This is a genomic window from Tepidiphilus margaritifer DSM 15129, assembly GCF_000425565.1.
Taxonomy (GTDB): Bacteria; Pseudomonadota; Gammaproteobacteria; order Burkholderiales; family Rhodocyclaceae; genus Tepidiphilus; species Tepidiphilus margaritifer.
Genome location: NZ_AUDR01000014.1, coordinates 56,606 through 113,510, shown reverse-complemented (window position 1 = coordinate 113,510; position 56,905 = coordinate 56,606). Strand labels below are relative to the sequence as shown.

The window sequence follows — 56,905 nt, the reverse complement described above, 5'->3', positions numbered from 1 at the left end:
CGGATGCAGACGCTCCAGCAATCGGCGCAAGGGGGCGAGTTCCCCGTAGCGGCGGCTCGCCAGCAGCAAATGACGGCGCACGCGCGGCAGATCTTCGAGGTAGCGCGTCTTGCCGTCGCGATGTGCGAGCCGGGCGAAGATGCCCAGCACCTTGAGGTGGCGCTGTACGCCCATCCACTCGTAGTCGGTATAAAAGGACTCGAACTCGGCGTGGATCGGCAGCCCCAGGCGCTTGGCCACCTGCCAGTAGCGTACCAGCAGGTCGAGCGCGAATTCTTCGGTCAGATCGACGTAGGCATCCTTGAAGAGCGAGACCGCGTCGTAGGTGATCGGGCCCCAGACCGCATCCTGAAAATCGAGTACCCCCGGACCGCGATCCTCGTCGAGCAGCATCAGGTTGCGGCTGTGGTAGTCACGATGCACGAAGACCCGCGGTTGCGCGAGCGCCCGTTCCACCAGCACCGCGAAGAGCCGTTCGAGCATCGTTTCTTCGCTGGCCGTGAGCGTCACGCCCAGGTGGCGCTGCAGGTACCATTCGGGAAAGAGGCGCAGCTCGGTGAGCAGTTTTTCCCGATCATAGTCCGGCAGCCAATCGGGGCGCGGCAGGGACTGCAAGGTGGCCAGCGTTCCCAGGGCCTGGGCGTAGCGCTCGTGGGCGGATTCGAGGGGAACGTTGCCAGCGTAGGGGCGGTCGCCGAAATCCTCCATCAGCACGAAGCCTTCGGCCGCGTCGACCGCCTCCACGCGCGGCACGGCGATGCCGGCCTCGTAGAGCAGCCTCTGCACGGCGAGCCAGGGGCCGACAGGCTCCTTGTCGGGCGGAGCGTCCATGACGATGCGCGTCCCGCCTTCTGGCAGGGCAACGCGCCAGTAGCGGCGAAAGCTGGCGTCGGCGCTCGCTGGAAGGGGTTCGGCAGCGATGCCGAGATCGGCGAGCCAATGGCGCAGGCGCGCGAAGCGATCCATGAGGGCGAGTTCCTTGCGGTACAATGGCGGACGATTTTAACAAAGCCGAGGCTGTGTGCCCGTGACTTCGGGGGAGTCCGATTTTGCGTGACAGGGAAAACTTTGCCTTGCTCGCCTGGGCAGCGGTATTCTTGGCCTGGAGCCTGCCGTGTGCCAAGGCGGTCGCCCAACCCTTGCCGCCCTTGCCGGTGAAACCGGAGCTCCTTGGCTTGCCGCCGGCGTCCAAGCCTGCTCCTGCGCCCCCTCCGGCACCCTCCGGTGCCTCGGTCACCGTCGTCGTCCCTTCACCCGCGGGAGGCAGTGCTCAGCCTTTGCCTCCGGCCGGTTCGCCGCAACCCGCTCCTTCTGCGTCCCAACAAGCTGCCCCGGCTGTTTCCGCTCCGGCCGCGGCGCAAGCACCGGCTGTCGCCTCGCCAGGTGCCCCTGCTGCGGTTTCACCTCAGGCGCCGGCAAGCCCGACGCCGTCTCTGCCGCCCGCTGGCGGACCCCGAGTGGCCCAGCCTCAGGAAGCTCCCCGTATCCGCCTATCCACCGATACGGCAAGCGGCGTCGAGGTTCCCCTTTTGCCCAAGGGGACGATCGTCGAAGCCGACGAGATCCGTGGCGAGCGGGGCGCCGCCGTCGAGGCGATCGGCAACGCCATCCTCATACGCGAAAACCTTCGCATCCAGGGCGATCGCTTGCGCTTCGACGAGCTCACCGATGAAGCGAGCGGCGAAGGGCATCTCGTCATTCAGGACACGGCCAAGGGGTTCCAGGTCGAAGGGCCTCGCGGCCGTCTGTACGTCACGGCCAAGGAAGGCGAGATCGAACAGCCGGTCTATCGCTACGATCCGCCGGAGAACGTCAAGGATCAGAGCCGCGCAGGTCACGGTCAGGGGGAGAAACTCTTCTTCGAGGGAGAGAACCACTACCGCCTGCTCAATGGCACCTGGACGAGTTGCAAGGCGCCGGACCCCGACTGGTACGTCAAGGCCGGCGAGCTGCAGCTCGATTACGACCGCAACCAGGCCGTTGCCCACGACATGGCGCTCGTCTTCAAGGGGACGACGATCCTCGCCTCGCCCTATGCGGAATTTTCCCTGGGGCGGCAGCGTGAATCAGGGTTTCTCGCCCCCAAGGTCGGCATGTCGACCAAGACCGGGTTCGATGCTTCCGTTCCATATTACTTCAACCTCGCGCCCAACTACGACGCGACGCTCACCACACGGTTCATGGCCCAGCGTGGTCTGCAAGTGGGGGGCGAGTATCGGTATTTGACCCCAAATTATAAAGGGGAGATTCGGGCGGAAATCTTGCCGGACGATTGGGAAGCCGGTCGCACCCGGGCCCTGGGGTCTTTCCAGCATCAGCAGGCCCTTTCTTCCGAATGGTCTTATGCGCTGGATCTCAACGCCGTCAGCGACAAAAACTATTTTCGTGACCTGAGCGATCGCGTCGAGCTCACCTCGACTTCCCAACTGCTGCGCCAGGGGCAGCTCAACTACAATGGGCCGACGGGCTGGCACGGCGGCCTGATGCTTCAGGAATATCAGACGGTCGACAGCGACGTCACCGACCCCTATCGTTTGCTGCCGCGGCTTTCCTTGTGGCACGATCCTTTTTCGCTTCCCGCCGGCGTCCAGCTCGATCTCGGCGGTCAGTACACCGAATTCCGCCACAAAGACGCAGGCAGCATCGACCTCTACGACCGCATGAAATGGGTCAATGGTAGCCGGACGATGTTCACCCCATCCCTTTCCCTGCCCATCTACCGCAGCTGGTGGCATTTCGAACCGAAGCTGCAATGGCATTACACTCGCTACGATCTCGACGAAGCGGCGATCGACGGGGGACGCACGTCCATCACGCGCAGTCTGCCGATCGCCTCGCTCGACCTAGGGCTCGCTTTCGAGCGGGATGCGAGTTTCTTCGGCCGCGACTGGCTGCAGACGCTCGAGCCGCGCATCTACTATGTGAAAACCCCTTACCGGCGCCAGGATGACATCCCGCTCTTCGACACGGCGCGTTTCGGCTACGGTTTTGCCCAGATCTTCTATCCCAACCGCTACGTCGGCGACGATCGTATCTCCGATGCCGACCAGGTCACCGTGGCGGCGACCACGCGCCTGCTCGAATCCGAAACGGGATGGGAGCGGCTGCGTCTCACGTTCGGCGAGCGTTATTATTTCCAAACGCCGCGTGTGCTCATGCCCGACGAGAGCCCGATCCTCGACCGTCGTACCGATTTCCTCGGCGAGGCGGACATCCATCTCACCCGTCGTATGCAGTTCAAATCGTTCTGGCAATACAACCCGAACGAGGATCAGACCCAGCGCTTCAATGCCGGTGTGCGCTATCAGCCGGGTTTTGCGCGCGTGCTCGATCTCGACTATCGCTACACCCGCGATCTGCTCAAAGACGTGAGCGTCGCTACCCAATGGCCGGTGGCCAAGCAGTGGGTCGGTATCGCCCGGTTGAGCCGCTCCTTGCTCGAAGATCGCCTCACGGAGGCCATTCTCGGCGTCGAGTACGATGGAGGCTGTTGGGTTTTGCGCACCGTCTTCCATCGCTACGCTTTGTCGGAGAACAGCAACAACACCGCCTTTTTCGTTCAACTCGAGCTTACGGGTCTGGGTAGCCTCGGCTCGAACCCCGAGACCCTGCTGCGCCGCTCCGTGCCCGGCTATGGCAAGATCATGCCAACGGCCACCAGCAACATCTTCGGAACCGAAGGAGGATTATGATGCGCTCAACGACGCCGTGCCGCTGGGCACTGGTCGGGCTGTTCTTCACGTTGTCGCTGCTCTGCGCCGGGCCAGCGGCGGCCGCCGAGCTCACCCGGGTCGTGGCGGTCGTCAACAACGAACCGATCACTTCCTCCGAGCTACAGCAGTACATGGTGCGCGCCAAGCGGCAAGTGGCCAAGCAGGGCGTGCAGATTCCCGAGGACGAGCTGCGTCAGCAGGTGCTCGAACAGATGATTTTGGAAAAGCTGCAGCTGCAGGTGGCCAAGCGCATGGGGATCACCGTCGAGAATGCGGCCATCGATCGGGCCATCGAGGACATTGCCCGGCGCAACAACCTCACGCTCGATGCCCTCAAACAGGCGCTGGCCGCCGACGGCATCACCTTCGAGCAGTTCCGTGAGCAGATCCGCCGCGAGATGATCATTGCCCGCCTGAGAGATCGGGAAATGGAAGGACGGGTGACGGTATCCGATGCCGAGGTCGATCATTTCCTCGCGAACAACCCCGACCTGATGCGCCGCATCGAAGCGGAAGCCGGCAATGTGATGCAAACCCACGTGCGCCACATCTTGATTCGCACCAACCAGGCCACCAACGACGAAGCGGCCAAGGCCAAATTGCTGGCACTGCGCGAGCGCATCGTCAATGGCGCCGATTTCGCCGAACTCGCCAAGGCCAATTCCGACGATGGTTCCGCCTTCAAAGGCGGTGACCTCGGCTGGATCAACCCGGGTGACACGGTGCCCGAATTCGAGGAAGCGATGAACCGCCTCGCGCCCGGCGAGATCTCCCAACCGGTGAAAACCCCTTTCGGCTGGCATCTGATCCAGGTTCTGGAGCGTCGGCCGCTCACTGATTCGGAGGATTACCGCCGCAATTACGCTCGTCAGTTGCTGCGCCGGCAAAAACTGGAGCAAACCTACAATGCTTGGTTACAGACGATCCGGGCCGAAGCTTTCGTCGAGATTCGCCGCGATGCGCTGGAGGCAAAATGAAACCGATCGCCATCACTACCGGTGAGCCCGCCGGGGTCGGCCCCGAACTCTGCGCTCGCCTTGCCGACCGTCTGTGGCCCGCGCCGCTCGTGCTGATCGGCGATCGGGATTTGCTGCGCCAACGCGGTGTGCCGCCGCTGCCCGAATTCGATCCCACCGATCCTGCACCCTTGTCGGTACGCCATGTCCCGCTGCGCGCCCCCTCCATGCCCGGACGTCTGGAGCCGGCCAACGCACCGTACGTGCTCGAAGTGCTCGATACGGCGATCGACGGCGTACTCGAAGGCACGTTCGCCGCGATCGTCACGGCGCCAATCCAAAAGAGCCTCATCGCCGATTCGGGCCGTATCTTTACCGGCCATACCGAATATCTGGCCGAGCGCAGCGGCACCCCGCTCGTGGTGATGATGCTCGTGGGCGCGGGGCTGCGCGTGGCGCTGGTCACCACCCACCTGCCGCTCGCCGAAGTGCCTGCCGCCGTCACGCCGCAGCGGCTCGAAGCCGTGCTGCGCATCCTCGATCGAGATCTGCGTCGCCGTTTCGGCATCCCTCGGCCACGCATCCTCGTGGCCGGCCTCAACCCCCACGCCGGCGAGAGCGGTCATATCGGACGGGAAGAAATCGAGGTTATCACTCCCGTGCTCGAGCGCCTGCGCGCCGAAGGCATGACTCTCGTCGGTCCCTTGCCGGCCGATACCCTCTTCACTCCCCGGGTCATCGCGGGCAGTGACGCCCAGCTTGCCATGTACCATGACCAGGGCTTGCCGGTGCTCAAGTACGCCAGCTTCGGCAATGGGGTCAATGTCACCCTCGGCTTGCCCTTCATCCGCACCTCGGTCGATCACGGCACGGCCCTCGATCTGGCCGGCACCGGGCGCGCGGATCCGGGCAGCCTCTTCGAGGCGGTCACGCTCGCCTGCCTGCTTGCGTCGGTCGAAGAGCGTCTCGCCGCTCAAGGAGAAAGCGGTACGTGAGCGCCGAAGTACAAGGCCACCGGGCGCGTAAGCGCTTCGGACAGAATTTCCTGCGCGATCCCAACACCATCCGGCGCATCGTCGCCGCGATCGACCCGAAACCAGGCGAGCACCTCGTCGAGATCGGCCCCGGGCTCGGCGCGCTCACCGAGCCGCTCATCGAATCCGTGGGCCAGCTCATGGCCATCGAGCTCGACCGTGATCTCGCCGCCCGCCTGCGGCAGCGTTTCCCCGAGGAGCGGCTGCGGCTCATCGAGGGCGACGCCTTGCGCTTCGATTTCGCCTCGCTGCCGGCCCCACTGCGCGTGGTAGGGAATCTGCCCTACAACGTATCGACGCCGCTCCTCTTCCATCTCGCAGAGTACGCCGATCGCATCGCGGACATGACCTTCATGCTGCAAAAGGAAGTGGTGGATCGCATGGCGGCCGAGCCGGGCAGCGCCGCCTATGGGCGATTGTCGGTGATGCTGCAGCAGCGATTTGCCGTGCGCAAGTGCTTCGACGTACCGCCGGGCGCGTTCGTGCCTGTGCCAAAAGTCACTTCCAGCATCGTACGTCTCATCCCCTTACCCGTGGGGACGCATGCCCTCGAAGATCCTGAACGATTCTCCCGGTTGGTCGCCGCCGCCTTCAATCAGCGGCGCAAGACCTTACGCAACGCCTTGAAAGCGTTGATTCCAGATCCGGCTCTCTTCATCGAGGCGGGAATCGACCCACAGGCCCGAGCCGAGACGCTCACGGTCGAGGATTTCGTGCGGCTGGCGAATGTGCTCGCGCACGCGCCAGCCGCAGGGCAATGACGCTCAGGAACCCTGACCGGAACTCTGGCCGGAGCCGGATTCTTTGGTCTTGCACGTGCTAATGCCAAGCAGCGGGTAGAGCGGACACCAGCCGACGAGGCCGGTGACCAGCGGCAGCACGCCGATCCACGTCCAGGGCGTGCCGATGCCCATCACCGCGAGCACGATCAGCACCACGCCCACGACGATACGGATGATCTTGTCGATGCCTCCGACGTTTTGTTTCATGGTGCGACTCCCTATGGATGGAACGAATCCGCGTATCATCATAGCACCTTCGTGCACGCTCCAGGGTCGAGAACGATGGATTTTCTGCTGCTCCTTGTTCTGGGAATGCTCGTTGGCGCCATTCTCTCTTTTTTCTGGGCGCGATCGGCACTCGCGGCCCAACGGGCTGCTTTCGAGCGGGAGTTCGCTCAACGCCAAGAAGCGGAACTGCGCCTGCAAAGTGAATTGCGCCAGCGCATCGAATCTTTGGAAAGTGAACGTCGTGGTTTGCATGAAGAAGTGGCCCGGTTACGCACCGAGCTGGTACATCGCGCCGGGCTGGAAGAGCGGCTCACGGAGGCCAATCAGCGGCTTTCCGAGATTGAGGCTCGCTGGCAGCAGAGTCTCGAAGAAAACCGGCGCTTGGCCGAACGCCAGGCAGCCTTGGGTCAGGAACTCGAAACCGAACGCCGGGCAGCGGCAGAAAAATTGCGCTTGCTCGAAGAGGCGCGCCAGCAGCTCACCGAGCAATTCAGGAATCTGGCCAACGACATCCTGGAAGAAAAATCCCGCCGCTTCACCGAGCAGAACCAGAACGAATTGGGATCCTTGCTCGAGCCGCTCAAGCTGCGTCTGGCCGAATTCCAGCGCAAGGTCGAGGAAGCCTACGTCAATGAAGGCAAGGATCGCACGGCGCTCGCCGAGCAGGTGCGTCAGCTCATGGCGCTCAACCAGACCCTGAGCCGGGAGGCGCGGCAACTCACCGAGGCGCTCAAGGGGTCGAGCAAGACCCAGGGCACCTGGGGAGAGCTCGTGCTCGAACGCGTGCTGGAGGCTTCCGGGTTGCGCCGCGGCGAGGAGTACGAGGTGCAGGTGTCGCACACCGATGGCGAAGGACGCCGCCTGCAGCCCGACGTCGTGATCCGCCTGCCCGAGGGGCGCCATCTCGTCATCGACGCCAAGGTCTCACTCAACGCCTACGAAGACTACGTGACCGCCGAGGACGAAGAACGGCGTCAAGCGGCGCTGAGGCGGCATCTCGACTCGGTGCGCGCGCACATGAAAGGGCTGTCGCAGCGGCGCTACGAGGTGCTCTACGGCGTGGGGTCGCTCGACTTCGTACTGCTCTTCGTGCCGATCGAACCGGCCTTCATGCTCGCCGTCACGCACGACAGGGACCTCTTCATGGACGCCTGGCAACGCAACGTGCTGCTGGTGAGCCCTTCGACGCTGCTCTTCGTCGTCCGTACCGTGGCGCATCTCTGGCGTCAGGAGCAACAAAATCAAAACGCCCAAGAAATCGCCCGACGGGGTGCTGAGCTCTACGACAAGTTCGCTGGATTCGTTGCCGACTTACAAGCGCTCGGGCAGCGCCTGGAGCAGGCGCGCAGCGAGTACGACAAAGCGATGGGCAAGCTCACGACCGGCAGGGGAAACCTGCTGCGCCGTGCCGAGTCGCTCAGGGAACTGGGGGTGAAACCGGGAAAGAATTTGCCGCTCGGTCTGCTTGATGACGATCCCACGGGAGAGGATCCGTTGGCAGAGTCGGCGGGGAAATCCGAAACATGAAAAACCCCCGGCCGGAGCCGGGGGCAGAAGGGTTTGCTGATTGAACGATCTGAACGATCAGTGGTCCGAGGCGGCTGCAGCGCCGAAGCCGGTCTCGGAGCGTACCCGTTGCGCCGGATAAGCTGCCCGTTCTTTCTTCGCCTGCTCGCTCTGGTCGAGCACCGAGAAGAGCCAGGTGCCGATGAAGCCGACCAGCATGGAGAAGAGCGCCGGCGAGGTGTAGGGGAACCAGGCCGAACCCTTCGCATTGCCGAGCACGTCTTCCCATACCGCGGGCGAGACGACGGTGAGCCCCACCGAGGCGATCAGGCCGAGGAAGCCGCCGGTCACCGCCCCGCGCGTCGTGCAGTCTTTCCACAGCACCGAGAGTAGCAGTACCGGGAAGTTGGCCGAAGCCGCGACCGCGAAGGCAAGCGACACCATGAAGGCGACGTTGATCTTCTCGAAGGCGATGCCCAGCAACACGGCCACCACGCCGAGGCACAGTGTGGCGATGCGCGAGACACGCAGCTCGGAGGCCGAATCCGCCTTGCCTTCCTTGAAGAGTGTCGCATAGAGGTCGTGCGACACGGCCGAGGCGCCCGACAGCGTGAGACCTGCCACTACCGCAAGGATGGTCGCGAACGCCACCGCCGACATGAAGCCGAGGAAGACGTTGCCGCCCAGCGCGTTGGCCAGGTGGACCGCTGCCATGTTGTTGCCTCCCTTGAGCGCGCCCTTGGCGTCGAGGAAGGCCGGGTCGGTGAGCACGAAGATGATCGCACCGAACCCGATGATGAAGGTGAGGATGTAGAAGTAGCCGATCCAGGTGGTGGCCCAGAGCACGGATTTGCGCGCCTGCTTGGCATCGGGCACGGTGAAGAAACGCATGAGGATGTGCGGCAGACCGGCCGTGCCGAACATCAACGCCATGCCGAAGGAGATCGCCGAGATCGGATCCTTGATGAAGTTGCCAGGCCCCATGATCGAGCGCCCGACGTTCTTCGCCACCTCCATCACGTCTTTGCCCTGTTCGGCCGCCTTGGCGATTACTTTGGGATCATTGAGGGCGAGGTTGGTCTTGATCTCGACCGCCTTGGCGAACATTGCCTCCACGTTGAAGCCGAAGTGGAAGAGCACGGCGAAGGCCATGAAAGAAGCGCCCGCGAGCAGGAGGCACGCCTTGATGATCTGCACCCAGGTGGTGGCGGTCATTCCGCCAAAGAGCACATAGACCATCATCAGCACGCCGACCACGACTACCGCTACCCAGTAGTCCAGGCCGAAGAGCAGCTTGATGAGCTGCCCGGCACCGACCATCTGGGCGATGAGGTAGAAAAGTACTACGACCAGGGTCCCCGCCGCTGCGAAAGAGCGAATCGGCCCTTGCTGGAAGCGGTAACCGGCCACGTCGGCGAAGGTGAAACGGCCGAGGTTACGCAGACGCTCGGCGAGCAGGAAGGTGATGATGGGCCAGCCGACCAAGAAGCCGATCGAGTAGATCAGGCCGTCGTAGCCGTTGGCCATGATCGCCGCCGAGATGCCGAGGAAGGAGGCCGCGGACATGTAGTCGCCGGCGATCGCCAGACCGTTCTGGAAGCCGGTGACCCCGCCGCCAGCGGTGTAGAAGGCCGCTGCCGTCTTCGTGCGTGCCGCTGCCCATTTCGTGATCCACAGTGTCAGGCCAACGAAGATCACGAACATGGCGATCGCGGTCCAGTTCGTTTCCTGCTTGACGGTTTGCCCCACGTCACCCCCGGCCGCGAAGGCGACCCCCGTGATCGCAAGCAGCGCCAGTGCGCCGCCGAGTTTCGTCGCCGTTCTCATTTGCGCACCTCCTTGAGAATCTCTTCGGTCAGCGCATCGAATTCGGTATTGGCCCGACGCACGTAGATGCCCGTGATGATGATGGCGAAGAGGATGACACCGACCCCGATGGGGATACCGAGGGTGGTGACGCCGGTGCCGATGGGCTTGGCGAGGAACTCCTTGTCGAAGGCGATCAGCGCGATGTAGCCGTAGTAGACGATCAGCATGATGATCGTCAAGATCCAGCCAAAGCGTCCGCGCTCCTGCACGAGGCGCTGGTACTTCGGATTCGCCCGAATCCGCTCATAGATGTCGTTTTGCATGCTGCTCTCCTCCTTAAGCGTTTGCAGGGGTCTGCAGATCGTAGGCTAGAGAAGGAGCCTTACAAAATGCTTACGTGTGCAAAAATAAAAATTATTTGATAATCTCGCTCCCAGAACGAGGCGACGAAGCGCCACTTCCCTTCGAACACTTTTCCTGGGAGAAGACCGAATCATGGACGCTACTCCACGCATCGAACGAACCCCATCGGCCTATCCCTACCCCTTGCTGATACGGCACATGCTCGAACGGGCGGTATCCGATCATCCCGCGGCACGGATCGTTTATGGCCAGACATGCCATTCGTACCGGCAATTGCGTGAGCGGGTTGGGCGGTTGGCCGACGCCCTTGCCACACTCGGGGTGGGGCAGGGGAGCACTGTCGGCGTGATGGACTGGGATACGAACCGCTATCTCGAATGTTTTTATGCCGTACCGATGATGGGTGCGGTGCTGCACATGGTGAACGTGCGTCTCTCGCCGGAGCAGATCGTCTATACGATCAACCACGCCGCCGACGACATCCTGCTCGTCAATGTCGAGTTCTTGCCGCTGCTGCAGCGCATCGCCGGGCAATTGCGCACCGTCAGGGCGGTCGTGCTGCTCGACGACGAGGGAAGGGCTCGTGAAGTAGATTTGCAGGGCTTGCGCTGCGCGGGGGAGTACGAGGCGTTGCTCTCGGCTGCTTCGCCGGATTATCTCTTCCCCGAGCTCGACGAAAACGTCCGTGCCACCACTTTCTATACAACGGGCACCACGGGTCTACCCAAAGGGGTATTCTTCAGCCACCGCCAGCTGGTGCTGCACACGCTTGCTTGTCAGCTTGCACTGAGCAGCGCCGCGCACTGCCGTCTCGACAAACGGGACGTCTATATGCCGATCACCCCCATGTTTCACGTCCACGCCTGGGGCATGCCTTACGTGGCGACGAACCTCGGCCTGAAGCAGATCTATCCCGGCCGCTACGTGCCGGAGCGCCTCTTGAAATTGCGTGCCGAGCATGGTGTGACGTTCTCGCATTGTGTGCCTACCATCTTGCAGATGCTGCTGATGAGTCCGGCGTCGACTACGACCGATCTCTCCGGCTGGAAGGTGGTCATCGGCGGTTCGGCCTTGCCGGCGGCGTTGGCCAAGTCTGCCTTGGAGCGTGGCATCGACGTCGTCACTGGCTATGGTATGTCGGAGACTTGCCCCATTCTCACCGTATCCTTCCTTGACGAGGAGATGTTGTCGTGGGACATCGAAGCACAGGCCCGGCAGCGAGCCAAGACGGGGCGGCCGATTCCTTTGGTACAGCTGCGCATCGTCGACGGGGCGATGAACGAACTGCCGCACGACGGTAAGAGCGCCGGCGAAGTGGTAGTACGTGCGCCTTGGCTCACCCAGGGCTACTTACACGATCCCGAGGGTTCCGAGCGTCTGTGGCGCGGCGGATGGCTGCACACGGGGGACATCGGTGTGATCGACCCCGACGGTTTCCTGCGCATCACCGATCGGCTCAAAGACGTGATCAAATCGGGCGGCGAATGGATCAGCTCGCTCGAAATCGAAGGACATATCCTCCGGGTGCCGGGGGTGGCCGAAGTGGCGGTGATCGGCGTGCCCGACGAGCGCTGGGGCGAGCGCCCGCTGGCCTTCGTCGTGCCATCCCGGCCCGGAGCGGTGAGTTCCGAAGACATCCTCCAGGCGCTGCGACGAGCCGCCGAGGCTGGGGAAATCTCGCGCTATGCCGTGCCCGATCGCATCGTCTTCCTCGAGGAAATCCCGAAAACCAGCGTGGGCAAGATCAACAAGCGAGCCCTGCGCGAGCGCTATGGCGCCGTTTGAGAAGATCTGCTCGAGGCGACGGCCGCAAATGGCCGGGGCAGCAGCTCGGAAGCCGATCCCCACGCCTCGATCTGCCGGCAGGCGGCCTCCAGCGCGGCAGGATCCAACCCCGTGAGCCGTACCCGGGGCGCTTGGGCGAGCTCCGGATGCCGGGCGAGCGAGCGGCGGTAGAGGGGATCATAGTGCCGGGCGATGAGCTCCGCAAAGAGCGTCGCCAGATCGCGGCGAAGGGCGAGTTCATGCCAGCGGCGCAAGGTCTCGTTCGGGACGAAGCCTTTGAATCGTTCGAGCCGCCGCGCGAGTGCCTCGGGCTCGTCGCCCAGCCAGGCATAGTCTTCGAGCAGGAGCTGCATGCGGCACTCCTGGGGCGTATCTAGCACGATCATGGGAGCGAGCCGCATTGCTTCGTGGAGTGCCTCGGGCAGCTGCACCAGGCCGATGCGCTTGCTCTCGGCTTCGACGAAGACGGGTTTGTGCGGGTCGAACCGACGCAGCGCCGCGACGAGCGCCGTATCGAAAGCTTTTTGCGAGGGTTGTGATTCTCCTCCGGGCCAGGAACCGAGGATGGAGCCGCGATGGCGCGCGAGCGCCTCCAGATCGAGCACCTGCTGGCCTCGCTGCGCCAGCGCCTGCAGCACGCGCGTTTTGCCCGAACCGGTGGGCCCGGCGAGCACCCGCCAGGCAAAATGCCCCGGCAGGTCGACGAGCCGTTCCAGCACCCAGCGGCGATAGGTCTTGTAGCCGCCGGCCAGTTGTGCCGCCGGCCAGCCGATCAGGCGCAACCAGGTGACGAAGGCGGCGCTGCGCTGCCCCCCGCGCCAACAGTAAACGAGCGGGCGCCACGAGGGAGGGTACTGCTGCAGGCGCTCCTGCAGGTGGCGCGCCAAGTTCTTGGCCACCCAGGCGGCGCCGAGCCGGCGTGCCTCGAAAGCCGAGCGCTGCTTGTAAATGGTACCGACGATGCGCCGTTCGGTGTCGTCGAGCACCGGTAGGTTGATCGCACCAGGGAGGTGGTCTTCGAGGAATTCGGACGGGGAGCGCGCGTCGATGATCGTGTCGAATTCCCCGATACGTTCGAGCGGTACAATCCTGTCTTTGTCTTTGGCGGCCATGGATAGCGAGGAGGTCGATATGGAACGAGGGGAAGGAACGAAAACTTCGGTACCCGGGATCCGGCTCACCGAATGGGCCCACGGCGGCGGCTGCGGCTGCAAGATCGCGCCGGCGGTGCTGCAGCGTCTGCTCGGTTCGCTGCCACCGGGGCTGTGTCCACCGGAACTGCTCGTGGGTACCGAGGCGAGCGACGATGCGGCAGTCTACCGCTTGAGGGAAGATTTGGCGATCGTCGCCACCACCGATTTCTTCACGCCCGTGGTCGACGACCCCTACGATTTCGGCCGCATTGCCGCTACCAATGCACTCTCCGACGTCTATGCCATGGGGGGGCGGCCGATTTTGGCACTGGCGATCGTCGGCATGCCGGTCGGCAAGCTGCCCGAGGAGGCGATCACGCGCATCCTGGAGGGCGGCGCGAGCGTGTGCCGCGAGGCGGGCATCCCGCTCGCCGGCGGACATTCGATCGACACCGTCGAACCCATCTACGGCTTGGTGGCGTTGGGCGTGGTGCATCCCGAGCAGGTGAAGACGAACGGCGGGGCGCGGCCGGGCGACGTGCTGATCCTGAGCAAACCCTTGGGCATCGGCATCCTCTCGGCGGCGCTCAAGCAGGGCCGGCTCTCCGGCAGCGAATACGCCGAGATGCGGCTGTGGACGATGACGCTCAACCGCGCCGGGCAGGCGCTCGCCAGCCGTGAGGCGGTGCACGCCATGACCGATGTCACCGGGTTCGGCCTGGCGGGGCATCTCCTGGAAGTCTGCCGTGCGAGCGGCGTGGCGGCGGTGCTTGACCGGGAGGCGATTCCCGTGCTCGCCAGCGCCCGGCGATATGCCGAAGAGGGGGTGGCCACGGGGGCTTCCAAGCGCAACTGGGCGAGTTACGGCGAGGAGGTCGATCTGTCGGCGCTCGCCGACGAAGAAAGCGAGGCGGCGCTGTGGCGCACCCTGCTCACCGATCCGCAAACGAGTGGGGGGCTGCTGATCGCCTGTGCGCCGGAGGCAGCCGAGGGAGTGATCGCCGAGATCCGCGCCCATCAGGCGCTGGGCGGCTGGAAGATCGGCGAGATCGTCGAGTCGCCCGTGCCGCGGGTCGTGCTGCGCTGAATGCACCGTGTTTCAACGCCCGGAGGCGGCGCTGCGTTTGCGCACCGCCTCCAGCGCGGAGGCGATCGCCGGCCATACCGTCTCGACCAGCTTGGGCTCGGCCTCCAGAGTGGGGTGAAGTCCGTCTTCCTGGAATGCATCGGGATCGAGTGCGATCGCTTCCAAGAGGAATGGCACGAAATGCACGGGATGATGGGCCGCGAGGCGCGGGTAGACGGCCTCGAATTCGGCAGTGTACTCCGGCCCGAGGTTGGGGGGGAGCTTCATGCCCACGAGCACGACCTCGCATCCGGCCTCGCGTGCCATGAGGATCATGCGTTCGAGGTTCGATTCCATGACCTTGGGCGGCAGGCCGTTCAAACCATCGTTCGCGCCGAGTTCGAGCACGACGACGTCGGGGTGATGCCGCGCAAGCAGGGGGGGCAAACGTCGAATCCCGCCATCGGTGGTCTCACCCGAGGCGCTCGCGTCGATGACGCGATGTACCCCGGGTTCGAGCGCATCGAGCTTGCGCTGTAACAGATAGGGCCAGCCGCTTTTGGGAGGCAGGCCATAGCCGGCAGAGAGGCTGTCGCCGAAGACGAGAATGGTGGCGGCCGCGGCGGGCCAGGCCAGGAAAGTGAGAAACACGAGGGCGATACCGGCGGTCAGCCGCCGCAGAGACAGGGGAAAGGACATGGACGCATCGACTCCGCAAACGACGAAACCGATATTGTGCGCCGAGAATCTGCGCAAGGTCATCCCCAATGGAGACGAGGCGCCGCTGGTGATCCTCGACGGGGTGGACCTCACGGTGTTTGCCGGCGAGGCGGTGGCGATCGTCGGCGCTTCCGGCTCGGGAAAATCGACCTTGCTCGGTTTGCTCGCCGGCCTGGACGTTCCCAGCGAGGGAACGGTACTTCTGCAGGGATCGCCCCTCTTTTCCCTGGATGAAGATGAACGTGCGGCCTTGCGCGGCCGTCTGATCGGCTTCGTCTTCCAGAATTTCCAGCTGTTGCCCACCCTGACAGCGCTGGAGAACGTCATGCTTCCCCTCGAGCTCGGCGGGGTTGACGACGCAGGGCAACGGTCCCGCGAGTGGCTCGATCGGGTGGGATTGTCCCATCGCGTGCACCATTATCCCCGCACGCTCTCCGGCGGCGAGCAGCAGCGAGTGGCCCTGGCACGCGCCTTCGTCACTTCGCCCAAGGTGATCCTCGCTGACGAACCCACGGGTAACCTCGACACCGCCACCGGAGAGGCGGTGATCGAGCTGATGTTCTCCTTGCGGGAGCGCGAAGGCACCACGCTCGTGCTCGTCACGCATGACGCCTCGCTGGCAAGGCGCTGCGATCGCATCTTGAAGATGCACGCGGGGCGGCTCGTTCAGTGAGGGGTACGCGCTTCGGCGCGCGCGAGTGCCAACGATTCCCGGCTCTGCTCCCTCGTCTGGGCCCAGAGGATGCCGGCCAAGACCACCGTGGCTCCCAGCCATTGGCGCGGGGTCATCGTCTCCTCCAAGCACAGGGCGCCCGCCAGCGCGGCGAAGACGCTCTCGAGCGAGAGGATCAGCACGGCGTGCATGGGCCGCACCGTGCGCATCGCTTGGATTTGTAAGGTAAAGGCCACGGCACTCGAGAGCAATCCCGCCCACAGCAAGGGTATGCAGGTGCGAGCGAGCGATTCCAGGCTCGGATGTTCCCACAGGAGGGCACACAGGCCCGAGAACACGGCGGCCACGGCGAACTGGCCGGCGGAGAATCCGACGGTCGGCAAGTGCCGTCCGTAATGGCTCAGGGCGATCACGTGCGCCGACCAGAAGAGCGCACCGATGAGCTCGAAGAGGTCGCCGCGATGGATTTCCAGATCGCCTTCCACCGACAGCAGGTAGAGACCGGCGACGCAAGCGACCAGGCCGGGCCAGAAAGAAACCGGCGGGCGCACGCCGCGCAGCCAGCCGAGCAGGGGCACGAAGACGATGTAGCTCGCGGTAATGAAGGCGGCATTGGCGGCGGTCGTCTCGGTCAGGCCGATCTGCTGGAAAGAAAAGCCCAGGAAAAGGAGGGTTCCCGTCACGAGCGAGGCGCGCAGCCATCGCTTCAGGGAAACTTGCCGATGACGTCGCTCCAGGACCCACCACAGCGGCAGCAGAGCCACCGACGCCAAGGCGAAACGGGCGGCGTTGAAGGCGAAGGGCTCCATCGTTGCCATCGCCTGGCGCTGCGCGACGAAGGTGCTGCCCCAGATGGCAGCGACGAGCAGGAGCAGGAGGTGGTCGCGGGAGAAACGCGGCATGGTGCGGCTCAGAACCAAAAGCCTGATTCTATCTCGTCGCGACCGAGCGCAGGATCGCTCCGGCCGTGCGCCAGCCGCTGGCCGCCGATGATTCCGCACCTGGCAGAGTCGGTTCGGGCGCCAGCCAGCCGCCCGCGAGCCAAAGGCCGGGGAAAGGGCTCAGGGGCAGGGGAGAGGCTGCCGGTAGAGGAAAGCAATCGTCGCGCCATGTTGTCGCGAGCGCTGCTTCACCCGACGGGATGGGCCGCTCCGGCCCGGGCGGAGTGAGACAGACCCATGCCGTATGGCCTCCTCCGCCCGGCGCTTCCCAGGCATCAGCCTCGGAGGCGAAACGCCATTCGTGCGCGGAGCCGGGGAAAGTCGTGCTCCAGAGAGGGGTTCGCGGCCAGTTCGCGAGTTGGGTGCGTAGCGCTTCGAGCCCGGGGATCCCTTGGAGCAAGGGGGCCGCATCCCAAGGGGAAACCGTGAGGACGACGTGATCGAAACGGCGGACGTCGGCCTGAGGCAGGCGCCATCCACCGTCGTGGGGTTCCAGGGTGTGCACCGGTGCGGCGATCGTCACTTCGCCGCCACGTCGCCCCAGCGCGCGGGCAAGCGGTACGGCCAGCCACTCGACGAAGGAATCGGGTAACTGGATCCATTGGCGTTGGGCCCGTGCGCCCAGCGCAGCGGCGAGAAGGCGAGCGAAATGGGGTAAAGGGGTTGCTTCGGCCGCGGTGAGGCACAACAGACGGCACAATGGGCGCCACAAGAGGCGAAGTACCTCCTCGCCGCCCCAAGGCACTGCCGCCTTGGCGAGTGGCACGTCGGGCAGGGCGCTTGCGCCGTGCCGGCCGGCGCGCAGCAACCGCCGCAGGGCGCGGTTGGCCGCGCGCCGTTCCCTGCCGGAGAGCGTCCCCTCCGGCTCGACCTCTACGTCCAACCCGCTCCAGCGCGTGCGCAGGCTGATCGTCCCTGCACCCACCACCGTCCATCTCGGCGTTGACGTTTTCAGGTGGCGCGGCGACAGGCCCAGCCGGCGGGCGCAGGCAAAGAGATGGGGGCTCGCCCCCCACAGGGGCAAAATTTCCGCACTCAGGAAGGAAATTCCCGCGCCCAGCCTCGGCGCGCGCTCGAACACCGCCACCTTGGCTCCGGCTTCCGCCAGCCGCAGGGCGCAGACCAACCCCGCCACCCCAGCGCCGACGATCGCCACCCTCATCGGCCGGGTTTCCTCCGCCAGCCGCGCCACGTCAGCCACAGCTGCCGCAGAGGAGGCAATTCGAGGCGACGGTCGAGCAGCCGATAGTCGAGGGTCTCGGCTTCGGCGAGCAAGGCTTCGGTCACCGTACGCCGTGCCATCAAGGGGCGCAGCGCCTCGCACATTGCTGGCGAAACAGTTTCGTCGGCGGCCCGGAAGTGGTGCCGTACCCGCTCGGCCTGGGCCCGCATCAGCGCCGCGAAGGCTTCGCTCCAGCGCCCCTCGAGGACCTGCGCCGCGGGCACGTCGTGGCGCTGCAGTTGCTCTACCGGCACCAGAATGCGGCCGGCGCGCGCGTCTGCCCCGACACCGAGCAGGAGTTCGGCAAGCGCCAGTCCCATGCCCAATTCCTGGGCCGCCTGTTGCGCCTCGCGCTCCATGCCGCCCAAGGCGCGCACCGTGAGCAGCGCCGGCACCGCCCCCAGACGATAGGTCAGTTGCTGCAGATCGGCGCTCGAGGCGCAGCGCATCGTCGTCGCCCTCAGCCGTGCGGCGAGCACCAGCTCGTCGAAGAATGCCCGTTCCCAAGGGATGTCCGCCAGCACGAGGCGCAAGGCTCGCGTGATGGGATGGGTCGGTTCGCCGTCGAACGCGGCTTCGACCTCGTTCGCCCACCAGGAAAGGGTCGTGAGCGTCACTTCGGGTTCTCGGCAGGAACGCACGACGTCTTCGAGCGCGTCGATGAGGGCGTAGAGCACGAAGAGCGCCTCCTGCCGCGGGCCCCGCAAAAGCAGCAAGCTGTAGTAGCGGGCGTTAGGGCGCCGGGCGAGGCGTTCTCGGCAATGCTCGATGTCTGGGATCATCCTGAAACCTGGAAACCCTGAAGGGCGGCGGGTTTGCCGCTCGATGCTTTGCAGTAAGATCGGGGGAAAAGTGCTTTCAATGATACCCGAACCCCTGACGGAGTCTTGCAATGAGCCTCTCTGCCGATACACTTCGCGACACGCTGGCCGCGATTCCCGATCCCAACCTCGGTACGCCCCTGGGTAAACGGACGATCGTCGGGCTCGAGGTCGAAGGAGGGACGGTGCGCGTGCGTCTCGCCCTGGATTATCCGGTGGCGACGCTGGGGGAGGCCGTGCGTGAGGCGGTGACGCAGGCGCTCGCCCGGCTGTCCGGCGTGGCATCGGTGCAGGTCGAGCTTCTCTCCCGCATCGAGATCCACAAGATCCCGCCCGGCACGCAGCCCCTGCCCGGGGTGGCCAACGTGATCGCGGTGGCTTCCGGCAAGGGCGGCGTGGGCAAGAGCACCACCGCGGTGAACCTCGCCTTGGCGCTCGCCGCCGAAGGCGCGCGCGTGGGCGTGCTCGATGCCGACATCTATGGCCCCTCGATTCCCCAGATGCTGGGTCTGGGGCATCAACCCCCCGAATCGACCGACGGCAAGAGCATGGAGCCGCTACGCGCGCACGGCCTGCAGGTCAATTCCATCGGTTTTCTCGTCGATCCCGAAACGCCCATGATCTGGCGCGGGCCCATGGCCTCCCAGGCGCTGCTGCAGCTCCTCACCCAGACGAACTGGCACGAACTCGATTATCTCGTCGTCGACCTGCCGCCGGGCACGGGCGACATCCAGCTCACCCTGTCGCAGAAGGCGCCGCTCACCGGTGCGCTCATCGTTACCACGCCACAGGACATCGCGCTGCTCGACGCGCGCAAGGCGGTGAAGATGTTCCAGAAGGTCAATGTCCCCGTCCTCGGGCTCGTCGAGAACATGAGCATCCACGTCTGCTCGAACTGCGGTCATGCCGAGCCCATCTTCGGCAGCGGCGGCGGCGAACGGATGGCCCAGGAATACGGTTTGCCATTCCTGGGGGCGTTGCCGCTCGACATCCGCATCCGTGAGGAAACCGATTCGGGAACGCCCACCGTCGTGGCCGAGCCCGAAGGGCCCCTCGCCGGGCGTTACCGCGACATCGCCCGCCGCGTGGCGCTGGCGCTTGCGCGTTCGCCGCGCGATCTCAGCCACAAATTCCCTACCGTCGTGGTGCAAAACCGCTGAGTTTTGGCGTACACTTCGCGGCAATTCCAGGCGCGCAGGGTTACCGGCCGCGCCGTTTTCGACCAAGGCCACGAACGGGAGTACGATGAGCATCAAATCGGATCGCTGGATACGGCGCATGGCGCAAGAGCACGGCATGATCGAACCTTTTGCGCCCGAGCTCGTGCGCCAGACCGAGCGCGGCAAGATCGTCTCCTACGGCACCTCGAGCTACGGCTACGACGTGCGCTGCGCCGACGAATTCAAGATCTTCACCAACATCAATTCCACCATCGTCGATCCCAAAGCCTTCGACGAGCGCAGTTTCGTCGATTTCAAGGGCGAAGTCTGCATCATCCCGCCCAATTCCTTCGCGCTCGCCCGCACGGTGGAATACTTCCGCATCCCGAGGAACGTCCTCACCGTCTGCCTGGGCAAGAGCACTTACGCGCGCTGCGGTATCATCGTCAATGTCACGCCGCTCGAGCCCGAATGGGAAGGCTACGTGACGCTGGAATTTTCCAATACCACGCCGCTTCCGGCCAAGATCTACGCCAACGAGGGTGTGGCGCAGATGATCTTCTTCGAGTCCGACGAAGTCTGTGAAACCTCCTACCGCGACCGCGGCGGCAAGTACCTCGGCCAGCGCGGTGTGACGCTGCCGCGCCTCTGAATCGTCGTACCGTCGCTCCCCATCCTGTGTCGTCTTTTACTGCGAGGGCAAGCCCCATGCGGTTTCATTTCCCCATCGTCATCATCGACGAAGATTTCCGCTCTGAGAACGCGAGCGGCCTGGGCATCCGGGTGCTCGCCAAGGCGATCGAGGCCGAAGGCATGGAAGTGCTGGGTGTGACCAGCATCGCCGATTTCTCCTCGTTCGCCCAGCAGCAGAGCCGCGCCTCGGCGTTCCTGCTCTCGATCGACGACGAGGAATTCCAGGCGCCGGAAGACGCCGCCCGCGCCATCGCCAAGCTGCGCAGTTTCGTGCGTGCCGTGCGCTTTCGCAACCACGACATTCCCCTCTTTCTCTATGGCGAGACGCGCACCAGCCGTCACATTCCCAACGACGTGCTGCGCGAGATGCACGGGTTCATTCACATGTTCGAGGACACGCCCGAGTTCATCGCGCGCTACGTCGTGCGCGAGGCGCGCAACTACCTCGACAGCCTCCCGCCTCCCTTCTTCCGCGCGCTCACGCACTACGCCGCCGACGGCTCCTACTCCTGGCACTGCCCGGGGCATTCGGGGGGCGTGGCCTTCTTGAAGAGCCCCGTCGGGCAGATGTTCCACCAGTTCTTCGGCGAGAACCTGTTGCGCGCCGACGTGTGCAACGCGGTCGAGGAGCTCGGGCAACTCTTGGACCACACCGGGCCGGTGGCCGCTTCCGAGCGCAACGCCGCGCGTATCTTCCACTGCGACCATCTCTATTTCGTCACCAACGGCACTTCCACCTCGAACAAGATGGTGTGGCACTCCACGGTGGCGCCCAACGACATCGTGGTGGTCGACCGCAACTGCCACAAGTCGATCCTCCACGCCATCATCATGACGGGGGCCATTCCCGTCTTCCTGCCGCCCACGCGCAACCACTACGGCATCATCGGTCCGATTCCGCTCGAGGAGTTCGAACCGGCTTCGATCCAGGCCAAGATCGACGCGCACCCCTTCATCGACCAGGCCAACAGCCGCACGCCGCGCATCCTGACGATCACGCAATCGACCTACGACGGCATCGCCTACAACGTCGAGACCATCAAGCAAAAGCTCGACGGCTACATCGACACGCTGCACTTCGACGAGGCCTGGCTGCCGCACGCCGCCTTCCACGATTTCTACGGCGACTATCACGCCATCGGCGAGGATCGCCCGCGTTGCGAGCACTCGCTCATCTTTTCCACTCAATCGACGCACAAGCTGCTCGCGGGTTTGTCCCAAGCCTCGCAGATCCTGGTGCAGGAGTCGCGCACGCGCAAGCTCGACCGCGACGTGTTCAACGAATCCTACCTCATGCACACCTCCACCTCGCCCCAGTACGCCATCATCGCCTCGTGCGACATCGCCGCCGCCATGATGGAACCGCCCGGCGGCACGGCGCTCGTCGAGGAATCCCTCATGGAGGCGGCGGAATTCCGCCGCGCCATGCGCGACGTGGAAGCCGAACTCGGAGATTGGTGGTTCAAGGTCTGGGGGCCGGATTACCTCGCCGAGGAGGGCATCGGTCGGCGCGAAGACTGGTTGCTGCGTCCCAACGACCGCTGGCACGGCTTCGGCGCCGTGGCCGAAGGATTCAACATCCTCGACCCGATCAAGGCCACCATCATCACCCCCGGGCTGGACGTCGAAGGCGAATTCGACGAATGGGGCATCCCGGCGGGGGTGGTGACGCGCTATCTCGCCGAGCACGGCATCGTGGTCGAGAAGACGGGGCTTTATTCCTTCTTCATCATGTTTACCATCGGCATCACCAAGGGCCGGTGGAACACCATGGTCACCGAGCTGCAGCAGTTCAAGGACGATTACGACGAGAACCGCAAGCTGTGGCGGGTGATGCCCGAATTCGTCGCCAAACACCCGCAGTACGAGGACTGGGGTCTGCGCGATCTGTGCCAGCGCATCCACGCCTTCTACAAGGCGCACGACGTCGCGCGACTCACCACCGAGATGTACACTTCCGAGATGGTGCCGGCGATGCGTCCGTCCGATGCCTTCGCCATGATGGCGCACCGCAAGATCGACCGTGTCCCCATCGACGGGCTCGAAGGCCGAATCACCGCCATGCTTGTCACTCCCTATCCTCCAGGCATCCCATTGCTGATTCCCGGCGAACGTTTCAACGCCACCATCGTGCGCTATCTCCAGTTCGCCCGCGACTTCAACCGACGCTTTCCCGGTTTCGAGACCGATATCCATGGTCTGGTCAAGGACTCTGAAGGGAACTATCATGTCGACTGCGTGCGTTCGTAGCGGCGCCAGCTCCCTTGCCCCTGCAGGCCAGCGCGCTTGGCGTCAAGGCTGCGGTCGACGGATGTACGTGACCACCACGGCCGGATACTCGTCGCTTTCTTCAGCGGGTAATGCCTGACGGCCGGCTTCGAGAAAGCGGCTCCGATCCCATTCGGGGAAGAACGCATCCCCTTGAGGCTCGGCGTCCACTTCCGTGATCACCAGGCGATCGGCAAAGGGCAGGGTCTGGCGATAGAGCTGCGCTCCGCCGATCACGAAGACGACCGGCTCATCGGCGAGCGCCACGCGCGCGGCGTCCAGCGAAGGATAGACCTCGGCGCCGGGGGCCGTGAAAGAGGGATCGCGGCTCACCACCACGTTGCGGCGATCGGGCAGAGGGCGACCGAGCGATTCCCAGGTCTTGCGCCCCATGAGCACCGCGTGCCCGGTGGTGAGCCGGCGGAAGTGCCGCAAGTCGGATTTCAGCCGCCACGGCAGCGCCCCGCCGCGACCGATCACGCCGTTTCGCGCCACGGCCGCGACGATCACCCACTCGCTCATACCGCCACCGGAGCGGGAATGTGGGGGTGCGGATCGTAGCCTTCCAGCGTGAAATCTTCGTAGCGGAAAGCGAAGAGATCGGTCACCTCCGGGTTGAGCTTCATCTTGGGCAGAGGCCGTGGCTCGCGGCCGAGCTGCAGCCGGGCCTGCTCGAGGTGGTTGAGGTAGAGATGACAATCGCCCCCCGTCCAGATGAACTCGTGCGCCTCATAGCCGCAGACCTGGGCCACCATCAGGGTGAGCAGCGCATAGGAGGCGATGTTGAACGGCACGCCGAGAAAGACGTCGGCGCTGCGTTGATAGAGCTGGCAGGAGAGCCTGCCTTCGGCGACGTAGAATTGAAAAAGCGCGTGACACGGCGGCAGCGCCATCTGGTCCACCTCGGCAGGGTTCCAGGCCACGACCAGATGCCGGCGCGAATCCGGATTGGTCTTCAACCCTTCGACGAGGCGGGCGATCTGGTCGATGGTGCGCCCGTCGGGCGCTTCCCAGCGCCGCCACTGTTTGCCGTAGACGGGGCCGAGTTCGCCGTGCTCGTCGGCCCACTCGTCCCAGATCGTTACGCCGTGTTCACGCAGGTAAGCGACGTTGGTGTCGCCGCGCAAGAACCACAGCAATTCGTAGATGATCGATTTGACGTGCAATTTCTTGGTGGTGAGCAGCGGAAAGCCTTCGCGCAGGTCGAAGCGCATCTGCCAGCCGAAGACCGACAAGGTCCCCGTGCCGGTGCGGTCCGCCTTGCGGGTGCCGTGTTCGAGGATGTGACGCAGAAGGTCGAGATAGGGGCGCATCGCGAGTTTGGACGAAAAATCACCTTTCCATTCTAACCCGAGACTCATCATGCCCGGCACTACCGCGGACGGGGTTTATCCCTTGGCGAGTCGGTGTTATTCTTTTTCTTCATCAAGGGGGACCTGTTTCCAGGACGGACGAATTCATGCACAACATAGAGCTCTATCGAGACGATGCCCATCTGTGCGTGCTGCTCAACGAAAGCGAAGAGCTCGACGAGGGCGGCATCCACTCCAACCAGTTCCTCATCCTGCATCAGGATTTCGGGGTGCTGCTCGACCCGGGAGGGTTCGGCGTGATGGCCGACGTGCTCGAGGCGATGCTCGCTTACTGCGAACCGGAACAGATCCGCTACATCGTCCTGTCGCACCAGGATCCGGACATCGTCGGTGGCTTGGCTTCCTGGCTCGAGCTCACCCGCGCCACCGTGCTCATCTCCCGCCTGTGGACGCGTTTCATCCCCCATTACGGTCTGCCGAACACCGATCGTATCGTCGCCATCCCCGATACCGGAGCCCAGATCGATCTCGGCACCTCCGCCGTGCTCGATCTGATCCCGGCTCACTTCCTGCACTCGGAAGGGAATTTCCAGGTCTATGATCCGCGGGCGAAGATTCTCTTCTCCGGCGACTTGGGTGCTTCTGAGCTGAGCAGCGCCGAGACCCAGACTTTCATTGATGATCTGGCAGCGCACCTGCCGTGCATCGAGGGGTTCCACCGCCGCTACATGGCGAGCAATCGGGCCATCAAGGCGTGGCGTGAGACCTTGGGCGAGCGGTCGATCGAATTGTTGGCGCCGCAGCACGGGCCGGTCTATCGTGGCGCTGCCGTCGGCCAGTTCCTTGGTTGGCTCGATGGCCTCGAGTGCGGCGTCGACTTGCTTCAGCCCGGGGGAGTGTTTCGCCGATGAACCGCTTCATCCCCCCTGATCTCCTGCGCCTGCGGCGCGAAAGCCTGCGGGCGATCACCAATCTTCTTGAGCACGAGACCCGTTTCCGTCTTGGTTTTTCTGCCATGGCGGCTGCGCTTGAACGGGCCCACCGCCGTTTGGGGGTAACGCTCGAACGCTTGCCTGAGAATGCTTCACCCGAGACGGAATCCCTCAGCTCCCAGCTTGCCCGGCTCGATCGCATGGTCGACCTACTGCATGAGCTCCTCGACAAGGATGGGCATGCACAGACGGCGGCGATCACTTCTTTGTTGCATCACTTTGAGAAGAGCAGTGCTGAATTGATGCAGACCTTGGTGGAGAAGAATCTCATCGACCGGCAGCGCGCAGTGCTCGAACGCATCATCTTTTCCTATGAGCGCATTTCACAGTGGATGGAGTTTCTCAAGGAGATCCTCACTGATTTCTACCAGATCTTTCCGTTCGATGCGTTTTTCGTCGCTTTCGCCGAGAAGCACGGCCTGACGCTCAAGGTCTTCCATCCTTCGGCGCAGGAATCGACCGTGCGAGAGCAGCTCTTGCATCGCGTCTCGCAGCACGTCCTCGCTTCCCTGGGTCAGCCTCCCGATGCGGCGTTTGACATCGAAGAGCATTTCCTCACGACCCAACCCGCCGAGGCGAAGCCGGTCGAATCGATGATGTTGATCACCGAGCGGGTGCCGGAGCGGCACACCAAGCTCGCCGGCATCCTCGGGGCGGCCTTCGGCGTGCATGAGAAGCTCTCGCCGCAGGAAGAGGCGGTGATCCGCTCGCTTCTGGCGATCGTCGTCATCGTGGTCGGCTCCAGCCGCGCGTTGGGGCAGTCGCTCGCCGAGCTCGAATACTATTCGCTGCACGACCCCCTCACCAACCTCTACAACCGGCGGCATTTTCTCTCCATGCTGCAGTACGAGATCACGCGCAGCGAGCGCCACCAGCACGAATTCTCTCTGCTGATGGTCGATCTCGACGATTTCAAGGACGTCAACGACACCTTCGGCCATCCCGTGGGCGACGAAGCCTTGTGTCAGGTCGCAAGTCACCTCAAGACCTGTGTGCGGCCGGGCGATCTCATCTGCCGTATCGGCGGGGATGAGTTCGTCATCCTCTTGCCGGAGACGGGCAAAGAAGAAGCCAAACGCCTTGCCCGTACCATCCGTGACCGTCTGCGCGAGCATCCCGTCCACGCTTCCCAGCTTGAATTCCATCTCACGGCCTCCATTGGCATCGTCACCTATCCCGCCGACGGAGCCAATCAAAACGATCTGATGACCCGGCTCGACTTCGCCGCCTATGAAGCGAAGAAACGGGGCAAGGACGGCGTCTTTCACTACAGCGACATCGACCGCGGCGAGGAAGTGCAGCGCATCGCCCAGCACCGTCGCCAGGAAGCGGAGGTCGTGCGTGCCGCTTTACGCAAGGGGCGCATCGTCCCCTATTTCCAGCCCATCATCGAAACGGGAAGTGGCCGGGTCGTCGCCTACGAGGTGCTCGCGCGGCTGATCGCCGACGATGGCGAGATCGTCTCCGCCGCCCGCTTCATCGACGCCATCGAAAAGTACGGCATGGGCCGGGAGCTCGATCGTCGCATGATTGCCGCCGCGCTCGATGCCCTGCGCCGTTTGCCGCCGACGGCAAACGATTCGGCCCCGCTGCTCTTTCTCAATCTCTCGGTGCAGGAGATCCAGAACCGCAACGTACTGGCCTTTGCCTCCCGCCTTTGTTATCAGTGGGAGATCGACCCTCATCGCATCGTCTTCGAGCTGCTGGAGCGCGATGCCATCTCCGACATGGAGAAGATCCGCCGTTTCCTCTCCACGTTACGCAAGAAAGGGTTTCGCTTTGCGCTGGATGATTTCGGCAGTGGCTACAACTCCTTCCACTACCTGCGCGAACTGGAATTCGACTTCGTCAAGATCGATGGCGCCTTCATCCGCGGTATCGAGCACTCGAAGACCGACGAAGCGCTGGTGCGCAACCTCGCCCGCCTGTGCCACGATCTCGGCATCCAGACGGTGGCCGAATTCGTCGAGAGCCAGGAACTTCTGGAGCGGGTGCGCGAACTGGGAGTGACCCATGCGCAAGGGTATTACATTGGTCTGCCAAGGCCGACTTTGGTTAGTTAATAGAAATAAAATATTTATGAATAATAAGTTTTGATATCAAAAATAGCGAAAGCAAACTAGAATAAAATGATCTTCTTCCACTGAGTCGAAGCGTCATGAATCGCAACGATGTTCATATTTCCTCGAATTCCGGCCGTGCCGTCATCACACACACCGATGAGACCGGCCGAATCACTCAATTCAACGAAGATTTTTGCGACATCTACGGTTTCACCCCTGAAGAATTGCTAGGTAAACCGCACAGTATCATCCGACATCCCGACATGCCCCGTGAGGTTTTCCGTGATCTATGGGAAACCATCCGCGCCGATCGGCCTTGGACGGGGATCTTCAAAAACCGAAAAAAGAACGGTGAGGAGTACTGGGCAAAGGCGACGATCACGCCGAAACCTGGCGGCGGGTACATGAGCGTACAGGTGGAACCTCGGCCTCAAGAGAAAGAGGAAGCGGCACGCCTATATACCAAGATGATGGGGGGAAGGAGAATTAAACTCTCTGGGGGGTTGCCACGTTCCAATCTCCTTTTGAGATTATGGCATCATTTATCCATTGCCCAATTGCTTATTTTGAGTCTATTGGTCACGGCTGCTGCCGTAGGGGCAATGACGACTTTTGCCGTTCGTCATACACGTGAAGTGTTGCTAGAGGAAAAACAGCAAACACTGACCCATCTCGTTGATTCCGCTTATACGGCTGCTGCGGCTTTTGCCGAGAAAGCTCATCGCGGCGAGATGCCGCTCGAGGAAGCGCAAAAAGCTGCTTTGGCTGTGATCGCCACCCTTCGTTACCAGGGTGACAATTACTTCTGGGTACATGAAGATCGTGGCGGTGTACCAGTCATGATTCTTCATCCGGTGGCACCAGAGCTCAATGGCAAAGAAATGGTTGGTCCAAAGTATGAGGTGGCCGACTACGCCCTCGTCCAGAGGCGGGAAATTCGCTTCGATCCACCGATGAATTTTATGTCCGCCTTGAGCCGCATCTGCCAGGAGGCCGGGTCCGGGTTCATCCATTATCGCTGGCCACGCTCCCTTGCTGGGGGAGGGGTAACCAGCCAGACCTATCCCAAGCTCTCCTATGGGCGGTTATTAGGGGAATGGAACTGGGTGATCGGCAGCGGTTTTTACATCGATGACATCGAAGCGGCTCAAAGGGCGATCTTGGAGAAGTATGTCTATTTTTCCTCCATCGTCATTTTACTCCTGCTGATGGGGAGCTTTGTGCTCATCATGCGCATCCGCGGCGGGATACGCCAGATCGGCACGGTTACTAAAGCCGTGGCCGATGGCGATTTGACCGTCGTGCTCAGCTCTCGAGAACGAAATGAACTCGGCCTCATCATGGATCAACTTCAGCTGATGCGTAATAGGCTATTCGAATTGGTTTATACTTTGAAGCACACGCTGAAAAAGCAACTCGCCGAGCTTCGCCGAGTCCAGAGTGAAGTCGAGGATAAGACAAGAGGAATCGCCTCGTCTTGCCGTGAACAAAGCGAATCGACTCAAGGAATCGCGGCGGCGGTCGAGGAGGTGACGACGGCGGTGTCGCAGATCGGTGAAAGCACCAAAGAAACGGTGTCCTGCGCTGAAAGGGCGCAGAACGCTGTAGAAAATGGTGTAAAAGTGGTGAAAGAAACTGCGGAGGAGATCGGTTGCATCGGGCAGCGGGTAAGAGAGGCAGGGGACAATCTCGGTCGCTTGGGGAGCCTGGTTGCCGAGGTCGGAGCGGTAGTGAACACGATTCGCGAAATCGCGGATCAGACGAATCTCCTCGCTCTCAATGCCGCCATCGAAGCGGCCAGGGCAGGGGAGCAGGGAAGAGGATTTGCGGTTGTTGCCGATGAGGTGAGAAAACTTGCCGAGCGTACGGCAAATTCCACTATAGAGATTGCCTCGCTGATTGATCGGGTTCAAAATGAGACCCATGTTTCGGTAGAGGAAATGCAACGAGGAGTGTCTCAGGTCATCGAAGGTGCGCAGAAAGCCAGGCTCGCAGGTGATTCCGTCGAAGCGATCAAGGAAGAGACGAAAAAAGTGATCGAAGCTGCCCGTGCCATTGAAGCTTCGATGCTCGAGCAGAAGCAGGCGATGGAGATGGTGGCGCAACAAGTGCAGCGCATCGCCGAGCATAGCGAACAGGTAGAGATGCAAACCCAAGATGTCGCACATCATGTCCGCTTCATTGGTGAGGCAGCAGAAAAACTGGAGGATACGGCAGCATTGCTTCAAACATAAAAAGTTTGGCCGTGCCTTCGGTAATCATTCATTATCGATAAAGCATAATAAATAATCGATAGTGCCGAAGGGACGGAATTTAAATCAAAGGGAGGAGGAAAATGGAAGGAAACAATGCCAAGGCGCACCAGTTGACGAATGTCGAAGATGTTTTCATTACCCATACCGATGACCATGGTCGGATAACTTATTGCAACAAGGCCTTCACTGCGGTATCAGGTTTTAGTCTCGACGAGCTCATCGGTAGTCCCCATAACATCATCCGGCATCCGGATATGCCATCCGAAGTATTTCGGGATATGTGGGCGACGATAAGCCAAGGAAGACCCTGGGTCGGAATCATCAGAAATCGGGGAAGATCTGGCGCTGATTTTTGGGTAAAGTCCTGCATTAGTCCTGCACCCGGCGGCGGCTACATCGGGATTGCAGTTCCGGCTTCGAAAAATGAAATATCTGAGGCAGAAAACTGGTATGCGCGCCTGCGTTCAGGCAGTAAAATAAAATTCGAAGACGGGCTTCCGCGTCGCAACGTTTTTCTTAGGATATGGCGCCGTGTCTCTATCGCGCAGATTTTATTATTCAGCATCTTATTGTCGATAGTGGCAATCATCGGTCTTGCGAAATTTTCCTATGCTCACACGAAGGAAATTCTCTTCGAGGAAAAAAAGCAAACGCTCAATCATGTCGTGGATACGGCATGGTCTGCCGTTAACTATGCCGTGGAAAGAGAGAAACGTGGAGAATTGAACGAGGAAGAAGCCAAGAAGGAAGCACTCAGGATTCTGTCCGTTCTTCGTTATCAGAGCAACAATTATTTCTGGGTGCATGAAGAAAAAAATGGTGTTCCTGTAACCATTGTAAATCCTGCTGCGCCTCAGTTGAATGGAAAAGAGTCGGTGGGACCACAATTCGATGTAGCTGAATTTGTCATCGAAGGGGATAGAATAGAAAAATTTTCACAGAAGAAAAATTTTCTCTCGGCATTAAGTGAAGTTGCCCGGCGTTCTGGACAAGGTTTCGTTTTCTATCAATGGAAGAAACCCTTGCCTGGTGGAGGGGCGACTGAACAGTTTTTTCCGAAACTGGCTTTTGGTAAGCGAGTTCCAGAATGGGATTGGGTAATTGGAAGCGGTTTTTATATCGATGACATAGATAAAGAACTTCATGATATCATTATTCGATATGTAACGATTACGTTTTCTATCTTTGTCGCTCTAGTTTCGACTACGATCGTTTTGTCCCTTAGAATCCGCAAAGGGATCACCTGTATTGAGGAATTTACTCGTCAAATCTCCTCTGGAAATTTGTCATATTTCGCCACGACGTCCGACAAGAACGAATTGGGGCGTATCCTGGAACGACTCCTCATCATGAGGAATAGGCTGTTTGATCTGGTGTATACGCTGAAATTTACTCTCGGCGAAAAACTCGCAGAATTGCGCCGAATACAGCGAGAAGTCGAACAAAAGTCTATGGATATCGCCTCGTCTTCCAGGGAGCAAGCGGAGTCGACGCAGGATATCGCCGCTGCAATAGAAGAAGTCACGACGGCGATAGCTCATATCGAAGATAATACCCAAGAAACCGCAAAGAGTGCTGAAAAAGCAAGGGGAGCGGTAGAGGTCGGGGTTCAGGTGGTAAAGCAGACTGCGGATGAAATATCGGAGATTGGAAAATCGATCCAAGATGCTGGAAGAAAACTTGATCGCCTCAGTAATTTGGTCAAAGAAGTCGGTTCGGTGGTTGCAACCATCCGCGATATCGCCGACCAAACGAATCTTCTTGCCCTCAATGCCGCCATCGAGGCGGCTCGAGCCGGGGACCAAGGAAGAGGATTTGCTGTAGTGGCTGACGAGGTGCGTAAACTCGCGGAACGTACGGGTAAGTCTACCGTGGAAATTGCTTCGATGATAGACAAAATACAGGTAGAGACTCGAACCTCAGTCACCGAAATGCAGGAAGGGATTGCAAAAGTCCTAGAAGGAGCAGAAAAGGCTCATGCCGCGGGCGTTTCTGTCGAGTCGATCAGGACGGAGACGTTGCGAGTCATTGATGCGGCCCGTGCCATCGAAGTTTCGATGCGGGAACAGAAGCAGGCAATGGAGATGGTGGCGCAGCAAGTACAACGCATCGCGGAGCAAAGCGAGCACGTTGGATTGCAAACCAAGGAAGTTGCCGAGGACGTACAGCGAATCGGGGAAGCGGCTGCGCAATTGGAAGCAACGGCAGCCGTCCTGCAAACTTGATGGATCTTCTTCACGAGGAGGCATGAGAGGTTTCTGTCACGCGCGCCTTGTGTTCCCGCCAGATGAGATGCAGATTGCGGGCGTAGATGAAAAGGCCCGTGAGCTGACCGATGATGAAGACGGGGTCGGCGCGATAGATCGCGTAGGCGAGCAAGGTCGAGCCTCCGGCGAGGCTGAAATACCAGAAGGCGACGGGCACGACGCTGCGGCGACGTCGTTCGCTGGCGAGCCACTGCACGAGGAAACGCATCGAGAAAAGTGCCTGACCGAGCAGGCCGATACCGAGCCAAATGATGTCGGGGTTCATTTTGATTCTCCGTTCCATGAAAAATGAGGTAAATGGGGCAAATGACGTCGGTGCAGGAGCCACCATACGCCGAGAAGATCGACCAGTCCGACCCACAGACGGTTGCCGATACCGTATTTCGAGGTGCCGTGCCGCCGGGGACGATGATGCACCGGCACTGAGACCACGCGCGCACCCTCGCGCCGCACCAAGGCAGGCAGGAAACGATGGATGTGGTCGAAGTAGGGTAGGCGCAGGAAGAGTTCACGCCGAATGAGTTTTACGCCACAGCCACTGTCGGGCACGCCATCGTGCAGCAGCGCCGAGCGAACCGCATTGGCGATGCGCGAGGACAACCGCCGAACCCACGTGTCGTGGCGATCGATGCGATGGCCGATGACCATGCCCGGCGGGTTTGGCTCCTGCTGTACCAGGATCCAGAAACGCCACAGGTCGGCCGGGTCGTTCTGGCCGTCGCCATCGAGCGTCCCGAGCCATTCTCCCCGTGCGGCGAGCGCGCCGGTGAGCAACGCCGCGCTCTGACCCGCGTTGCGCTCATGATGCAAGACGCGCCAGTTCGCCCCTTTCCGGACGCAGAGGTCTTGCAACACGGCAAAGGTGTCGTCGGTACTCGCGTCGTCGACGAAGATCACCTCGAACTCGAGCTTGTCGCCAAGGGCTGCCTGGATTTCGTCGGCAAGCGTGGCGACGTTGTCGCGTTCGTTGTATACAGGGATGACGATGGAGAGGTCCATGAAGTTCATTCCGACGCGTCGTCGACGTCGTCGTTGGCTGGAGGGATGGGGGATGCGCTATCGGCAATCGCCATGACGTCGGAGGCGGCGGCGACGAGCAGGATCTGTCCACGATAGGGTTGCTGAAAAACGGAGGTCGCAAACTCGGGAGGTGGAGTTTTGGCGAAGGTATCGATGATCAGCCCATTGGGATGGTCTTTGGCCCAGGCGTGCAGCTCCCGCCAGGAAATTTCTTCGATCGGCTGCGTCAGGCGACCATAGAAATGAAATTGGTCGTGGTATTTACCGACGAAAGCCACCGGACGCCCCTCGGCCTGCGCCTGGGCGATGAAGCGGCTCACGGGGCGTACATCGTAATAAGGGGCTGCCGCACGCCCCAGCCCCAGAGCAAGGATTACGAGCGATAGGACAGTGGAGCCCGCGAGTGACGATACCCTCGAAGACAGCGTGCGCCAAGGAGCCAGCCAGCCGAAAAAGGCTACGGCGGCGAGCGCGGGTATCGGCCACCAGGCGCTTTCGGTAATGAAAGGGGGAAGGTGGACCGGGGGCCGCAGACGAAGGAAGAGGAGCGCCGTCGCGGCAAGGAGCGGCAGGATCAGGGGAAAATGATCGAGACGGGTGGCAAGTATCTCCCGCGTCGTGAGGGTGCGCGCGAGCAGGAGCGACACGGCCGGGAAGAGCGGCAGAAGATAGTGGGCTTGTTTGCCGCTGATGGCACAGAACGCGACGAACGGGATCACTGCCCAGGCCAGGAGAAAGCGCTGTGCTGGATCGGTGCGCCACTCGAGCCGCGCGATCGCCCGCCAGGCACTCGGCCACAGCAGCCAGGGGTAGAGGAGCAGCGGCAAGAGAGGAAAATACCACCACCAGGCACGGCGGTGAGCGAAGGATTTGACGATGCGTCCCGCGCTCTGACCCCAAAAAATCATGTGCGCGTACTCGGGGCCGCCGCGGATCGCTGCCGGCACAGCCCAAGCGAGCGCGATTGCCGCGCCTCCCAAGACGGCAAACACCAGGCGCCGGTACCAACGCCCCGAGGGCTGTGCCAAAGGCCGCCACCACGGCCACAGCAGCGCCGCGGGCAGCACGTGCAACAGGATCACCGGTCCTTTGGCGAGTGCCCCCGAGCCGATACCGACCACTACCCATAGCCAGGCGCGCGGCTTGCCCCGAGCGGCATCCCACAGTCCGTTCATGGCCAGCAGAACGCAGGTGGCGAGCAGCATGTCGAACATCACAGCGGGGGTGTAAGCGGCCCAAAGTCCCGCTCCCAGCAGGATCGTCCCGGCCAAGGGGGCGAGCATTGGTTCTTCCGGCCAGAGTCGTCGGGCGAGCCGTGCCGTGAGCAGCAATCCTGCGAACGAGATTGCGGCCCCTGCCACGCGCGGCCACCAATCGTTGATCCCGAACAGGGCCCAGCCCAGGTGGAATATCCAGAAGAGGAGCGGTGGTTTGTGATGATAGGGCTCGCCGTTCAAATGCGGGACGAGAAAATCGCCGCGCGCGAACATCTCCCAGGCAACGCCCACATAGCGCGTCTCGTCGACCGGAATGAACGGCAAGGAAACGAGGAAGGCAAGGGTGAGCGCCCCGATGCCGGCGAACCAGGCCAAGAGCCGGGAGGTCGATAGCCAAGGGCGGAGGTGGTTCGGCAGGCTTTCCATGGGGAAGGGATTATAGGAGGGGCCGTGTCAACGCGGCGTAAACATTCAAGGACATTCAAGGAACGTGACGCGGTGAATGACATCTATAATTGTTCAATGGATGTTTTGATCATCGAAGACGATAGGGATCTCGCCGGCAACCTCCTCGATTACCTCGAGGCATGTGGTCACCGGGTCGATCTCGCCGTCAATGGTCCAGGCGGCCTGCAAATGGCTCAAAGCAAGGCGTTCGATGCCATCGTTCTGGATCTCGGCTTGCCCGGCCTCGATGGAATCGAACTCTGCCGTCGCCTGCGGGAAGAAGGGATCGCCGTGCCGATCCTCATGCTCACGGCCAGGGGTGAATTGGACGACAAACTGCTCGGTTTGGAAGCGGGTGCCGACGATTATCTCGTCAAGCCCCTCTCGCTGCGCGAACTCGAAGCGAGATTGCGGGCACACACGCGGCGGGCCGCAGGGGGTTTGGAACGACGGCGTCTGCAAGTCGGCGATCTGATCCTCGATGAGCGAACCCATCAGGTATCGCGGCAAGGAAAGAAAATCGTCCTGGCCCCGTTCGATTACCAACTGCTACGTCTCTTGATGCGCGCTTCGCCCGCCGTCGTGCCGCGCGAGCGCCTCGAGGCGGCGCTGTGGGGAGACGATCCGCCCGACAGCGACGCGCTGCGGGCCCACGTTCACCGTTTGCGCCAGGCAATCGATCGCCCCTTCGGCGTTCCCTTGCTGCACACGATCCCCCATATCGGCTATCGTCTGGCCGCGCCCGATGAAGAAACGTCCGCGTAGTTTGCGCCTGCGCCTCATCGCGGCCTTCGCCTTTCTCGGCGTGGCCTTGGGGCCTTTGATCGTGGGTGCCCTCCTTTGGGCGAGTTATGCCTTGGAGGAAGAGACGGTAAAGGGGGTGGTGCAAGAGCGGCTGCAGCGCCTTGTCGCGTCGCCCCAGCGTTTCGTTCTTCGTGAGCATCCCCACCATCCGGAAATTCATGTTTTGTCTTCGGCCGAACTCGAAAATTTGCCGGAAGAGATTTTTTCCCAACCCGATGGCATTCATGAGTTCGAACTCGGGCACAAGGGATGGGTCGTGGGCTTGGCCACGCCCACTCAAGGGCAGCGCTACGCCGTGATCGAAGACATCTCCGGCATCGAGCGACGCGAATGGGTGGGCCTCTTCATCGTGCTCGCCGGGGCAGCGTTCTCGGGTTACGTCGCACTGTGGTTCGGGTTTTATTTCTCGCGTCGCTTGCTCGCGCCGCTCACCCGACTCACTGAGCGCTTGAAGGAGGTGAATGATTTTTCTCCCGAATTGCGCTTGGCCGAGGATGATCTCGACGAGGAGGTTTTGGTACTGGCGCGGGCACTCGACGAATATCGCCGACGCATGTCTGAGGCCCTTGCACGTGAGCGGGATTTTTCGGCCGACGCGAGCCATGAACTGCGTACGCCGCTCACCGTGATCCTGCACGCGGCGGAATTGCTCGCGGCCGACCCTCACCTCGGCGAGCGCTCACGACGCGCTGTGGCTCGCATCGAGCACGCCGGAGCCCGCATGGCCGAGACGATCGAGACGCTTTTATTGCTCGCGCGTGAGCCGGAGGCGACACGAGAAGAATTCGATGTCGTCGAGGTGGTGCGTGAGGCCATGGCACACAGTGAACTGTTCATGGCGGGCACCGGGATCGTCCTGGAGATGATGGCTACTGCTCATCCCGTGATTCATGGGTCCTCCACGGCGCTTTCCGTCATCGTTGCCAATCTCGTGCGCAATGCAATCCAACATGCGCACTGCCAGCGGATCACGGTGCGCATCGAAACAGACCGGCTATGCATCGAGGACGACGGGATCGGCATGTCTTCCGCCGAAAAGGGAGCAAGCAGAGGTCGCGGCCTCGTGATGGTGCGCCGATTGTGCGAACGGGAAGGGTGGGCGTTCCGGCTGGGTTTGTGTGACCGAAATGGCCGAGGGACGAAAATCGAGGTGGTTTTCACAGCACCTTGAGTAGATCGGCGCGTAGCTGTTCCGCCCTTCTTCTGCCTTCCGCGCTTTCCTGGATCAGCCGAAACCATTGCCCATAGAGCGCACGTAGTTCTTCGTGCGATTGGGCCGCGGCGATCTCGTCGATGAGCGAGAGATGGATGATTGGGCCGCGGCAAAACGCCTTGATCGTGTTGATCATGAAATGACGCGCCATGTTCAATTCTTCGGGGTTACGCGGCTCTGGCAGCGGACGGAAATCGGTAGGGGAGGGAAGTCTGTCTTGGTGGGTGATCGCCTCGTTTTCCCCTTTGAGGCCGACGAGCTCGATGTAGCCTTCTTCTTCGAGGTGACCGAGGACGTTGGAGAGATCGTCGGTCGATGCTAGTTCGCGCAGATCTTCCACGGTCCGCCGCCCGTCGATCATGATGAGGATGCGGCGTTGGCGCGGCGTCAATTTCCCTGAACGATGTTGAACTTCATCCATCCCTTTGGGCGTCTTGCGGAAAACGGCTCTGTTGGTCATAGGATTATTCTCTTATAGATGAATCATTATGATTCATCTTAACCAAAACTGAAATTTCAGGCAAGAAAAAGCCCCTGTCAATGCAGGGGCTAGATCGCGAGAAGGGCAAAGAATCAGCGCGTGATCGGCTTGTAGCGCACGCGCCGCGGACGGGCGGCGTCCTCGCCGAGGCGTTTTTTCTTCTCCTCTTCGTACTCGCGGTAGTTTCCTTCGAAGAAGGTCCACTGCGAGTCGCCTTCGGCCGCGAGGATGTGGGTGCAGATACGGTCGAGGAACCAGCGGTCGTGGCTGATAACGAGCGCGCAGCCGGGGAATTCGAGCAGCGCTTCTTCGAGCGCGCGCAGCGTCTCGACGTCGAGGTCGTTGGAGGGTTCGTCGAGCAGCAGCACGTTGCCGCCCTGGATCAGGGTCTTGGCGAGGTGCAGCCGTCCACGCTCACCGCCGGAGAGCTTGCCCACGGGTTTTTGCTGATCCGCTCCCTTGAAGTTGAAGCGGCCGAGGTAGGCCCGGCTGGGCATCTCGAAGGCGCCGACCTTGAGGATGTCCAGGCCCCCGGAGACTTCTTCCCACACCGTCTTGTTGGGGTCGAGCCCCTCGCGAGACTGGTCCACGGCGGCGATCTTCACCGTCGGGCCGATCTCGATCGTGCCGGAATCGGGTTGTTCCTTGCCGAGGATCATGCGAAAGAGCGTGGACTTGCCCGCGCCGTTGGGGCCGATGATGCCCACGATCGCTCCCTTGGGCACGGAGAAGGAGAGGTCGTCGATGAGCAACCGATCCCCGAAGCCTTTGCTCACGTGGTGGAATTCGATCACCTTGTCGCCGAGCCGCTCGCCGGGCGGAATGAAGATCTCCTGCGTCTCGTTGCGGCGCTGGTATTCGATCGAGGCGAGCTCTTCATAGCGCGCCAGACGCGCCTTGGATTTCGCCTGCCGCCCTTTGGGGTTCTGGCGTACCCATTCGAGCTCTTGTTTCATGGCTTTGAGGCGAGCGGCTTCGGCCTTGGCTTCCTGTTCGAGGCGCTTTTCTTTCTGCTCCAGCCACGAGCTGTAGTTACCCTTCCAGGGGATGCCCTCGCCACGGTCCAGCTCCAGAATCCATTCGGCGGCGTTGTCGAGGAAGTAGCGATCGTGCGTGACGGCCACCACCGTGCCGGGAAAACGCACGAGGTACTGCTCGAGCCACTCGACCGATTCGGCGTCGAGGTGGTTGGTGGGCTCGTCGAGCAGCAGCATGTCGGGCTTGGAAAGTAGGAGCTTGCACAGCGCCACGCGCCGTTTCTCGCCGCCGGAGAGGTTCGCGATCTTGGCGTCCCAGGGGGGCAGGCGCAGTGCGTCGGCGGCGATCTCCATCTGGTTTTCGAGGTCGCTGCCGGCGCTGGCGAGGATGGCCTCGTATTTGGCCTGCTCTTCGGCGAGTTTCTCGAAGTCGGCGTCGGGCTCGGCATAGGCGGCATAGATCTCCTCGAGCTTGCGCCGCGCCTCGATGAGTTCGCCCAGACCCTCTTCGACTTCTTCGCGCACGGTTTTTTCCGGGTCGAGCTGGGGTTCTTGCGGCAGGTAGCCGATGCGAATACCGGGCTGCCATTGCACTTCGCCGTCGTACTCTTTGTCGACGCCGGCCATGATGCGCAGCACGGTGGATTTGCCCGCGCCGTTGAGTCCCAACAACCCGATCTTGGCACCGGGGAAGAAGGAAAGCGAGATGTCCTTGATGATCTGGCGCTTCGGGGGAACGACCTTGTTCACCCGAAGCATGGACATGACATACTGAGCCATGACACTCCTACGAAATTACGGTTCAACGGGCCATTGTACCCGAAACGCCCACCGGGGTTCCCTCGGTGCTCGGGGCGGACGGTTTCTCGGCCTGTTCTTCCGGTGGGGCATTGTCGGGAAGATAGGCGATGATCTGACACAGCACCGCGGCCAGATAGGGGATCGCCTGCAGCATGAGGATGGAGACCCAGAGTTTGACTTCCAGATCGAGCAACCCCCGCTTGGCTATGAGTACCCCTGCACCCAATAGGATCGTTGCGAGCAGGCCGAGTTCCTCGCGGATGGGGCCAAAGAAGGCAAAGGTTCCCTTGGCGCGCCAGCCTTTGGGGGTGCGCACGAAGGTGCCTTTTTTCTGAAAGAGCCCGGCGAAGACGCCGCGCGCGATGGTGTGCGCCAAGCCCACGGAGAGGATGGAGGCGCCGAGGATGTCGATCCAGCGCGTGTGCATGGTGCGGCGGTAGAGGACGGGCCCGAGCGCGGTCTTGAAGGCCATGAAACCGAGCACGGGCATGGCGAGCGAGGCGACCGGCAAGGCGAAGGTTTTGGGGAAGTGGATCATGCCCAGCGTCCAGTAGATGGAGGCGAGCGCAAAGACGAGGTGCAGGGCATCGCCGAACCAGGCGAACCAGCCGGTGAGGAAGTGGTAGCGCTGCGCGAAGTTCAGCTTCGAGGGTCGCAGCCCCAGGAGCTTGGGCAAGTGGGCCTTGAGGATCTGCATCGCGCCGAACGCCCAGCGGAAGCGCTGCGACTTGATGGCGGCGAAGTCCGACGGCGTGAGCCCGCGACCGAAGATGTGATCCACGTAGCGGGTTTCATAGCCGAGTTCGATCAGCCGCAGGCCGAGTTCGGTATCCTCGCAGATGCACCATTCCGACCAGCCGCCGACTTCCTCCAGGGCCCGGCGACGGATGAGTGTCATCGTGCCGTGCTGGATCAGGGCGTTGCGTTCGTTGCGGTGGTGCATGCCGATGCGGAAAAAGCCCTCGAATTCCCAGTTGCACATGCGCTGGAAGAAACTGTGCTCGAAGTCGCGGTGCGCCTGCGGGGCTTGCACCACGGCCACCTGGGGGCTGTCGAGGAAGTGCGGCACGAGCCGGGCGAGCCAGTCGGGTTCGACGACGTAGTCGGCATCGACCACGCCGACGATCTCGGCGCGCGGATCCGTCTGCTTGAGGGCGAAATTGAGCGCCCCGGCCTTGAAACCGGGCCACTTCGGCAGGTGGAAAAAGCGGAAACGTGGCCCGAGCGTGGCACAGTGCGCCTCCACCGGCTTCCACAGGGCCTCGTCGGTGGTGTTGTTGTCGACGACGATCACCTCATAGTTGGCATAATCGAGCCGGGCGAGCGAGTCGATGGTGGCGATCACCATCTCGGGCGGCTCGTTGTAACAGGCGAGGTGAATGGAGACGAAGGGCTGCTGCTCGGGCGGCAAGGGGTCTCGGGGGGTGAAACGCCGTCGCCATTGCCGCTTGAAGAGCACCTCGCCGAACTCGAACCCGTGCGACAGCAGCACGGCAATGGTCATGAGGGTGGCGACGATGAGGAAGACGAGGCCGACGAGATCGCCCCGCGAGAGGTAATAATCCTTGGGCAGATAGACACCGACCACGAGCACGGCCGCGGAGAGCTGCACCAATCCCATGAGCCACAGGCGCCCGAGCACGTTCCAGCTACCCAAGGCAAAGGCGATGAGGAACATGGGAACGGCTGCGACCGCGACTGCCAGACGTGCTTTTTCTTTCCAGCGCACGTCGCGCACGATGAGCCCGTCGAGCGGATATTTGAGATGGCGGTCGGCATCGAACACTCCCCAGTAAGCGCCGGCCCAACCCTCGACGGCCACTTTCCAGGGTTGGTCGAACGCCTCCATGATGTAGTAGTCGAGAAAGGCAGAGCGCGGGTCGGCAAGGAAGCCACGCACGAAGCGGGCGGCGTCTTCCGCGGCGGCGCGTGCGTATTCGTCGCCGCCCATGAGGTTGGGCATCGCCTCGCCCCTGGTGGGCCAGCCGATCTCGCCGATGACGATGGGCTTTTTGGGGAATTTTTGCCGCAGCTCTTCGTAGCGGCTGAAGGCATATTCGAGCGCCCGCGCAGAGGAGATGCCCTCGTGATAGGGCAGGAGGTGCACCATGATGTAATCGACGTGGTCGACCAGTTCGGGATTGGCGAGCCAGACGTGCCAGGGCTCGGCGGTGGAGACTGGCGGACGCTGGCCTTTGCGGAACTGGCGGCGGATGTCGGCGCGCACGCGGTCGAGCCAGGAGGCCATTTCCTGGACCGTCATTTCCTTGCGCAGCAAGACTTCGTTGCCCACCACGATGCGTTCGATGTTCTTGTGCTTCTTGAGGATGTCGAGGCCGGCGGCGACTTCGCGCTCGGAGAGTTCCTTGTCGGCCGAGACCCACAGGCCCATGGCCACCTTGAAGCCTTTCTCTTCGGCCAGGGGATAAATCGACGGAACGTCGGTGACGCCGTAAGTGCGGATGCGGTGGGTGTAGTTGCTCAGGATGTCGAGATCTTCGGCGACCTGCTCGGGTGTAGGGTATTTCTTGTCGAACGGGGACTGGTCGCGGCGGAAGGGGGTGTAGGCGAAGCCGCCGATCTCGCCCGAGACGCCGGGCATGGTGTCGACCCGCACCTGCCATTGCCACAGCTTGAAGGTGCCGAACATCACGAGCAGGGTGAGGATGAGGGCGACGAGCACCCGCCAGAAGAGATGGAGTTTTGCGCTCACTGCATCGGTCCGTCGTACGGGAGGATAACGGCCGATTTTACGGCTTCCCGTGCGGAATTGACCGAGACGATGAGAAAATGTTTGTTTCCTGGGGGATGCAGATGGCGAACGGGATGACGAGGAAGAGCGGATGGCGCACCCTGGTGCGCGGCTGGTTCGTGGGGGCGATCCTCATGGGACTCGCCTGCCTGTGGGTGCGCTTCGGCTGGCTCGAGGCGCAGCTCGCGCCGGCGGCCTGCGGCGGGAAGTGGGTGCCCGGAGGGGGCTTCGCCTGCGCGGCCAAGTTCCTGCTGGTTCAGGCGTTTCTCGAGGAACGCATCGGTTGGGTGGCTGTGTTGTGCGCGGCGATCGCTCAGCTTTACGGGTCGCGCCGCTGGGCGGTGGCGGCGCTGTGGCTCGGCGTGGCGGCCACGGTGTTTTATGCCGCCACGCCGGGAGTCATTGCGGTGCTATGGTCTTTGCCGCGGCTGTGGTTCTGCGATGCGCCCCGTGGATGGCGCGCGCGAATGTCATCGCCGTGAGTCCCCACAGCAGTGCCTGGCCGTTGCCCGGTTCTTCCAGCCAGCGGTAGAGACCGAAAGCGAAGAGAATCCAGGCCCAGAGGCGCTCTTCGGCGCTCACCGCCCAAGCGCGGCGCCAGGCAAAGAGTGCGAGCGGCAGATAGAGCGCGGTGGGGAAGTCGCGATAGCGGCCGTCGACCACGAGCCAGACGGAGGCCACGGCGGCGCAAAAGAGCAAGAGCCGCAGCGCGCGCGCAACGTACGTGGACGCGGTGGTTTGGGAAGGCAGACGCGGTGCCACGGCAAGCCGGGCGCCGAGGAGGAGCGAGGCGAGTCCGATCGCGCCGAGCACCGCCCATTCCACGGCGTCGCGGTAGGCGAGCAGGGCGTGTTCCCACTGCCACATCGCGATGAGTCCGAGCACGGCGCCCGCGAGCGCATGCCACGCGTGGTCGCGTCCGCTCGCGGCCCCTGGTGCGGCCATGAGGAGCAGCAGCGCCGCGCCAGCCCCCGCCCAAAGGAGTACCGGCCAGAACGATTCACGCTCGGCGATCGGCCCGGTGAGGGGGAATTTGGGTTCGAGGGTGGTGTCGAGCATGCCCCAGTGGCCACCGACGGTACCCTCCAGCCAGCGTTTCCAGGGCTGGTCCACCGCTTCGATGAAGTTGTACTGCCAGCCGTGACGCTCCGCGAGTGCCAGGAATTCGCGCACGTAGCGCGCCTGGTTCACGCGCGAAGGAATCGCCCCTTCGCGCTGGCGCCCGGCGCTGGGCCAGCCGGTCTCGCCGATCACCACGGGTTTGGTCAGCACGGTGCGGGCGAGTGTCCTGATGCGCACGAGATGATCGATCGCCGCCTCGATCGGCTGCGGCCGGTCTTCCCAGTAAGGGAGGATGTGGATGGTGGCACGATCGACGTGCGGTTCGAGCGCGGCGCGATGGCGCAGCCAGAATTCCCAGACGTCGGCGTAGGTCACCGGCACGCGGCTCCGTGCATGGGCTTCTTCCAGCCAGCGGCCCATCGCTTCCGGGCTTTGCTCGCGACGCAACAGCACTTCGTTGCCGACGATGAGCATCGTGACGACGTCGGCGTTGGCATTGGCCACCTCCAGGGCGCGCTCGAGCTCCCGGCGGTTCTTTGCGTCGTCGCGCCCGATCCAGGCCCCCAGGAGCACGGTGAGCCCGAGTTCGCGTGCCACTGCGGGGACCTGATCCAGCCCCTGGTCGACCGAGTAGGTGCGCACGCAGCGGGTGACGGCGGCGAGCGCGCGCAGATCGGTGGTGATCTCTTCCCGGGTGAGATGGAGGTCTTCCTTGAACGGGGTGTAGCCGTCGCGGTAGTAAGGGGCGTAGGAGACGCACTGCATGCGCGGGTCGGCGAGCGGCGAGGAAGGCAACTCCACGGGACGGCTCTCGTGCCAATACCACCCCAGGAGCGCGGCGAGGACGACCGCCGTCAGGGCGAAGAGGATCCGGGAAGGGGCGGAGGAGGACGGCATGGCTCAGAGGGAGAGGAGTTCGTCGTAAGCGCGGGCATCCAGCAGTTCCGGCAAGGGGGCGTCTTCGTCGGGCAGCAGTTGCACGAGCCAGACTTCGTAAGGGGCTTCGTTGAGCCGTTCGGGGCGCTCACGGGGCTCTTCGTTCACCGCGACCACGGTGGCGGGAAAGGGGCAGAGGATCTCGGAGGCGACCTTGACCGATTCGACCACGGCGAGCACGTCGCCGGCTTCCAGATGCTGGCCGGGCTCGGGCAGTTGCACATAGACGATGTCGCCAAGCTCGCGCTGGGCGTGCTCGGTGATGCCAAGCGTGAACATTCCATCGTCTTCGCGGCGCAGCCATTGGTGGCCGGGAAGGTAGAGGCGGTCGTCGGGCGTGGGATTCATCGCGGACTCCGAGGCAAACAGCAGGGGCGCCAAATTAGCATCAAGCGCCGAAAGGGGCAAGGGAATTTTTCCGCAAACATCTAGCCAAAGCGGGAGAAACCGGGTAAGGTGACGCACGCGGCGGTCTGTGCCGACGTGCACCATTCGACAGCGGAAAGGAAAGATCATGAATCAAGCAGCAAAAGCGGGCGATACCGTCCAGGTTCATTACACCGGCAAGTTCGGCGACGGCTCGGTGTTCGACAGCTCGGCCGGGCGCGACCCGCTCGAATTCACCGTCGGCGCGGGGCAGGTGATTCCCGGTTTCGAACAGGCCGTGGAAGGCATGGCCGTAGGGCAGACGAAAACCGTCACCATCCCGGCGGCCGAGGCCTACGGCGAGCGCGTGGCCGAGGCGGTGCTGCAGGTGCCGCGCGAGCAGCTGCCGCCGGATCTCGAACCGGAAGTGGGGCAGCAGTTGGTGATGCAATCGCGTGACGGTCGGCAGATCCCCATCGTCGTCGTCGAAGTGACCGAAGATTCGATCACCATCGACGCGAACCATCCGCTTGCCGGGCGCGACCTCACGTTCGAGATCGAGCTCATCGCCGTTCAGTAAGCGGCTTTGCTGCGGGCGAAGGGCGGGTGCGATGAAAGTCGATCTCCATTGCCATTCGCTCGTCTCGGACGGGGTGCTTACCCCGGCCGAGGTGGTTCGTCGCGCCGCCACGAACGGCGTCGCGCTGCTTTCCCTCACCGATCACGACGAGATCGCCGGCTGCGCTGCGGCTGAAGCAGAAGCGCGGGCCTCGGGCGTCTCTTTCGTGCCAGGGGTGGAGATCTCGGTATCGTTCGCCGGCGAGACGATCCACGTGCTCGGCCTGGGGATCGATCCCGACGATCCTGCCCTGGGTGAAGGTCTGCAGCGGGTGCGTTCGGGGCGCGATGAACGGGCAAAGCGCATCGCCGAGGAGCTGGAGCGGCACGGCATCCACGGTGCCTGGGAAGGCGCCCTGCGTCTCGCCAAGAATCCGGCCTTGGTGAGCCGCGCGCATTTCGCCCGCTATATCGTCTCGCTCGGTCTGATGCGTTCGGTTGCGGAAGTTTTTCAGTACTATCTCGCCAAGGGCAAACCCGGCTACGTCGAGCACGAGTGGGCCGTGCTCGAAGAGGCGCTTTCCTGGATCCGTGGCGCGGGTGGGGTGGCGGTGCTGGCCCATCCGGCGCGCTATCGCCTCTCGACCTCGCAGTTCGAAGTGCTGCTGCGGCGCTTCGATGAAGGGGGCGGGGCGGCCATCGAGGTGAGTTCCGGTTCCCATGGCCCCGACGACCTGCGCCGCTGGGCGCACGTCGCGCGCCACTGGGGGTTTGCTGCTTCGCTGGGGTCCGATTTTCACGCACCCGGAGAATCGCCCATCGATCTGGGGGCTGCCCCTCCTTTGCCCCCCGACCTCACGCCGGTGTGGCAGCTGCTCGAATGCGCGCTATAATGTTTGATTATGGCGCAAATCCTCTCCATTCATCCCGTCGATCCTCAAAAACGTCTCGTCGACCTCGTCGCACGTCAACTGCGGCAAGGCGCGGTCGTGGCCATGCCCACCGACTCGAGCTATGCCCTCACCTGTCATCTGGGTGACGTCGAGGCGATCCGGCGCATTCGCCGCATTCGCGACATGGACGAGTCGCAGCCGTTTACCTTGCTGTGCCGCGACCTCTCCGAGCTGGGCAACTATGCCCGCGTGGATAATCGCATCTTTCGCCTGCTGAAGGCCAACACCCCTGGCCCCTACGTCTTCATCCTCGAGGGCACGCACGATCTGCCCCGGCGCATCCTGCACCCCAAACGGCGCACCATCGGGCTCCGCGTGCCGCAGCACCGCGTGGTGCAGGCGATCTTGGAGGCGTTGGGCGAACCGCTCCTGAGCACCAGTTTGATCCTGCCCGGTGAGGAAGAGCCCTTGCCCGATGCCGAGACGGTGTCCGAACGCGTCGGCAAGCTGGTCGACGTGATCGTCGACACGGGCGAAACCTGCCGGGACCTCACCACCGTGGTCGATCTCACGGGCGAGACGCCGCGCATCGTCCGCCTCGGGGCGGGCGACCCCACGCCGTTTCTCGTCGAATGAACGCCTTTCTCGCCGATCTCGCGGTATGGGCCCTGCCGGCACTGCTGGCCATCACCTTGCACGAGGCGGCGCACGGCTATGTTGCGCGGGCCTTCGGCGATCCCACCGCCGAGCGTGCCGGACGCATTTCACTCAACCCCTTGCGCCACGTCGATCCGGTGGGGACCCTCCTCGTGCCGCTGGGCATTCTCCTGCTGTCGCTGCTCACCGGCGCCGGGGCGCTGCTCTTTGGTTGGGCGAAACCCGTGCCGATCGACCCTTCGCGCCTACGCCACCCCAAGCGGGATATGTTCTGGGTGGCAGGCGCAGGGCCGGGCATCAATCTGGCGATGGCGCTCGGCTGGGCGCTGCTCTTCAAGCTCTCGCTCACGCTCCTGCCGCCCTTCTGGGCGGTGCCGCTCGCGCGCATGGCCGATGCCGGCATTTCGGTCAACGTCGCCCTCATGGTATTGAACCTCCTGCCGCTGCCGCCGCTCGACGGCGGGCGCATGCTCGTGAGTCTGTTGCCGCCGCGTCCCGCTTGGGCCTTGTCGCAACTGGAACCCTATGGCATCGCCATCCTGCTCGTGGCGATGCTGAGCGGCGTGGCCTCCTCGATTCTGTGGCCGATGTTCGTCGCGGTGCGCGGTACGATCCTCGCGACGATCGGCTTTTAGTTCCCCGAACCGTAAAAGGCGAAGAACCATGTATGCTGAAAGGGTACTTTCGGGAATGCGTCCCACCGGGCGCCTCCACCTGGGGCATTATCACGGCGTGCTGAAAAATTGGGTGCGTCTGCAATACGAATATCCTTGTCTCTTTTTCGTGGCCGATTGGCATGCGCTCACCACGACCTACGACAAGCCCGACGTGATCTCCCAGGCCACCTGGGAAATGCTCATCGACTGGCTGGCGGCGGGCATCGATCCGAACCAGGCCACGCTCTTCATCCAGTCGCGGGTACTCGAGCACGCCGAGCTGCATCTGCTGCTTTCCATGATTACGCCGCTGGGCTGGCTCGAGCGGGTGCCGACCTACAAGGATCAGCTCGAAAAGCTCTCGCACAAGGACCTCACCACCTACGGTTTTCTCGGCTATCCTTTGCTGCAGGCGGCCGACATCCTCATCTATCGCGCCAATCTCGTGCCGGTGGGCGAGGACCAGATCCCGCACGTGGAATTCACGCGTGAAGTGGCGCGCCGCTTCAACCATTTCTATGGCCGTGAGCCCAATTTCGAGGAAAACGCCAAAGAGGCGGTGAAAAAACTCGGCAGCAAGCGCGCCCGGCTCTACCTCGAATTGCGTACCCGTTTCCAGCAGGAGGGCGACGACGAGGCGCTGGCGCAGGCCCGTGCCCTCATCGACGAAGCCCAGAGCCTGTCGTTGGGCGATCGGGAACGGCTCTACGGTTATCTCGAGGGCTATAGCAAACACATCCTGGTGGAGCCTCAGGTGTTACTCACCGAAGCCTCCCGCATGCCCGGACTCGACGGGCAGAAAATGTCGAAGAGCTATGGCAACACGATTTATCTGCGTGAAGACCCCGAATCGATCACGCGCAAGGTGCGCACCATGCAGACCGATCCGGCGCGGGTGCGCCGCACCGATCCCGGCGATCCGGAACGCTGCCCGGTATGGCAGTTTCACAAAATCTACACCGATACTGAAGTGCATCAGTGGGTGCAGGAGGGCTGCCGTAGCGCCAAGATCGGCTGCCTGGAATGCAAGCAGCCCGTGCTCGAGGCCATCCTCGCAGAGCAGGCGGAGATGCGTGAACGGGCGCAGCCCTATGTAGAGAACCCTGGTCTCGTGCGCAACGTCGTCGCCGACGGCTGTGAGCAGGCGCGCAAGCTCGCCCAGGCGACCATGCGCGACGTGCGCGAGGCGATGGGCCTGGATTACACGTGAGCGGAGAGGAAATGCTGGCCACCGAGGCGCCGATCGCGCGCGTCTACGGCGAGCCGCTCACTGCCGTGCCGGAGGATCTCTTCATTCCGCCGGAGGCGCTGCGGGTCTTTCTCGAAACCTTCGAGGGGCCGTTCGACCTCTTGTGGTATCTCATCCAGAAGAACCGGCTCGACGTGCGCGACATCCCGGTGGCGCGGCTCACCGAGCAGTATCTCGCCTACGTGGAGGCGATGCGCCGCTTCGACCTCGATCTGGCGGCTGATTACCTCTTGATGGCGGCTACGCTCCTCGAGATCAAATCGCGCTCGCTGCTGCCGCGGGTCCCTTTGGTGCTCCAGGAAGACGAGGGCGACGATCCACGGGCCGAGCTCATGCGCCGCCTGCTCGAATACGAACGCATCAAACGCGCGGCGCGCCTCTTGGGCGAGCATCCGCGGGCGGGACGCGATTTTCTCTGGGCCGGGCCGATCGAGTGGGGGCATACGCCGCAGCGGCCGCAACCGGAGGCGAGCCTGGATCGGCTCATCGAGGCGTGGACGGGAATCCTGCAGCGCCTGCGGCTCGAGCGCCGGCACGAAGTCGCTGCCGAGGCCATTTCGGTGCGCGAGGCCATGAGCCGGGTGCTGCGCCGGCTGCATCATGCCGCCGGAGCGCTCGCGTTCGCCACGCTGATCGAACCGGAGCAGGGGAGGCTGGGCGTGGCCGTCACCTTCGTGGCCGTGCTCGAGCTGTGCAAGGAAAGAGCGCTGCACCTGGAGCAGCACGAACCCTTCGCGCCTCTTTGGGTGCGCCCGGCCGAAGCAGCACCGGAAACCGAACCCCTGGCGCTCGAACCATGACGACGGGCCCTTTTTCGACCAAGCGCATCGTGGAGGCGGCGCTGCTCGCGGCCGACGAGCCGCTGACGCTGGACGTGCTGCGCCGACTCTTCGAACCCGATCCGGGAGCGGACATCCTCGCGTCGGTGCTGGCCGAATTGCAGCAGGAGTGGAGCGGAAAAGCGGTGGAGCTGGTCTGCACGGCGAGCGGCTGGCGTTTTCGTACGCGCTCCGCAATCCAGCCCTGGCTCGACCGGCTGCGAGCCCAGCGCGCGCCCACCTACAGCCGGGCAGTGTGGGAGACCTTGGCCGTGATCGCCTACCGCCAGCCGGTCACGCGCGGCGACATCGAGGCGATCCGCGGCGTGACGGTCTCGACGCAGGTGCTGCGTACGCTGGAGGGACGAGGCTGGATCGAAGTCGTGGGGCATCGCGACGGCCCGGGGCGGCCGGCGCTCTATGCCACCACGCAGCGCTTTCTCGACGATTTGGGTTTGCGCCACGTGACGGAACTGCCTCCGCTCGCCGAGCTCGAAGCGATGCTCGAACCCCTGCAGGAAGTGCATGACAAGGATGAAGATGAAGACCAAGGAAATTGAAACGCCCCGCGCTACGCCGCGGCGCACCCGTGCGCGCAAGGACGCTCCGGCGCCGGCCGCCTCGACCGAGGCGCCGCGCGAACGGGTACAGAAAGTACTCGCGCGCATGGGACTCGCCTCGCGCCGCACGATCGAAGAATGGATCGTGCAGGGGCGGGTGGCGATCAACGATCGGCCGGCCCAATTGGGCGATCGGGTGGGGCCAGGCGACCGGATCAAAGTCGATGGCAAGCTCCTCGCCTGGCGGCCGGGGCGCGAAATCCCCCGCGTGCTGCTTTATCACAAACCCGAAGGGGAGATCGTCTCGCGCGAGGACCCGGAAGGGCGCCCCTCTGTGTTCGATCGCTTGCCGGCGCTGCGCAAGGGGCGCTGGATCGCGGTGGGGCGGCTCGACTTCAACACCTCGGGTCTGCTCATCTTCACCGACGACGGTGAGCTCGCCAACCGCCTGATGCATCCGCGCTACGAGCTGGAGCGAGAGTACGCCGTGCGTATCATCGGCGAACTCACGCCCCAGCAGATCGAGGAGCTCACCGGCGGCATCACCCTGGAAGACGGCCCGGCGCGTTTCGAATCTCTCGTCGATGCGGGCGGCGAGGGGACCAACCATTGGTACCACGTCATCATCAAGGAGGGACGCAACCGCGAAGTGCGGCGCATGTTCGAGGCGCTGGGCTTTACGGTGAGCCGGCTCATTCGTGTGCGCTATGGTCCCGTGGCGTTGCCGCCACGGCTCAAGCGCGGCATGTGGATGGAACTGCCGCCGGAGACCGTGGTGCAGACGTTCGGGCTCGAACCCGAGACGACGGCAAACGTACCTGCCGCGAAAGGGAAAGCCCCGCGTCCGCGCGCCACGTCCCGTCCTTCCCGCATTCATCGTCCGAAGAGGTAATCATCGATGGCTGATCGTCGGCTACAGGTCTTCTACACCGTCGTCAAGGCGGGATCCTTCACCAAGGCAGCGGAGCGGCTCTTCATGACGCAACCCGCTGTCACCTTCCAGATCAAGCAGCTGGAGGAGCATTTCAACACGCGCCTGCTCGAGCGTGGCCACGGCAAGCTGAAGCTCACGCCGGCCGGCGAGATCGTCTTCGCTTATGCCGAGAAAATGCTCTCGCTCGACGAGGAGCTCGAGACGCGCGTGGCCGAACTCACGAGCGAGCTCTCGGGGCTGCTCTCCGTCGGCGCGTCGACCACGCTGGCGACCTGGTGGATGCCGCGCGTGATCGAGGAGTTCAAGCGAGCCCATCCGCGGGTGATCCCGCGGCTGGTCGTAGGAAACTCACAGCTCACGCAGCAACGGGTGCTCGAGCGCGAGCTCGACCTGGGGTTCATTGAGATCGCCACCGGCGAAACGGGCCTCGATCAGGAGCAGATCGGCAAGGATGAGCTATGGGCGATCTTCGCCCCGAACCATCCGCTGGCCAAAGGGAAAGGAAAGCCCGTGCGCGCCGAGCAGATCGCGCGCCATCCTTTCATCCAACGCGATCCGGGCAACGGCATCCGCGAGATTACCGAGGCGTTTTTCGCGGCCTCCGGCATCGCGCCCGAGTCGCTGACCATTGCCGCCGAAATCGGAACCCTGCAGGGGGTGAAACACCTCGCCGCGGCCGGCATCGGCGTGGCCATCGCTTCGCGCGCGGCCTTGCTCGAGGAACTCCGTACGGGGCAATTGGTGGCCGCGCCGCTCGATCCGCCGCAATATACGCCCTTCGAGCTGATCCTGCCCAAGGATAGATTCCGCTCTCGGCTCGTGACGACCTTTGCCGACTTCGCTCGGGAGCGCATCCAGACCATGGAACAGCAGCTGCCTTCGGCCGAATTCTTCTTCGGACGCTGATGGCCAAAGCGCGCACGGTTTTCGTCTGCCGCGAGTGCGGCGCGCGTTTTCCCCGCTGGCAGGGGCAGTGCAGCCAATGTCAGGCGTGGAACACGCTGGAGGAGACGCGCGAGGCGAATGGCTCGGGGCCGACCCTGCATCGGGCCATCCAACGCCCAGCGGCGCTTGCGGCCGACGCGGGCTCGGGTCTGGTCACGCTCGATCGCATCGAGCGTCGCCCCCTCCAGCGCCAGGCCACGGGCATCGAGGAGTTCGACCGGGTGCTCGGCGGCGGCATCGTGCCCGGGGCAGTGGTCTTGCTCGGCGGCGATCCCGGTATCGGCAAGTCCACCCTGTTGCTGCAGGCGCTCGCCCGCCTGGAATCCGCCGGCGCCGGCCCCGTGCTCTACGTCACGGGGGAAGAATCGGCCGAACAGGTGGCCCTGCGCGCCGAGCGCCTGGGCCTGGCGGGCTTGCCGCTGCCGCTGCTACCCGAGATCCAGCTCGAGCGGGTGCTCGCCGCGGCGCAGGCGCTCGCGCCGCGCGTGATGGTCATCGACTCCATCCAGACGATGTACACCGAAGCGCTCACCTCCGCGCCCGGGTCGGTGGCGCAGGTGCGCGAGTGCGCGGCGCAGCTCACCCGCTACGCCAAGGGAAGCGGCACGGCGGTGCTGCTCGTGGGGCATGTGACGAAAGAGGGCAGCCTCGCCGGGCCGCGCGTACTCGAGCACATCGTCGATACCGTGCTTTATTTCGAAGGGGACGCGCATTCGAGTTTTCGCCTGGTGCGCGCGGTGAAGAACCGCTTCGGCGCGGCCAACGAACTGGGCGTGTTCGCCATGACCGACCGGGGGCTGAAGGCGGTGAGCAATCCCTCGGCGATCTTTCTCTCCGAGCACCGAGCGGACGTGCCCGGTAGTGCCATCCTCGTCACGCTCGAAGGCACGAGACCGCTGCTCGTGGAGATTCAAGCGCTCGTCGACGGTTCGGCGAGCCCCACGCCGCGGCGCCTGACGGTGGGGCTCGAGCCCAACCGCCTGGCGATGCTGCTCGCCGTGCTGCACCGCCATGCCGGTGTGTCGTGTTTCGACCAGGACGTGTTCGTCAATGCCGTGGGCGGGGTGCGCATCACCGAACCGGCTTCCGACCTGGCGATGGCGCTCGCCATCGTCTCCTCGCTCAGGAACCGTGCCTTGCCGCTGCGTTTGGCGGTTTTCGGGGAAGTTGGGCTCGCGGGCGAGATCCGGCCGGCGCCGCGCGGGCAGGAGCGTTTGCGCGAGGCCGCGAAGCTCGGCTTTACCCAGGCGATCGTGCCGCGGGCCAACGTCCCCAAACAACCCATCCCGGGGCTGGAGGTGATCGGGGTCGATCGCATCGAGACAGCGCTTGCGCAGCTGCGTCATTGAGCGCGTTGCCGCTCTTTGCGTAGTTCCCCGATCAGATCGGCGGGTGGCATGGGTTTGCCCACGTGCCAGCCCTGGATTTCGTCTACCCCCAGTGCGTGCAGGTAATCGGCCTGGCGGGCCGTCTCCACGCCTTCGGCGATCACGCGCTTGTCCAAAGCGTCGGCCATGGTGACGACGCCGCGCACGATGGCGCGATCGACGGGGGATTCCACCAGACGATGGACGAAGGACATGTCGAGTTTGAGCGCGTCGAAGGGGAATTGCAGCATGTATTCGAGCGAGGCGTAGCCCACGCCGAAGTCGTCGAGCGCGACGGGGCAGCCGAGCGAGCGGATGGCGGCGATCATGGTGCTGGCACGCTCGGGATCGCGGATGGCAAGCGATTCGGTGATCTCGAATTCCACCAGCGCTGGCGGCAAGCGGTGGCGGCGCAAGCAGTCGGCGATGTGATCGACCAGCCCGTCGTCGGGAATCTGGCGCGGCGAGAGATTGATCGCCACCCGCAACGGCAGACCGGCGTCGCTCCAAGCAGCAAGTTGGGCGCAAACGGTGTCGATCACCCAGCGCCCGGCTTCGACGATGAGCCCCGTCTCCTCGAGCAGTGGGATGAACTGGATCGGCGGCAGTACGCCGCGCTCCGGATGGCGCCAGCGCAGCAGGGCTTCCGCTCCGACGAGTCGCTGCGTTTCCAGCGCACGCTGCGGCTGATAGAGGACGAAGAATTCCTGGCGTGCGATCGCCTGGTGCAGATCGGATTCGAGCCGAACGAGAGAGGTTTCTCCCGGTTCTGCTTCAGCCGTGAGGAGATAACGCCGTCCGCCGTCCTGGGCCCTGCGTTGCTGGCGCCGGGCGAGCCGCAGCAGGGCCTCGACGTCGGTGCCGGCAGCTGGAATCCAGGCGCCTCCCAGGGTGACACGGGGATGTATTTCCTGCTGCTCACCTGCGCTCGTGACCACGCCGACCGGATGGTGCAAGCTGGCGAGCAGCTCTTCGACCGGTTCCGCTTCCCGGCTCTCCGAACCGAGGCTCACGAGGGCGACGAATTCGTCGCCGCCGAAACGGCTCGCCCCCCCGCCATGACGTGCCGCCCATTGAGCGAGGCGCTGCGCCTGCGTGCGCAGGAGCTCGTCGCCTGCCCGGTCACCGAAGGCATCGTTGATGTCCGCGAGTCCGGCGATGTCGAGACAAAGGAGGATCTGGGGTCTTTCAGGAGAAGCCTGGCGGATCATTTCCCGCGCCGCACGCAGGAAATGCGCCCGGTTGGGAATGCCGGTGAGCTCGTCGTAGTGGGTCAGACGCTCGAGCGTGGCTTCGAAACGACGCGCGAGGGTGACGTCGACCAGTACCCCGAGAATGAGGGAAGCATCCTCCTCGCAGGGTTCGGCCACCAGCCGCACGAAGCGGGGCGGCTCTTCCTCGAGGCGAAATTCCACCTCGGCCTGCCGGCCGAGGAGGCGCAGGTGCTCGAGCGTCGTTTCCACGCGGAAACGGTCTTCGTCGTGGACCCGGGCAAGCAATGCCGCACGGTTGGGCGGGGGCTCGCCGCGCCACCATTGATCGGCTTCGTCGGGCCAATGGAAGCGGTCTTCGTCGGGCCGCCAGCCCCAGCCGAGGATGCCGGCGATGCGCGAGGCCGTGGTGCATAGTTGCTGAAGGCCGTGGAAATTGCGCTGCAGCAGGCGTTCGGCGTGCAGGCGCTGCAGCCGGTGACGCAACAAGGCCGGATGCAGGGGCGTGAGCGCAACCTCGCTCACTCCGGATTCCAGGGCGCGGATGGCGCCTTCTTCCGTAGACGCCAGCACGAAGAATTCGACTTCGTGTCGACGACGGCGCCGCAGCTCCCGCAACAGCACGGGGAGTTCTTCGCCGTCTTCGAGCACCACGAGGTCGGGATGGCGCCGCTCGAAGAGGGCGATGGCCCCTTCGGACGTTTCCGCTACCAGCGTTTCATAGCCCAGGGATGTGAGCACGGTGAGGATCGTGTCTCGTTCGGAGGGTGAAGGGCACAGGACGAGGGCGAGGGATTCGGTCATGGGGGCGGCACACAGGGAATTTTGAGGCATTATAGGACCCTTGCCGTGGCTTCGCTGCCAGGGCGAGGAGAACGATGATGTCAATAGAATATACGGTTTACTGCGACGATCCCGCCGCCCATGAATTTCGGGTCGACATGGAGGTTCCCCTTGCCGGCGAAGAATCGCTCCTGCTGCGCCTGCCGGTGTGGATCCCCGGTTCCTATCTGATCCGCGAGTTCACCCGCCACGTGCTCGAGTTGACCGCCGAAGCGGTATTGAGCGATGGCACGAGACGGCCGCTTGCCGTCACCAAAATCGACAAGTGTTCCTGGAGGATCGTGCCGCCGCGCGGTGCTCACGCGGTGTGCTGCCGCTACCGCGTGTGGGCGTTCGACGCCTCGGTGCGCGAAGCCTGGCTCGACACGAACCGGGGGTTTTTCAATGGCACGAGTCTTTTTTTGCGCGTCGAAGGTCGAATCCGCGAGGAACATCGGGTCCGGCTCGTGCCACCCTCCGATTCCCGCTGTGCCGGCTGGCGCTTGGCCACGGCCCTGGATCGTGCCGAGGGGACGGCCCCGTGGAGTTTCGGGGACTATCGTGCGCCCGATTACGACGCGCTCATCGACGCGCCGGTGGCGATGGGTCCGCTCGAGTTCGTCGAATTCACCGCCGGAGGCGTGCCGCATACGCTGGCGCTCACCGGGCAGATCGAGCCCGTCGACGGGCAACGCCTTGCCGCCGACCTGACGGCGATCTGCAGCACCACCCAGGCGCTATTTGGCGACATCCCTTTTCGCCGCTATCTCTTTCTCCTGACGCTCACCGACGAGGGCTATGGGGGTTTGGAGCACGGCGAGAGTTCGGCGCTCCTGGCGGCTCGGCGCGATCTGCCCTGGCCGGGGATGGGGGCGCCGTCGGACGAGTACGTTCGCTTGCTGGGGCTCTTCAGCCACGAATACTTCCACGCCTGGGTGGTGAAACGCCTCAAACCCTCCGCCTTTACCCCCTACGATCTCTTCAGCGAAAACTACACGCGACTGCTGTGGCTCTTCGAGGGCTGGACGTCGTACTACGACGATCTGCTGCTGGTGCGTGCCGGGGTGATCGATGCGGACCGTTACCTCGCGCTCGTGGCGAAAACGGCCACGCAGGTGCTGACGACCCCGGGGCGCCTGCGGCAGAGCCTGGCAGAAGCCTCGTTCGATGCCTGGATCAAGTTCTACCGCCCGGACGAGAACAGCGCCAACGCCAACGTGAGCTACTATGCCAAAGGGGCGTTGCTGGCCCTGGCGCTCGACCTGCAGCTGCGCGAACGCGGGGCGTCGCTCGATGCGCTGTTGCGCCTCCTGTGGGAACGCCATGGCCGCAGCGGCAAGGGGCTGGAAGAAGAGGCGCCCTTTGCCGTGCTCCACGAGATGGCCGGGGCGCGACTCGCGCGCTGGTTGGAGAAGATGGTCCAGGGCACGGAGGATCCTCCCTTGGCAGCATTGCTGCGCCGCTTCGGCGTACCGTGGCGGGAGGTGATGGCTACCTTGCCCGACGTAGGGTTGCGCTTCGAGCGCGATTCGATGCGGGTGGCGACGGTGCGCCGTGGCGGAGCCGCCGAGCGCGCCGGCATCGCGCCGCGTGACGAGCTCATCGCGGTCGAGGGATTCAAGGCGAGTTCCGCGCAGTGGGAGAGCGTGCTGCGCCGCCGCGGCGCGGGGGCACGAATCACCGTACACGCCTTTCGCGAAGGGCGGCTCTACCAGACGAGCCTCGAACTCGCGCCGCCGGCGCTCGAACGAGTGGAGTTGCGCCGCGTACCGCGTGCCACGGCGCAACAGCGGGAGCGCCTGGCTTCCTGGCTGCATCCCGCCGCGCGGTAGTCGATCGTTCGCACCGGCTTCAGGTGCGGAACTGCCGTAGCATTTGCGCCATGGTCTGAGTCATCGTATCGAGGTCGTGCGCGAGTTCCCGGCCTTGCTGTGCCAGGCGCGCGAGGGCTTCCGCCATTTCGGCGATATGGCTCACTTCCTGTGCCTCGTGTCGCGTCACGGCGGCCTGCTCCTTGACGCTGTCGCGAATCGCCAGCGCCTGCGATCCGATCTGGTCCATGCTCTGTTCGACGAGAGCGATCTCCTGCGCGGCTTCGCGGGCCGATTCCACGGTCTCGCCCACGGTGCGCTGACCTGCGGCCATGTGGGCTACCGTCGTTCCCACTTTTTCTTCGACGTGGCCGATCATCTCGCCGATTTCGACGGTGGATTTGGCCGTGCGCTCGGCGAGTTTGCGCACCTCGTCGGCCACCACGGCGAAGCCGCGTCCCTGCTCGCCAGCGCGTGCCGCTTCGATCGCGGCATTCAACGCGAGCAGGTTCGTCTGCTCGGCAATCTCGCGGATGACTTCGACCACCGAGCGCACCGAATTCATGGCTTCGGTGAGCGATTGCA

General features: G+C 63.3%; 50 protein-coding genes (2 of these 50 cut by a window edge). 29 read left to right on the top strand and 21 right to left on the bottom strand.

The annotated features are described in order from the left end of the window. Positions 1-966, bottom strand: the 5' portion of a protein-coding gene (locus H607_RS0103130; protein ID WP_028874223.1) for an aminoglycoside phosphotransferase family protein. It extends 30 nt beyond the left edge of the window; the window shows 966 of its 996 coding nt (coding positions 1-966); it begins with the start codon at positions 964-966; its stop codon lies off the left edge, out of view. A 491-nt stretch (positions 967-1,457) separates the two neighbouring features. On the opposite strand from H607_RS0103130, the gene H607_RS11510 reads away from it, so the two are divergent. The 4 genes from H607_RS11510 to rsmA are packed head-to-tail and all read left to right on the top strand — an operon-like array spanning position 1,458 to position 6,464. Beyond that, positions 1,458-3,692 carry an LPS-assembly protein LptD gene (locus tag H607_RS11510; protein WP_211218458.1) on the top strand — a complete coding sequence of 745 codons (2,235 nt, stop codon included), beginning with the start codon at positions 1,458-1,460 and terminating at the stop codon, positions 3,690-3,692. Continuing rightward, positions 3,689-4,690, top strand: a complete 1,002-nt coding sequence (locus tag H607_RS11505; RefSeq protein WP_083961910.1) for a peptidylprolyl isomerase — start codon at positions 3,689-3,691, stop codon at positions 4,688-4,690. Before H607_RS11510 ends, H607_RS11505 begins: the two co-directional genes overlap by 4 nt. Continuing rightward, complete coding sequence (gene pdxA, locus H607_RS0103115) at positions 4,687-5,664, top strand: 4-hydroxythreonine-4-phosphate dehydrogenase PdxA (RefSeq protein WP_028874222.1); 978 nt, start codon at positions 4,687-4,689, stop codon at positions 5,662-5,664. The genes H607_RS11505 and pdxA overlap by 4 nt, the downstream gene beginning before the upstream one ends. Beyond that, a complete protein-coding gene (gene rsmA, locus H607_RS0103110) occupies positions 5,661-6,464 on the top strand; it encodes a 16S rRNA (adenine(1518)-N(6)/adenine(1519)-N(6))-dimethyltransferase RsmA (RefSeq protein ID WP_028874221.1) in 804 nt (267 codons plus the stop codon). The genes pdxA and rsmA overlap by 4 nt, the downstream gene beginning before the upstream one ends. A 3-nt stretch (positions 6,465-6,467) precedes the next feature. Here rsmA and H607_RS0103105 read toward each other — a convergent pair whose 3' ends face one another. After that, positions 6,468-6,692, bottom strand: coding sequence for a YgaP family membrane protein (locus H607_RS0103105; RefSeq protein WP_028874220.1), 225 nt, complete (start codon positions 6,690-6,692; stop codon positions 6,468-6,470). 75 nt (positions 6,693-6,767) lie between these two features. On the opposite strand from H607_RS0103105, the gene H607_RS11500 reads away from it, so the two are divergent. Then, the gene (locus H607_RS11500) at positions 6,768-8,240 is read left to right on the top strand and encodes a DNA recombination protein RmuC (RefSeq protein ID WP_051240603.1); all 1,473 of its coding nucleotides are present in this window, start codon (positions 6,768-6,770) and stop codon (positions 8,238-8,240) included. A 57-nt stretch (positions 8,241-8,297) separates the two neighbouring features. On the opposite strand, the gene H607_RS0103095 is transcribed toward H607_RS11500, so the two are convergent. After that, positions 8,298-10,046 (bottom strand): cation acetate symporter, encoded by a 1,749-nt coding sequence (locus H607_RS0103095; protein WP_028874219.1) that lies wholly within the window; start codon positions 10,044-10,046, stop codon positions 8,298-8,300. Next, positions 10,043-10,351 carry a DUF485 domain-containing protein gene (locus tag H607_RS0103090; protein ID WP_028874218.1) on the bottom strand — a complete coding sequence of 103 codons (309 nt, stop codon included), beginning with the start codon at positions 10,349-10,351 and terminating at the stop codon, positions 10,043-10,045. The genes H607_RS0103095 and H607_RS0103090 overlap by 4 nt, the downstream gene beginning before the upstream one ends. Positions 10,352-10,523: 172 nt before the next feature. Between H607_RS0103090 and H607_RS0103085 the strand changes: the two genes are divergently transcribed. Further along, complete coding sequence (locus H607_RS0103085; RefSeq protein ID WP_028874217.1) at positions 10,524-12,176, top strand: fatty acid--CoA ligase; 1,653 nt, start codon at positions 10,524-10,526, stop codon at positions 12,174-12,176. On the opposite strand, the gene mnmH is transcribed toward H607_RS0103085, so the two are convergent. Next, positions 12,161-13,288: a tRNA 2-selenouridine(34) synthase MnmH gene (gene mnmH / locus H607_RS11495; protein ID WP_083961909.1), complete on the bottom strand. Its 1,128-nt coding sequence runs from the start codon at positions 13,286-13,288 to the stop codon at positions 12,161-12,163. The genes H607_RS0103085 and mnmH overlap by 16 nt on opposite strands. A gap of 19 nt (positions 13,289-13,307) precedes the next feature. Between mnmH and selD the strand changes: the two genes are divergently transcribed. Beyond that, positions 13,308-14,396 carry a selenide, water dikinase SelD gene (gene selD / locus H607_RS0103075; protein ID WP_051240602.1) on the top strand — a complete coding sequence of 363 codons (1,089 nt, stop codon included), beginning with the start codon at positions 13,308-13,310 and terminating at the stop codon, positions 14,394-14,396. A 12-nt stretch (positions 14,397-14,408) separates the two neighbouring features. Here selD and H607_RS11490 read toward each other — a convergent pair whose 3' ends face one another. Then, on the bottom strand, positions 14,409-15,074 hold the full coding sequence (locus H607_RS11490; protein WP_211218457.1) for an arylesterase: 666 nt from the start codon (positions 15,072-15,074) through the stop codon (positions 14,409-14,411). Between H607_RS11490 and H607_RS0103065 the strand changes: the two genes are divergently transcribed. Continuing rightward, on the top strand, positions 15,073-15,768 hold the full coding sequence (locus H607_RS0103065; RefSeq protein ID WP_028874215.1) for an ABC transporter ATP-binding protein: 696 nt from the start codon (positions 15,073-15,075) through the stop codon (positions 15,766-15,768). The genes H607_RS11490 and H607_RS0103065 overlap by 2 nt on opposite strands. Here the strand turns inward: H607_RS0103065 and H607_RS11485 are convergent. Genes H607_RS11485 through H607_RS0103050 form a run of 3 tightly spaced genes read right to left on the bottom strand, consistent with a single transcriptional unit; the run spans position 15,762 to position 18,713 of the window. Next, positions 15,762-16,670 carry a DMT family transporter gene (locus H607_RS11485; protein WP_037989393.1) on the bottom strand — a complete coding sequence of 303 codons (909 nt, stop codon included), beginning with the start codon at positions 16,668-16,670 and terminating at the stop codon, positions 15,762-15,764. The genes H607_RS0103065 and H607_RS11485 overlap by 7 nt on opposite strands. A gap of 28 nt (positions 16,671-16,698) precedes the next feature. Beyond that, positions 16,699-17,871: an FAD-dependent oxidoreductase gene (locus tag H607_RS0103055; protein WP_028874214.1), complete on the bottom strand. Its 1,173-nt coding sequence runs from the start codon at positions 17,869-17,871 to the stop codon at positions 16,699-16,701. Next, positions 17,868-18,713, bottom strand: a complete 846-nt coding sequence (locus H607_RS0103050) for a squalene/phytoene synthase family protein (protein WP_028874213.1) — start codon at positions 18,711-18,713, stop codon at positions 17,868-17,870. Before H607_RS0103050 ends, H607_RS0103055 begins: the two co-directional genes overlap by 4 nt. A 110-nt stretch (positions 18,714-18,823) precedes the next feature. On the opposite strand from H607_RS0103050, the gene apbC reads away from it, so the two are divergent. The 3 genes from apbC to H607_RS0103035 all read left to right on the top strand — a co-directional run bounded on the left by apbC (position 18,824) and on the right by H607_RS0103035 (position 22,855). Beyond that, positions 18,824-19,912 (top strand): iron-sulfur cluster carrier protein ApbC, encoded by a 1,089-nt coding sequence (apbC, locus tag H607_RS0103045; RefSeq protein ID WP_028874212.1) that lies wholly within the window; start codon positions 18,824-18,826, stop codon positions 19,910-19,912. Between the two features lie 85 nt (positions 19,913-19,997). Beyond that, positions 19,998-20,564 (top strand): dCTP deaminase, encoded by a 567-nt coding sequence (dcd, locus tag H607_RS0103040; RefSeq protein WP_028874211.1) that lies wholly within the window; start codon positions 19,998-20,000, stop codon positions 20,562-20,564. A gap of 56 nt (positions 20,565-20,620) precedes the next feature. Then, positions 20,621-22,855 carry an arginine/lysine/ornithine decarboxylase gene (locus H607_RS0103035; RefSeq protein ID WP_028874210.1) on the top strand — a complete coding sequence of 745 codons (2,235 nt, stop codon included), beginning with the start codon at positions 20,621-20,623 and terminating at the stop codon, positions 22,853-22,855. A 42-nt stretch (positions 22,856-22,897) separates the two neighbouring features. On the opposite strand, the gene H607_RS0103030 is transcribed toward H607_RS0103035, so the two are convergent. Continuing rightward, on the bottom strand, positions 22,898-23,395 hold the full coding sequence (locus H607_RS0103030) for a dihydrofolate reductase (protein ID WP_028874209.1): 498 nt from the start codon (positions 23,393-23,395) through the stop codon (positions 22,898-22,900). After that, positions 23,392-24,186: a thymidylate synthase gene (locus H607_RS0103025; protein WP_028874208.1), complete on the bottom strand. Its 795-nt coding sequence runs from the start codon at positions 24,184-24,186 to the stop codon at positions 23,392-23,394. The genes H607_RS0103030 and H607_RS0103025 overlap by 4 nt, the downstream gene beginning before the upstream one ends. 146 nt (positions 24,187-24,332) lie before the next feature. Here H607_RS0103025 and H607_RS0103020 point away from each other — a divergent pair, with 146 nt between their 5' ends. The 4 genes from H607_RS0103020 to H607_RS13075 all read left to right on the top strand — a co-directional run bounded on the left by H607_RS0103020 (position 24,333) and on the right by H607_RS13075 (position 31,721). After that, positions 24,333-25,097: an oxygen-binding di-iron domain-containing protein gene (locus tag H607_RS0103020; RefSeq protein ID WP_028874207.1), complete on the top strand. Its 765-nt coding sequence runs from the start codon at positions 24,333-24,335 to the stop codon at positions 25,095-25,097. Next, positions 25,094-27,241 (top strand): putative bifunctional diguanylate cyclase/phosphodiesterase, encoded by a 2,148-nt coding sequence (locus H607_RS11480; RefSeq protein WP_037989391.1) that lies wholly within the window; start codon positions 25,094-25,096, stop codon positions 27,239-27,241. The genes H607_RS0103020 and H607_RS11480 overlap by 4 nt, the downstream gene beginning before the upstream one ends. A 95-nt stretch (positions 27,242-27,336) precedes the next feature. After that, positions 27,337-29,475 (top strand): methyl-accepting chemotaxis protein, encoded by a 2,139-nt coding sequence (locus tag H607_RS13080; protein WP_083961908.1) that lies wholly within the window; start codon positions 27,337-27,339, stop codon positions 29,473-29,475. A gap of 101 nt (positions 29,476-29,576) precedes the next feature. After that, entirely contained in the window at positions 29,577-31,721 is a 2,145-nt protein-coding gene (locus H607_RS13075; RefSeq protein ID WP_083961907.1) for a methyl-accepting chemotaxis protein, read from the top strand. Between the two features lie 10 nt (positions 31,722-31,731). Here H607_RS13075 and H607_RS11470 read toward each other — a convergent pair whose 3' ends face one another. From H607_RS11470 to H607_RS11465, 3 genes are read right to left on the bottom strand one after another with little or no spacing between them, the layout of a single operon-like run. Next, positions 31,732-32,028 carry a lipid-A-disaccharide synthase N-terminal domain-containing protein gene (locus tag H607_RS11470; RefSeq protein WP_037989389.1) on the bottom strand — a complete coding sequence of 99 codons (297 nt, stop codon included), beginning with the start codon at positions 32,026-32,028 and terminating at the stop codon, positions 31,732-31,734. Beyond that, entirely contained in the window at positions 32,025-32,771 is a 747-nt protein-coding gene (locus H607_RS0102985) for a glycosyltransferase family 2 protein (RefSeq protein WP_037989387.1), read from the bottom strand. Before H607_RS0102985 ends, H607_RS11470 begins: the two co-directional genes overlap by 4 nt. Then, positions 32,768-34,426: an ArnT family glycosyltransferase gene (locus tag H607_RS11465; protein WP_051240600.1), complete on the bottom strand. Its 1,659-nt coding sequence runs from the start codon at positions 34,424-34,426 to the stop codon at positions 32,768-32,770. The genes H607_RS0102985 and H607_RS11465 overlap by 4 nt, the downstream gene beginning before the upstream one ends. 96 nt (positions 34,427-34,522) lie before the next feature. Between H607_RS11465 and H607_RS0102975 the strand changes: the two genes are divergently transcribed. Further along, the gene (locus H607_RS0102975) at positions 34,523-35,212 is read left to right on the top strand and encodes a response regulator transcription factor (protein WP_028874202.1); all 690 of its coding nucleotides are present in this window, start codon (positions 34,523-34,525) and stop codon (positions 35,210-35,212) included. Next, positions 35,193-36,422, top strand: coding sequence for a sensor histidine kinase (locus tag H607_RS0102970; protein WP_028874201.1), 1,230 nt, complete (start codon positions 35,193-35,195; stop codon positions 36,420-36,422). Before H607_RS0102975 ends, H607_RS0102970 begins: the two co-directional genes overlap by 20 nt. On the opposite strand, the gene H607_RS0102965 is transcribed toward H607_RS0102970, so the two are convergent. From H607_RS0102965 to H607_RS11460, 3 genes are all read right to left on the bottom strand, one after another. Then, entirely contained in the window at positions 36,409-36,924 is a 516-nt protein-coding gene (locus H607_RS0102965; protein ID WP_028874200.1) for a hypothetical protein, read from the bottom strand. The genes H607_RS0102970 and H607_RS0102965 overlap by 14 nt on opposite strands. Positions 36,925-37,037: 113 nt before the next feature. Continuing rightward, positions 37,038-38,702: an energy-dependent translational throttle protein EttA gene (gene ettA / locus H607_RS0102960; RefSeq protein ID WP_028874199.1), complete on the bottom strand. Its 1,665-nt coding sequence runs from the start codon at positions 38,700-38,702 to the stop codon at positions 37,038-37,040. A gap of 22 nt (positions 38,703-38,724) precedes the next feature. Continuing rightward, positions 38,725-41,373, bottom strand: a complete 2,649-nt coding sequence (locus tag H607_RS11460; protein WP_083961928.1) for a glycosyltransferase — start codon at positions 41,371-41,373, stop codon at positions 38,725-38,727. Positions 41,374-41,549: 176 nt separating this feature from the next. Between H607_RS11460 and H607_RS13320 the strand changes: the two genes are divergently transcribed. After that, a complete protein-coding gene (locus tag H607_RS13320) occupies positions 41,550-41,957 on the top strand; it encodes a hypothetical protein (RefSeq protein WP_157381265.1) in 408 nt (135 codons plus the stop codon). Here H607_RS13320 and H607_RS11455 read toward each other — a convergent pair. Together H607_RS11455 and gcvH are read right to left on the bottom strand one after the other, a co-directional pair. Beyond that, positions 41,875-43,434, bottom strand: coding sequence for a glycoside hydrolase family 17 protein (locus tag H607_RS11455; protein ID WP_211218455.1), 1,560 nt, complete (start codon positions 43,432-43,434; stop codon positions 41,875-41,877). The genes H607_RS13320 and H607_RS11455 overlap by 83 nt on opposite strands. A 3-nt stretch (positions 43,435-43,437) precedes the next feature. After that, positions 43,438-43,821, bottom strand: a complete 384-nt coding sequence (gene gcvH, locus H607_RS0102935) for a glycine cleavage system protein GcvH (protein WP_028874197.1) — start codon at positions 43,819-43,821, stop codon at positions 43,438-43,440. 166 nt (positions 43,822-43,987) lie between these two features. On the opposite strand from gcvH, the gene H607_RS0102930 reads away from it, so the two are divergent. The 10 genes from H607_RS0102930 to radA are packed head-to-tail and all read left to right on the top strand — an operon-like array spanning position 43,988 to position 52,458. Further along, entirely contained in the window at positions 43,988-44,419 is a 432-nt protein-coding gene (locus H607_RS0102930) for an FKBP-type peptidyl-prolyl cis-trans isomerase (RefSeq protein ID WP_028874196.1), read from the top strand. Between the two features lie 31 nt (positions 44,420-44,450). Further along, positions 44,451-45,290, top strand: coding sequence for a 3',5'-nucleoside bisphosphate phosphatase (locus H607_RS0102925; RefSeq protein WP_028874195.1), 840 nt, complete (start codon positions 44,451-44,453; stop codon positions 45,288-45,290). 9 nt (positions 45,291-45,299) lie between these two features. After that, on the top strand, positions 45,300-45,926 hold the full coding sequence (locus H607_RS0102920) for an L-threonylcarbamoyladenylate synthase (RefSeq protein WP_028874194.1): 627 nt from the start codon (positions 45,300-45,302) through the stop codon (positions 45,924-45,926). Continuing rightward, positions 45,923-46,582: a site-2 protease family protein gene (locus H607_RS0102915; RefSeq protein ID WP_028874193.1), complete on the top strand. Its 660-nt coding sequence runs from the start codon at positions 45,923-45,925 to the stop codon at positions 46,580-46,582. The genes H607_RS0102920 and H607_RS0102915 overlap by 4 nt, the downstream gene beginning before the upstream one ends. Positions 46,583-46,610: 28 nt before the next feature. Beyond that, positions 46,611-47,813, top strand: coding sequence for a tryptophan--tRNA ligase (locus tag H607_RS0102910; protein ID WP_028874192.1), 1,203 nt, complete (start codon positions 46,611-46,613; stop codon positions 47,811-47,813). Between the two features lie 11 nt (positions 47,814-47,824). After that, on the top strand, positions 47,825-48,652 hold the full coding sequence (locus H607_RS0102905) for a segregation and condensation protein A (RefSeq protein ID WP_028874191.1): 828 nt from the start codon (positions 47,825-47,827) through the stop codon (positions 48,650-48,652). Then, complete coding sequence (gene scpB / locus H607_RS0102900; protein WP_028874190.1) at positions 48,649-49,230, top strand: SMC-Scp complex subunit ScpB; 582 nt, start codon at positions 48,649-48,651, stop codon at positions 49,228-49,230. The genes H607_RS0102905 and scpB overlap by 4 nt, the downstream gene beginning before the upstream one ends. Continuing rightward, on the top strand, positions 49,211-50,122 hold the full coding sequence (gene rluB / locus H607_RS11450) for a 23S rRNA pseudouridine(2605) synthase RluB (RefSeq protein WP_083961905.1): 912 nt from the start codon (positions 49,211-49,213) through the stop codon (positions 50,120-50,122). The genes scpB and rluB overlap by 20 nt, the downstream gene beginning before the upstream one ends. A 6-nt stretch (positions 50,123-50,128) precedes the next feature. After that, positions 50,129-51,070, top strand: a complete 942-nt coding sequence (locus tag H607_RS11445; RefSeq protein WP_083961904.1) for a LysR family transcriptional regulator — start codon at positions 50,129-50,131, stop codon at positions 51,068-51,070. After that, positions 51,070-52,458 carry a DNA repair protein RadA gene (gene radA, locus H607_RS0102885; protein ID WP_028874189.1) on the top strand — a complete coding sequence of 463 codons (1,389 nt, stop codon included), beginning with the start codon at positions 51,070-51,072 and terminating at the stop codon, positions 52,456-52,458. The genes H607_RS11445 and radA overlap by 1 nt, the downstream gene beginning before the upstream one ends. On the opposite strand, the gene H607_RS11440 is transcribed toward radA, so the two are convergent. Continuing rightward, positions 52,452-54,521, bottom strand: coding sequence for a putative bifunctional diguanylate cyclase/phosphodiesterase (locus tag H607_RS11440; RefSeq protein ID WP_051240599.1), 2,070 nt, complete (start codon positions 54,519-54,521; stop codon positions 52,452-52,454). The genes radA and H607_RS11440 overlap by 7 nt on opposite strands. 44 nt (positions 54,522-54,565) lie before the next feature. Between H607_RS11440 and H607_RS11435 the strand changes: the two genes are divergently transcribed. Then, the gene (locus tag H607_RS11435) at positions 54,566-56,341 is read left to right on the top strand and encodes a M61 family metallopeptidase (protein ID WP_083961903.1); all 1,776 of its coding nucleotides are present in this window, start codon (positions 54,566-54,568) and stop codon (positions 56,339-56,341) included. A gap of 19 nt (positions 56,342-56,360) precedes the next feature. On the opposite strand, the gene H607_RS0102870 is transcribed toward H607_RS11435, so the two are convergent. After that, positions 56,361-56,905 carry the 3' portion of a methyl-accepting chemotaxis protein gene (locus H607_RS0102870; protein ID WP_028874188.1) on the bottom strand. It continues 1,555 nt past the right edge of the window, so 545 of the gene's 2,100 nt are visible here — the last part of the coding sequence; its start codon lies beyond the right edge, outside the window — the gene reads right to left on this strand; its stop codon occupies positions 56,361-56,363.

Coding starts and splice junctions, on each gene's coding strand:
- H607_RS11505 (WP_083961910.1), top strand. CDS start 3,689: ATGATGCGCTCAACGACGCCGTGCCGCTGGGCACTGGTCGGGCTGTTC.
- pdxA (WP_028874222.1), top strand. CDS start 4,687: ATGAAACCGATCGCCATCACTACCGGTGAGCCCGCCGGGGTCGGCCCC.
- H607_RS0103105 (WP_028874220.1), bottom strand. CDS start 6,692: ATGAAACAAAACGTCGGAGGCATCGACAAGATCATCCGTATCGTCGTG.
- H607_RS11500 (WP_051240603.1), top strand. CDS start 6,768: ATGGATTTTCTGCTGCTCCTTGTTCTGGGAATGCTCGTTGGCGCCATT.
- H607_RS0103095 (WP_028874219.1), bottom strand. CDS start 10,046: ATGAGAACGGCGACGAAACTCGGCGGCGCACTGGCGCTGCTTGCGATC.
- H607_RS0103090 (WP_028874218.1), bottom strand. CDS start 10,351: ATGCAAAACGACATCTATGAGCGGATTCGGGCGAATCCGAAGTACCAG.
- H607_RS0103085 (WP_028874217.1), top strand. CDS start 10,524: ATGGACGCTACTCCACGCATCGAACGAACCCCATCGGCCTATCCCTAC.
- mnmH (WP_083961909.1), bottom strand. CDS start 13,288: ATGGCCGCCAAAGACAAAGACAGGATTGTACCGCTCGAACGTATCGGG.
- selD (WP_051240602.1), top strand. CDS start 13,308: ATGGAACGAGGGGAAGGAACGAAAACTTCGGTACCCGGGATCCGGCTC.
- H607_RS0103065 (WP_028874215.1), top strand. CDS start 15,073: ATGGACGCATCGACTCCGCAAACGACGAAACCGATATTGTGCGCCGAG.
- H607_RS11490 (WP_211218457.1), bottom strand. CDS start 15,074: ATGTCCTTTCCCCTGTCTCTGCGGCGGCTGACCGCCGGTATCGCCCTC.
- H607_RS11485 (WP_037989393.1), bottom strand. CDS start 16,670: ATGCCGCGTTTCTCCCGCGACCACCTCCTGCTCCTGCTCGTCGCTGCC.
- H607_RS0103055 (WP_028874214.1), bottom strand. CDS start 17,871: ATGAGGGTGGCGATCGTCGGCGCTGGGGTGGCGGGGTTGGTCTGCGCC.
- H607_RS0103050 (WP_028874213.1), bottom strand. CDS start 18,713: ATGATCCCAGACATCGAGCATTGCCGAGAACGCCTCGCCCGGCGCCCT.
- apbC (WP_028874212.1), top strand. CDS start 18,824: ATGAGCCTCTCTGCCGATACACTTCGCGACACGCTGGCCGCGATTCCC.
- dcd (WP_028874211.1), top strand. CDS start 19,998: ATGAGCATCAAATCGGATCGCTGGATACGGCGCATGGCGCAAGAGCAC.
- H607_RS0103035 (WP_028874210.1), top strand. CDS start 20,621: ATGCGGTTTCATTTCCCCATCGTCATCATCGACGAAGATTTCCGCTCT.
- H607_RS0103030 (WP_028874209.1), bottom strand. CDS start 23,395: ATGAGCGAGTGGGTGATCGTCGCGGCCGTGGCGCGAAACGGCGTGATC.
- H607_RS0103025 (WP_028874208.1), bottom strand. CDS start 24,186: ATGCGCCCCTATCTCGACCTTCTGCGTCACATCCTCGAACACGGCACC.
- H607_RS0103020 (WP_028874207.1), top strand. CDS start 24,333: ATGCACAACATAGAGCTCTATCGAGACGATGCCCATCTGTGCGTGCTG.
- H607_RS11480 (WP_037989391.1), top strand. CDS start 25,094: ATGAACCGCTTCATCCCCCCTGATCTCCTGCGCCTGCGGCGCGAAAGC.
- H607_RS13080 (WP_083961908.1), top strand. CDS start 27,337: ATGAATCGCAACGATGTTCATATTTCCTCGAATTCCGGCCGTGCCGTC.
- H607_RS13075 (WP_083961907.1), top strand. CDS start 29,577: ATGGAAGGAAACAATGCCAAGGCGCACCAGTTGACGAATGTCGAAGAT.
- H607_RS11470 (WP_037989389.1), bottom strand. CDS start 32,028: ATGAACCCCGACATCATTTGGCTCGGTATCGGCCTGCTCGGTCAGGCA.
- H607_RS0102985 (WP_037989387.1), bottom strand. CDS start 32,771: ATGAACTTCATGGACCTCTCCATCGTCATCCCTGTATACAACGAACGC.
- H607_RS11465 (WP_051240600.1), bottom strand. CDS start 34,426: ATGGAAAGCCTGCCGAACCACCTCCGCCCTTGGCTATCGACCTCCCGG.
- H607_RS0102975 (WP_028874202.1), top strand. CDS start 34,523: ATGGATGTTTTGATCATCGAAGACGATAGGGATCTCGCCGGCAACCTC.
- H607_RS0102970 (WP_028874201.1), top strand. CDS start 35,193: ATGAAGAAACGTCCGCGTAGTTTGCGCCTGCGCCTCATCGCGGCCTTC.
- H607_RS0102965 (WP_028874200.1), bottom strand. CDS start 36,924: ATGACCAACAGAGCCGTTTTCCGCAAGACGCCCAAAGGGATGGATGAA.
- ettA (WP_028874199.1), bottom strand. CDS start 38,702: ATGGCTCAGTATGTCATGTCCATGCTTCGGGTGAACAAGGTCGTTCCC.
- H607_RS11460 (WP_083961928.1), bottom strand. CDS start 41,373: ATGTTCGGCACCTTCAAGCTGTGGCAATGGCAGGTGCGGGTCGACACC.
- H607_RS13320 (WP_157381265.1), top strand. CDS start 41,550: ATGACGAGGAAGAGCGGATGGCGCACCCTGGTGCGCGGCTGGTTCGTG.
- H607_RS11455 (WP_211218455.1), bottom strand. CDS start 43,434: ATGCCGTCCTCCTCCGCCCCTTCCCGGATCCTCTTCGCCCTGACGGCG.
- gcvH (WP_028874197.1), bottom strand. CDS start 43,821: ATGAATCCCACGCCCGACGACCGCCTCTACCTTCCCGGCCACCAATGG.
- H607_RS0102930 (WP_028874196.1), top strand. CDS start 43,988: ATGAATCAAGCAGCAAAAGCGGGCGATACCGTCCAGGTTCATTACACC.
- H607_RS0102925 (WP_028874195.1), top strand. CDS start 44,451: ATGAAAGTCGATCTCCATTGCCATTCGCTCGTCTCGGACGGGGTGCTT.
- H607_RS0102920 (WP_028874194.1), top strand. CDS start 45,300: ATGGCGCAAATCCTCTCCATTCATCCCGTCGATCCTCAAAAACGTCTC.
- H607_RS0102915 (WP_028874193.1), top strand. CDS start 45,923: ATGAACGCCTTTCTCGCCGATCTCGCGGTATGGGCCCTGCCGGCACTG.
- H607_RS0102910 (WP_028874192.1), top strand. CDS start 46,611: ATGTATGCTGAAAGGGTACTTTCGGGAATGCGTCCCACCGGGCGCCTC.
- H607_RS0102905 (WP_028874191.1), top strand. CDS start 47,825: ATGCTGGCCACCGAGGCGCCGATCGCGCGCGTCTACGGCGAGCCGCTC.
- scpB (WP_028874190.1), top strand. CDS start 48,649: ATGACGACGGGCCCTTTTTCGACCAAGCGCATCGTGGAGGCGGCGCTG.
- rluB (WP_083961905.1), top strand. CDS start 49,211: ATGAAGACCAAGGAAATTGAAACGCCCCGCGCTACGCCGCGGCGCACC.
- H607_RS11445 (WP_083961904.1), top strand. CDS start 50,129: ATGGCTGATCGTCGGCTACAGGTCTTCTACACCGTCGTCAAGGCGGGA.
- radA (WP_028874189.1), top strand. CDS start 51,070: ATGGCCAAAGCGCGCACGGTTTTCGTCTGCCGCGAGTGCGGCGCGCGT.
- H607_RS11440 (WP_051240599.1), bottom strand. CDS start 54,521: ATGCCTCAAAATTCCCTGTGTGCCGCCCCCATGACCGAATCCCTCGCC.
- H607_RS11435 (WP_083961903.1), top strand. CDS start 54,566: ATGATGTCAATAGAATATACGGTTTACTGCGACGATCCCGCCGCCCAT.